The sequence below is a fragment of the Companilactobacillus zhachilii genome (assembly GCF_003606365.2).
GTDB lineage: Bacteria > Bacillota > Bacilli > Lactobacillales > Lactobacillaceae > Companilactobacillus > Companilactobacillus zhachilii.
The window spans coordinates 173,015-230,685 of record NZ_CP031933.2; the positions used below are offsets into that span (position 1 = coordinate 173,015).

At 36.1% G+C, this 57,671-nt stretch carries 54 protein-coding genes and 1 pseudogene (1 of these 55 cut by a window edge); 42 read left to right on the forward strand and 13 right to left on the reverse strand.

Annotated elements, in window-relative coordinates; all coding sequences use genetic code 11:
• Positions 1–22: 22 nt before the first annotated feature.
• Complete coding sequence (locus tag D1B17_RS00775; RefSeq protein WP_120143792.1) at positions 23–682, reverse strand: hypothetical protein; 660 nt, start codon at positions 680–682, stop codon at positions 23–25.
• Positions 683–1,111: 429 nt separating this feature from the next.
• Here D1B17_RS00775 and D1B17_RS00780 point away from each other — a divergent pair, with 429 nt between their 5' ends.
• Both D1B17_RS00780 and D1B17_RS00785 read left to right on the forward strand, forming a co-directional pair.
• A complete protein-coding gene (locus D1B17_RS00780; protein ID WP_166806585.1) occupies positions 1,112–2,662 on the forward strand; it encodes an SIR2 family protein in 1,551 nt (516 codons plus the stop codon).
• A gap of 292 nt (positions 2,663–2,954) precedes the next feature.
• Positions 2,955–4,440, forward strand: a pseudogene (locus tag D1B17_RS00785) (MFS transporter).
• Between the two features lie 30 nt (positions 4,441–4,470).
• Here the strand turns inward: D1B17_RS00785 and D1B17_RS00790 are convergent.
• Together D1B17_RS00790 and D1B17_RS00795 are read right to left on the reverse strand one after the other, a co-directional pair.
• Positions 4,471–5,412: a helix-turn-helix transcriptional regulator gene (locus tag D1B17_RS00790; protein WP_120143788.1), complete on the reverse strand. Its 942-nt coding sequence runs from the start codon at positions 5,410–5,412 to the stop codon at positions 4,471–4,473.
• Positions 5,413–5,543: 131 nt separating this feature from the next.
• Positions 5,544–6,140: a uracil-DNA glycosylase family protein gene (locus D1B17_RS00795; RefSeq protein WP_120143785.1), complete on the reverse strand. Its 597-nt coding sequence runs from the start codon at positions 6,138–6,140 to the stop codon at positions 5,544–5,546.
• Between the two features lie 230 nt (positions 6,141–6,370).
• Here D1B17_RS00795 and D1B17_RS00800 point away from each other — a divergent pair, with 230 nt between their 5' ends.
• A complete protein-coding gene (locus tag D1B17_RS00800; protein ID WP_120143783.1) occupies positions 6,371–7,264 on the forward strand; it encodes a YitT family protein in 894 nt (297 codons plus the stop codon).
• A 59-nt stretch (positions 7,265–7,323) separates the two neighbouring features.
• Here the strand turns inward: D1B17_RS00800 and D1B17_RS00805 are convergent, their stop codons facing one another.
• Entirely contained in the window at positions 7,324–8,733 is a 1,410-nt protein-coding gene (locus D1B17_RS00805) for a 6-phospho-beta-glucosidase (RefSeq protein ID WP_120143780.1), read from the reverse strand.
• Positions 8,734–8,816: 83 nt separating this feature from the next.
• On the opposite strand from D1B17_RS00805, the gene D1B17_RS00810 reads away from it, so the two are divergent.
• Positions 8,817–9,776 (forward strand): LacI family DNA-binding transcriptional regulator, encoded by a 960-nt coding sequence (locus tag D1B17_RS00810; RefSeq protein ID WP_166806586.1) that lies wholly within the window; start codon positions 8,817–8,819, stop codon positions 9,774–9,776.
• Between the two features lie 233 nt (positions 9,777–10,009).
• On the opposite strand, the gene add is transcribed toward D1B17_RS00810, so the two are convergent.
• The gene (gene add / locus D1B17_RS00815) at positions 10,010–11,026 is read right to left on the reverse strand and encodes an adenosine deaminase (protein ID WP_120144338.1); all 1,017 of its coding nucleotides are present in this window, start codon (positions 11,024–11,026) and stop codon (positions 10,010–10,012) included.
• A 222-nt stretch (positions 11,027–11,248) separates the two neighbouring features.
• On the opposite strand from add, the gene D1B17_RS00820 reads away from it, so the two are divergent.
• The 8 genes from D1B17_RS00820 (at position 11,249) to D1B17_RS00855 (ending at position 25,186) form a co-directional block, all read left to right on the forward strand.
• Positions 11,249–12,586 (forward strand): NCS2 family permease, encoded by a 1,338-nt coding sequence (locus D1B17_RS00820; protein ID WP_120143776.1) that lies wholly within the window; start codon positions 11,249–11,251, stop codon positions 12,584–12,586.
• 340 nt (positions 12,587–12,926) lie between these two features.
• The gene (locus D1B17_RS00825; protein WP_120144336.1) at positions 12,927–14,690 is read left to right on the forward strand and encodes an adenine deaminase C-terminal domain-containing protein; all 1,764 of its coding nucleotides are present in this window, start codon (positions 12,927–12,929) and stop codon (positions 14,688–14,690) included.
• A gap of 578 nt (positions 14,691–15,268) precedes the next feature.
• Positions 15,269–17,164: a 1,4-alpha-glucan branching protein GlgB gene (gene glgB, locus D1B17_RS00830; protein WP_420868398.1), complete on the forward strand. Its 1,896-nt coding sequence runs from the start codon at positions 15,269–15,271 to the stop codon at positions 17,162–17,164.
• 6 nt (positions 17,165–17,170) lie between these two features.
• On the forward strand, positions 17,171–18,316 hold the full coding sequence (locus D1B17_RS00835) for a glucose-1-phosphate adenylyltransferase (protein WP_120143771.1): 1,146 nt from the start codon (positions 17,171–17,173) through the stop codon (positions 18,314–18,316).
• Entirely contained in the window at positions 18,313–19,485 is a 1,173-nt protein-coding gene (gene glgD, locus D1B17_RS00840) for a glucose-1-phosphate adenylyltransferase subunit GlgD (protein WP_120143769.1), read from the forward strand. Before D1B17_RS00835 ends, glgD begins: the two co-directional genes overlap by 4 nt.
• On the forward strand, positions 19,478–20,917 hold the full coding sequence (gene glgA, locus D1B17_RS00845; RefSeq protein WP_120143767.1) for a glycogen synthase GlgA: 1,440 nt from the start codon (positions 19,478–19,480) through the stop codon (positions 20,915–20,917). Before glgD ends, glgA begins: the two co-directional genes overlap by 8 nt.
• Before the next feature lie 33 nt (positions 20,918–20,950).
• Complete coding sequence (locus tag D1B17_RS00850) at positions 20,951–23,356, forward strand: glycogen/starch/alpha-glucan phosphorylase (protein ID WP_120143764.1); 2,406 nt, start codon at positions 20,951–20,953, stop codon at positions 23,354–23,356.
• 18 nt (positions 23,357–23,374) lie between these two features.
• Positions 23,375–25,186, forward strand: coding sequence for a glycoside hydrolase family 13 protein (locus tag D1B17_RS00855; RefSeq protein WP_120144334.1), 1,812 nt, complete (start codon positions 23,375–23,377; stop codon positions 25,184–25,186).
• Between the two features lie 44 nt (positions 25,187–25,230).
• Here the strand turns inward: D1B17_RS00855 and D1B17_RS00860 are convergent, their stop codons facing one another.
• Positions 25,231–25,887 (reverse strand): HAD family hydrolase, encoded by a 657-nt coding sequence (locus tag D1B17_RS00860; protein ID WP_120143762.1) that lies wholly within the window; start codon positions 25,885–25,887, stop codon positions 25,231–25,233.
• A gap of 287 nt (positions 25,888–26,174) precedes the next feature.
• Here D1B17_RS00860 and D1B17_RS00865 point away from each other — a divergent pair, with 287 nt between their 5' ends.
• Complete coding sequence (locus D1B17_RS00865) at positions 26,175–27,095, forward strand: tetratricopeptide repeat protein (protein WP_120143760.1); 921 nt, start codon at positions 26,175–26,177, stop codon at positions 27,093–27,095.
• A gap of 39 nt (positions 27,096–27,134) precedes the next feature.
• Here the strand turns inward: D1B17_RS00865 and D1B17_RS00870 are convergent, their stop codons facing one another.
• Positions 27,135–27,479: a helix-turn-helix domain-containing protein gene (locus D1B17_RS00870; RefSeq protein ID WP_120143758.1), complete on the reverse strand. Its 345-nt coding sequence runs from the start codon at positions 27,477–27,479 to the stop codon at positions 27,135–27,137.
• A 238-nt stretch (positions 27,480–27,717) separates the two neighbouring features.
• Between D1B17_RS00870 and D1B17_RS00875 the strand changes: the two genes are divergently transcribed.
• Genes D1B17_RS00875 through D1B17_RS00905 form a run of 7 tightly spaced genes read left to right on the forward strand, consistent with a single transcriptional unit; the run spans position 27,718 to position 34,043 of the window.
• Positions 27,718–28,746, forward strand: a complete 1,029-nt coding sequence (locus tag D1B17_RS00875; protein WP_120143755.1) for a hypothetical protein — start codon at positions 27,718–27,720, stop codon at positions 28,744–28,746.
• An 11-nt stretch (positions 28,747–28,757) separates the two neighbouring features.
• Positions 28,758–29,411 carry a zinc ribbon domain-containing protein gene (locus D1B17_RS00880; RefSeq protein WP_120143753.1) on the forward strand — a complete coding sequence of 218 codons (654 nt, stop codon included), beginning with the start codon at positions 28,758–28,760 and terminating at the stop codon, positions 29,409–29,411.
• A 23-nt stretch (positions 29,412–29,434) separates the two neighbouring features.
• On the forward strand, positions 29,435–30,100 hold the full coding sequence (locus D1B17_RS00885) for a zinc-ribbon domain-containing protein (RefSeq protein WP_120143751.1): 666 nt from the start codon (positions 29,435–29,437) through the stop codon (positions 30,098–30,100).
• Between the two features lie 19 nt (positions 30,101–30,119).
• Positions 30,120–31,271: a PrsW family glutamic-type intramembrane protease gene (locus D1B17_RS00890; protein ID WP_120143748.1), complete on the forward strand. Its 1,152-nt coding sequence runs from the start codon at positions 30,120–30,122 to the stop codon at positions 31,269–31,271.
• A gap of 4 nt (positions 31,272–31,275) precedes the next feature.
• A complete protein-coding gene (locus D1B17_RS00895) occupies positions 31,276–32,250 on the forward strand; it encodes an Lreu_0056 family protein (RefSeq protein WP_120143746.1) in 975 nt (324 codons plus the stop codon).
• Positions 32,251–32,270: 20 nt separating this feature from the next.
• Positions 32,271–32,840 carry an SLAP domain-containing protein gene (locus tag D1B17_RS00900; protein WP_120143743.1) on the forward strand — a complete coding sequence of 190 codons (570 nt, stop codon included), beginning with the start codon at positions 32,271–32,273 and terminating at the stop codon, positions 32,838–32,840.
• A gap of 36 nt (positions 32,841–32,876) precedes the next feature.
• Positions 32,877–34,043 (forward strand): CAP domain-containing protein, encoded by a 1,167-nt coding sequence (locus D1B17_RS00905; RefSeq protein ID WP_120143741.1) that lies wholly within the window; start codon positions 32,877–32,879, stop codon positions 34,041–34,043.
• A 50-nt stretch (positions 34,044–34,093) separates the two neighbouring features.
• Here the strand turns inward: D1B17_RS00905 and D1B17_RS00910 are convergent, their stop codons facing one another.
• The gene (locus D1B17_RS00910) at positions 34,094–34,393 is read right to left on the reverse strand and encodes a hypothetical protein (RefSeq protein WP_120143738.1); all 300 of its coding nucleotides are present in this window, start codon (positions 34,391–34,393) and stop codon (positions 34,094–34,096) included.
• Between the two features lie 207 nt (positions 34,394–34,600).
• Between D1B17_RS00910 and D1B17_RS00915 the strand changes: the two genes are divergently transcribed.
• From D1B17_RS00915 to D1B17_RS00925, 3 genes are all read left to right on the forward strand, one after another.
• Positions 34,601–35,425 carry an SDR family NAD(P)-dependent oxidoreductase gene (locus D1B17_RS00915; RefSeq protein ID WP_120143736.1) on the forward strand — a complete coding sequence of 275 codons (825 nt, stop codon included), beginning with the start codon at positions 34,601–34,603 and terminating at the stop codon, positions 35,423–35,425.
• A gap of 260 nt (positions 35,426–35,685) precedes the next feature.
• Positions 35,686–36,570, forward strand: coding sequence for a proline iminopeptidase (gene pepI / locus D1B17_RS00920; RefSeq protein ID WP_120143734.1), 885 nt, complete (start codon positions 35,686–35,688; stop codon positions 36,568–36,570).
• A 92-nt stretch (positions 36,571–36,662) separates the two neighbouring features.
• A complete protein-coding gene (locus D1B17_RS00925) occupies positions 36,663–37,517 on the forward strand; it encodes an SDR family oxidoreductase (protein WP_120143732.1) in 855 nt (284 codons plus the stop codon).
• Between the two features lie 203 nt (positions 37,518–37,720).
• On the opposite strand, the gene D1B17_RS00930 is transcribed toward D1B17_RS00925, so the two are convergent.
• Positions 37,721–38,005 carry an iron-sulfur cluster repair di-iron protein, ric gene (locus D1B17_RS00930; RefSeq protein WP_120143730.1) on the reverse strand — a complete coding sequence of 95 codons (285 nt, stop codon included), beginning with the start codon at positions 38,003–38,005 and terminating at the stop codon, positions 37,721–37,723.
• 216 nt (positions 38,006–38,221) lie between these two features.
• On the opposite strand from D1B17_RS00930, the gene D1B17_RS00935 reads away from it, so the two are divergent.
• From D1B17_RS00935 to D1B17_RS00990, 12 genes are all read left to right on the forward strand, one after another.
• The gene (locus tag D1B17_RS00935) at positions 38,222–39,124 is read left to right on the forward strand and encodes a serine hydrolase (RefSeq protein ID WP_240704423.1); all 903 of its coding nucleotides are present in this window, start codon (positions 38,222–38,224) and stop codon (positions 39,122–39,124) included.
• 49 nt (positions 39,125–39,173) lie between these two features.
• The gene (locus tag D1B17_RS00940; RefSeq protein WP_120143725.1) at positions 39,174–39,716 is read left to right on the forward strand and encodes a phosphotransferase-like protein; all 543 of its coding nucleotides are present in this window, start codon (positions 39,174–39,176) and stop codon (positions 39,714–39,716) included.
• A gap of 194 nt (positions 39,717–39,910) precedes the next feature.
• Positions 39,911–40,852 (forward strand): NAD(P)H-binding protein, encoded by a 942-nt coding sequence (locus tag D1B17_RS00945; RefSeq protein ID WP_120143723.1) that lies wholly within the window; start codon positions 39,911–39,913, stop codon positions 40,850–40,852.
• Between the two features lie 279 nt (positions 40,853–41,131).
• Positions 41,132–42,046: a GntR family transcriptional regulator YhfZ gene (gene yhfZ / locus D1B17_RS00950; RefSeq protein ID WP_120143721.1), complete on the forward strand. Its 915-nt coding sequence runs from the start codon at positions 41,132–41,134 to the stop codon at positions 42,044–42,046.
• A gap of 13 nt (positions 42,047–42,059) precedes the next feature.
• Positions 42,060–42,419 carry a PRD domain-containing protein gene (locus D1B17_RS00955; RefSeq protein ID WP_166806587.1) on the forward strand — a complete coding sequence of 120 codons (360 nt, stop codon included), beginning with the start codon at positions 42,060–42,062 and terminating at the stop codon, positions 42,417–42,419.
• On the forward strand, positions 42,412–42,777 hold the full coding sequence (locus D1B17_RS00960; RefSeq protein WP_120143717.1) for a DUF2620 domain-containing protein: 366 nt from the start codon (positions 42,412–42,414) through the stop codon (positions 42,775–42,777). The genes D1B17_RS00955 and D1B17_RS00960 overlap by 8 nt, the downstream gene beginning before the upstream one ends.
• A 71-nt stretch (positions 42,778–42,848) precedes the next feature.
• Entirely contained in the window at positions 42,849–44,141 is a 1,293-nt protein-coding gene (locus D1B17_RS00965; protein WP_120143715.1) for a YhfT family protein, read from the forward strand.
• A gap of 24 nt (positions 44,142–44,165) precedes the next feature.
• Positions 44,166–45,050 carry a phosphotriesterase family protein gene (locus D1B17_RS00970; protein ID WP_120143712.1) on the forward strand — a complete coding sequence of 295 codons (885 nt, stop codon included), beginning with the start codon at positions 44,166–44,168 and terminating at the stop codon, positions 45,048–45,050.
• Entirely contained in the window at positions 45,043–46,143 is a 1,101-nt protein-coding gene (locus D1B17_RS00975) for an aminotransferase class V-fold PLP-dependent enzyme (protein WP_120144332.1), read from the forward strand. Before D1B17_RS00970 ends, D1B17_RS00975 begins: the two co-directional genes overlap by 8 nt.
• Positions 46,143–47,309 carry a YhfX family PLP-dependent enzyme gene (locus D1B17_RS00980; protein WP_120143710.1) on the forward strand — a complete coding sequence of 389 codons (1,167 nt, stop codon included), beginning with the start codon at positions 46,143–46,145 and terminating at the stop codon, positions 47,307–47,309. The genes D1B17_RS00975 and D1B17_RS00980 overlap by 1 nt, the downstream gene beginning before the upstream one ends.
• 1 nt (position 47,310) lies before the next feature.
• Entirely contained in the window at positions 47,311–48,540 is a 1,230-nt protein-coding gene (locus D1B17_RS00985) for a phosphopentomutase (protein WP_120143707.1), read from the forward strand.
• 257 nt (positions 48,541–48,797) lie between these two features.
• A complete protein-coding gene (locus D1B17_RS00990; protein ID WP_120143705.1) occupies positions 48,798–49,337 on the forward strand; it encodes a dihydrofolate reductase family protein in 540 nt (179 codons plus the stop codon).
• Positions 49,338–49,398: 61 nt separating this feature from the next.
• Here D1B17_RS00990 and D1B17_RS00995 read toward each other — a convergent pair whose 3' ends face one another.
• From D1B17_RS00995 to D1B17_RS01005, 3 genes are read right to left on the reverse strand one after another with little or no spacing between them, the layout of a single operon-like run.
• Positions 49,399–50,016, reverse strand: a complete 618-nt coding sequence (locus D1B17_RS00995) for a hypothetical protein (RefSeq protein WP_120143702.1) — start codon at positions 50,014–50,016, stop codon at positions 49,399–49,401.
• Positions 50,013–50,432 (reverse strand): nucleoside 2-deoxyribosyltransferase, encoded by a 420-nt coding sequence (locus tag D1B17_RS01000; protein ID WP_120143700.1) that lies wholly within the window; start codon positions 50,430–50,432, stop codon positions 50,013–50,015. The genes D1B17_RS00995 and D1B17_RS01000 overlap by 4 nt, the downstream gene beginning before the upstream one ends.
• A 2-nt stretch (positions 50,433–50,434) precedes the next feature.
• Complete coding sequence (locus D1B17_RS01005; protein ID WP_120143697.1) at positions 50,435–51,313, reverse strand: LysR family transcriptional regulator; 879 nt, start codon at positions 51,311–51,313, stop codon at positions 50,435–50,437.
• 107 nt (positions 51,314–51,420) lie between these two features.
• Between D1B17_RS01005 and D1B17_RS01010 the strand changes: the two genes are divergently transcribed.
• From D1B17_RS01010 to D1B17_RS01020, 3 genes are read left to right on the forward strand one after another with little or no spacing between them, the layout of a single operon-like run.
• The gene (locus tag D1B17_RS01010; protein ID WP_120143694.1) at positions 51,421–51,963 is read left to right on the forward strand and encodes a sugar O-acetyltransferase; all 543 of its coding nucleotides are present in this window, start codon (positions 51,421–51,423) and stop codon (positions 51,961–51,963) included.
• Positions 51,963–52,712 carry an SDR family oxidoreductase gene (locus D1B17_RS01015; protein ID WP_120143692.1) on the forward strand — a complete coding sequence of 250 codons (750 nt, stop codon included), beginning with the start codon at positions 51,963–51,965 and terminating at the stop codon, positions 52,710–52,712. The genes D1B17_RS01010 and D1B17_RS01015 overlap by 1 nt, the downstream gene beginning before the upstream one ends.
• 18 nt (positions 52,713–52,730) lie before the next feature.
• The gene (locus D1B17_RS01020) at positions 52,731–53,597 is read left to right on the forward strand and encodes an aldo/keto reductase (RefSeq protein ID WP_120143689.1); all 867 of its coding nucleotides are present in this window, start codon (positions 52,731–52,733) and stop codon (positions 53,595–53,597) included.
• A gap of 340 nt (positions 53,598–53,937) precedes the next feature.
• Here the strand turns inward: D1B17_RS01020 and D1B17_RS01025 are convergent, their stop codons facing one another.
• Entirely contained in the window at positions 53,938–54,801 is an 864-nt protein-coding gene (locus D1B17_RS01025) for an SDR family oxidoreductase (RefSeq protein WP_120143687.1), read from the reverse strand.
• An 89-nt stretch (positions 54,802–54,890) separates the two neighbouring features.
• On the opposite strand from D1B17_RS01025, the gene D1B17_RS01030 reads away from it, so the two are divergent.
• The 4 genes from D1B17_RS01030 to D1B17_RS01045 all read left to right on the forward strand — a co-directional run.
• The gene (locus D1B17_RS01030; protein ID WP_120143685.1) at positions 54,891–55,640 is read left to right on the forward strand and encodes an alpha/beta hydrolase; all 750 of its coding nucleotides are present in this window, start codon (positions 54,891–54,893) and stop codon (positions 55,638–55,640) included.
• An 85-nt stretch (positions 55,641–55,725) separates the two neighbouring features.
• The gene (locus D1B17_RS01035) at positions 55,726–55,959 is read left to right on the forward strand and encodes a cytochrome b5 domain-containing protein (protein WP_120143683.1); all 234 of its coding nucleotides are present in this window, start codon (positions 55,726–55,728) and stop codon (positions 55,957–55,959) included.
• A 211-nt stretch (positions 55,960–56,170) separates the two neighbouring features.
• Positions 56,171–57,208: a zinc-dependent alcohol dehydrogenase family protein gene (locus tag D1B17_RS01040; RefSeq protein ID WP_120143681.1), complete on the forward strand. Its 1,038-nt coding sequence runs from the start codon at positions 56,171–56,173 to the stop codon at positions 57,206–57,208.
• 14 nt (positions 57,209–57,222) lie between these two features.
• A protein-coding gene (locus D1B17_RS01045; RefSeq protein WP_120143679.1) for an NAD(P)H-binding protein crosses the window boundary here: on the forward strand, positions 57,223–57,671 show its 5' portion. 148 nt of this gene lie beyond the right edge of the window; the window shows 449 of its 597 coding nt (coding positions 1–449); its start codon is at positions 57,223–57,225; the stop codon falls past the right edge of the window.

The following is a 57,671-nucleotide window of genomic DNA, read 5'->3' on the forward strand; positions in this document are numbered from 1 at the left end:
CAGTTAAGTTAGCAGAAGTGTTTTATTTAGTCTTAGTGGAGAATTTCAAAACATTATCTTTGTTAGTATCTTCATTTAAGTTTAATGAATTAAAAACATCTTCAATATTATTGTCTTTCTGATCATCAACTAGCAAATTATTTTTTCCGGCGTAAATTATTAGTTTTTCCATTGAAGCAACAGTTTTTTGATAATTGAATAGAATATATTGTATATGTCCTTTCTCCATAAAGGATTCAACTTGTTTGGGGGCTAGCATTTCCATCATAGAATGATATGTATCTCGAGGTATTAAGCTCAAGAAGTAGTTATTAGTTACAACTAAAATGTGATCATTAAACATATGTATACTTTTCAATTCATCCAGATTTATATTCAAAGTTAATTTGTTATTGGTACTTATTTCCTTCATTTTTAATTCCGGAGTAACGATGTCGTCAGGGTTCAGTTTAGGACGATGATTCTTGGGTTCTTTGGTAATATCTCTAGTTATGTTCTCCATATCTAATTTAAATTCAGATTTATCAATTCTTCCTAAATCTTCTTTCATATTGTCTACAATTGACCAAATCAAATCCATGTATTCATCATAAGATAAAATTCCAAGTGTCGAGGTTAGCCAAGTATGATGCTCTTTATCAATTCCCGCTGAAAATGCTTCTATATCATCTTTGTTATCCATTTTGTATCCTCACCTTTATAATATATTTGAATATAAGGATAATTATAATCGGGAATAATAGATATGTAAAGAACGTACGTTCGCGTGAACGGGCTTTATATAGAATTCTTGCCGAAAGTAAGAATGAAAATTCACTTTAATAATCTTTAAAATATTCGAAAGTAGAGGGTATATACCCGTATTATTCATTAACTAAGGTTTTATGAAAAGTAACTGACATCAAATTACTTTTTTAAAATTTTAGGTAAGTTATTTGATTTTTAATTAAAAGTTACAGTCAAAAAGTCAACTGACACTACACGTTATAATACGTAATTTCTATTGTTGATGCGTTGGTTAATTACGTTAATCGGAATAATCATGTGGTTAAAATAATATATAATTAATTATAATAAGGCGAGGTAGGTTAAATTGGAATTTTTAGAAAATTTGAAAAAGAATAATCAATTTCCAATAATCTTTATTGGATCGGGAATTACACAGCGTTACTTTTCAAATGCGCCTACGTGGGATGCATTATTAAAAAAAATATGGGATGAGTCCGATGTAAAACAGACTTATTATTCGAGATACCATGAATTGGAAACTAAGTTTGGTGAAAATACATTTAAAGTATATACAACATTGGCTGATGAATTGGAAAAGCAATTCGATTCAAGCTTTTATGCAGAGAAGGTTAAGTTAAAAGAATTAACTCCAGAAATGGCACATAGTATGAAAATTTCACCATTTAAAACGAGAATTGCTGAGATATTTTTAGGATTATTATTGAATTCTAATACAAAAAAAGAATTGAAATCATTTAAATCTATGCTTTCCAAGGCAAGGCTTATAGTAACAACTAATTATGATGACTTTATAGAAAAACAATTAAATAATGCAATTAAAGTTAGAGTTGGTAACCAGGGATTGTTTGAACCCGCAGGAGATTTGAATGAATTGTACAAAATTCATGGTTCAGTTAAAAATCCAAATTCCATAATAATTACAAGTAATGATTATGAAACTCTAGAGAGAACATCCGCAATTGTTAATGCCAAAATTCTTAGTTTGTTAACGGAATCTCCAATACTATTCATTGGTTATTCATTAACTGACAAGAATATTCAATCGCTTCTAACTGATCTAGCAAATAATATGCCGTTTAAGATTGAAGAAGCGGCAAAAAGAATAGGTGTTGTTAAATATGAATCGGGAAAAAATGATATTACTGAATCTATGATGGATACTGAATTTGGTGTGCACTACACTCAACTATCAACCGATAATTATGAAAAAATTTATACAACAATTTCTAAAATCAATCAGGGCTTTCCACCTTCGGAAATTTCGAAGTATCAAAGTGCAATTAAAAAGATAATTGAAGTTAAAGGTGAGAGAGGAGAATTGAAACAGGTATTAACGTCTTTTGTTAATTTGGAAAATTTACCGAAAGAACTAGAGAATAAAAATTTAGTTGTTGCACTGGGTGATAATCGTTATCTTTATCGTTTTCCAGATTATGTGGATTATGTCAAATCCTATTTTTTAGGAGAAAATCCAATGCCAACTGAAATAGCTTTAAAATTTATAACATCAATGTCAGTTCAATCACCGTTACCAATTTCTAAGTTTGTAAACAAACCGCTTAGTTTGAATTCGAAAGATAAAAATAAGATTAACAATCGACTTAAAAAGTTTGATTTAATGTCAAAAATTAAGAAAACAGTAAATGTTCCTAAAACATCTAAAAAAATATTAGGGACATATATTAATAAGACACCCGTGGAAATATTGTCATTAAATGATGACATTAAAGCTAATGTCAAATTAGCTTACTTCATTAAAAATATTGAAGAAATTGGTAAAACTGATTTTGGTTTATTAATTAAATATATTTTGAAAAATAAGGATGATGGATTTATCAAGCAAACAAATGCACGGAAATTATTTATGGCTTATAGTCTCTATACTGAGCCAATCGTTAAAAAAGTTGATTAAAAAAAGAGACAGACATAAGATTACTTATGTCTGTCTCTTTTTTTATCCAACAAAACAAGCGTTACGGGGCCGTAACTGTTTTTTGCTGATTAAAGAGTATCAAATTCTTAAATACTTTTCAAGATTATAGCCCTAGAAAAAATGTTAATAAAGTAAGAAAAAATTAAGCATGACTTTCCTGATCCTAAATAATAAATAACTCCAAATTTATTCTTAATTTACCAACTTAGGTGTTAACATATAAAAGTATCTATAATTTTAATTGCCAGTTCAAAAAGGGGAGATTTGAATCATGACGCAATCAAAAACAAATGTAATTGCGGTGACTATCGCAATTTATATTGCTACTTTTGTTAGTGCTGTTGAGGGGACTATTTTATCGACTGCTTTGCCAACAATTGTTGGTAGTTTGCATGGGGTATCGTTAATAAATTGGGTGTTTTCTATTTATTTATTGGTTACGGCGATGGTGACTCCAATCTATGGAAAATTAACTGATTTGATTGGTCGAAAGCCGGTTGTACAAATAGGTTTAGCCATTTTTACTTTTGGATCATTGATGAGTGGATTATCTAATTCAATGCTGGAGTTAGTGCTATGGCGAGCAATTCAAGGTTTAGGAGCAGGTGCGTTACCAACGGCCACGGTCACAATAATCGCCGATTTATACCCGTATGAAAAACGACCGCAAATTTTAGGACTCAACAATCTAGTTTGGGGAATTGCAACATTATCAGCCCCATTGATTGGTGGAGTAGTTGTTAATGTTTTAAATTGGCATTGGGTCTTTTTCATCAATATACCTTTACGTTTACTAATAATGGTCTTATTCTAAATATTCTTACATGAATCTAAGCAACGAAGTAAAGTTGATATTGATTATCAAGGCAGCTTTTGGTTAATGCTCAGTGTGTTATTTTTAATGTTGAGTTTTCAATTCTTGAGTTACAAGCATTTAGATTGGCCTAGTATAGCTGTATTTTGGATTATTAGTATTTTTACTTTTTGGCAATTTATTAGACGGGAACGTTTTGCCAAAAGTCCAGTTGTGTCACTTCAATTATTCAAGAATAGATCCTTTATGGCTCAAAATGCAGTGGCAGCGTTGGTTAGTGGTTACTTGATGGCCATAACAGTTTATATTCCTATTTGGGTACAAGGGGTTCTAGGAACGCCGGTTTCTTATGCTGGGTATGCGGTAACTCCACATTCGATATTTTGGATTATCGGTTCATTCGTAACTAGTTATTTGATTACTAAATGGACACCAAAGGAAATTTTGCGATTTAGTTTGTCGATTGTTTTGATAGCTGGTATTCTGCTGGCATTTATCCCGATGATGACCAAGTTCGGCTGGTTCTTAGTTATAACTGCTATTAGTGGTTTTGGATTCGGAATAACAATCGTGACAACAACGGTTGAATCACAACATTTGGTGTCAAAAGACAATGTTGGTATCGCCACTTCATTCAACACTCTAGCTAAAACGTTAGGTCAGACTTTGATGGTCTCTATCTTTGGAATTATGTTGAATGTTGGTATCCAACATGGGGTTTCAACACATGAGGGAACTAATTTAAATATGGTCAATCAATTGATCAGTCCTAAAACGGCAATGGGTCTAGCTGCTGATGACTTACCGAAGTTAAGGGAAGTATTGTACGGCGGATTGCATTGGATTTACATACTGGGATTGATTGTTATTGTACTGGCTATTTTGATTAACAAATTCGGATATAAAAAAGATAATTACTAAAAAAACACATAGGAACGGGTAAGTTTAGAATTTCCCATTCTTATGTGTTTTTTTATTCGTAATATTTTATTGTCTTTTCCAATTCATCTTTGACAGCAATAATTAGTGAAGCTGGAGATTTAACGTGAACTCTTGAACCTTGTCCCATAATCCATAGAACGAGCCCTTGAGTATAAGCGTTACCTTCAATCAGAACCTCGTTATCGAGTGTTTGTTTTACTTTGGAATTGGGAAAGTGGTCAAGAGCAGTTTGGGGGTAACCGGAATAATAAAACTCAAAACTGACTTTATTACCATAGCTCAACAAGTAAGTATCGTTTAGTTCAGAACCATCATCTTTTTTTAACTGACGGGGCATTTTTATTTTCGCAGCTTTTGAAACAGCATATCCTTCAAATCGATCCAGTCGGTAAGGGAAACTTTGGTTAGATTCTTCATTGTACATGACAACATAAAAATAAAAGGTGTCGAAGTAGAGACTTATGGGTAAAGCTAATCCTTGCCGTACGATTCCAGAACTACTGTGATATTTGTAATCAATCGTAAGATTATCGCTGATATAATTTGAAAAATCCTTGATACGTCCTAATAAATTATATTGAGATTTAACCGGTACATATTTAGCAACGGTACTATTTGTTAGTTGAACGGCTTTATCGCGGTCCTCTTTTGATAATTGGCCTAGTAATCGGTTACGCAGTTGAGCAAATTCAGGTTTATTAAAGGAACGAGTACCAATGACAATTTTTAGAAGAGCCAAGATTTCTTCAAATGGTATATCGGTATTTTTGGTGATGCAATAACGTGGTGGATTGATTTTTGTCACAAAATTAAGATTTACGTCACTATCTTCGATATATTCTCTAATCGATTTTATATAACGCTCAATTGTTCTACCTTTGACGCCATAGCGAGTTTCTTCATTTTTTAGATATAGTGTTTCACCCTGAATCATTCGAATGAACATTGAAGCAACTCGATCATTTACACTCATAATTCTTCCTCCAAAGGTGGATTTTCTCTCTAAGTTAATAATAATATTTATATATTAACTGCGGTGCATTATTTGTAATTAAAAACACCTTTGGAACATTGTTTTGCTCAGAAGGTGTTTTGGTATGTCTTTTATTTGGTGATTTCGAGAATCTTGGCATGAACTTTTTCAGCGTTCCAATGGCCGTTGGCGCCTGAATAATGAGGAATCGTTACGACATTTCTTTTAGCGTATTCAGCCAAAGCTTTGTTAGAAGCATTTCCAACCGCAACGATAGTAGCTGTAGCAGGGATGTTAAGTTCATCGAGATGTTTTTCTAGATTGGCAACATCTTCTTGACTAGGATTTACTTTTCTACTGTCACTTTCGATAACTGGGGTTAGGTCAGTCATGAAAGCTCCCCACATATCAGTGTTGTATAGAGCAGCGGCTAGGCGATAGTCCATACTCTTTTTGGCGCCATGAAAATTCAAGAAGTTAGTGTTAGGATCTTGTTTAACAGCCGCATTGCCAGGATTTAGACCAACTAGAACGTATTTGACTTGTTGCAATTGTTCAGCGATATCACCTGTTAAAGCATCGGCAGGAAAAGTTTCAGGTTGATAATATGCTCCAAATAATTTTTCTCTTTCAGCATCACTTTTATTTGCTAGCGATTCAGAAGGTGTGTTCCAAATAGCCCAGCTATCTACAGTATTGAATGGTAATGATTTAGTATTGTTTGTCATAATATTTAATCGCTCCCTCATTTGATAAGAATATTATAGAATTTTCATGCGACATATTATGTCATATTAGTTTATCCAAGTTAATAATTGGGAAATCGATACAGAAATTATAAAAAATGGGATTGCTGTACATTAAGTTAATTTAAATTCGATTACCAATATTACAATTAAAAAATAATTAAGTATAAACTATTATTAATGGAAAAATTATTATATTGGAGGGCAAAGACATGAAACTAAAATGGACCAAATATAATAGTTTAGAACTATTAATGATAACTATCGGCTGTGCCATCTATGCGTTCAGTCTAGACATGATTTCGATTCCCAATGGACTGGCTGATGGGGGCTTGAGTGGTATTACTTTGATTATTCGGTATTTCTTCCACATTAATCCTGGTATCAGTACTTTGATTTTGAATATTCCACTTATTTTAATTGGTTTTCGCTATCTAGGTAAAAGGGTGATGTTCTATACGCTTTATGGAACGGTTTGTTTGTCGTTATTCCTGATATTATGGGCTCATCAAAGCGTCATTCATCCCTTACCACTAAAGCATGACTTATTGTTAGCATCCCTAGCAGCCGGTGTATTATCCGGTTTAGGCATTGGAATAGTCTTTCGCTTCAACGGAACGACTGGTGGGAGTGATATCATCGCCCGAGTCGGTCAGTCGAGTTTCGGCGTGTCATCTGGCAAAGGCATCATGATCATGGATTACATGGTATTATTCTTATCGCTATCATACTTGGATTTTTATCACATTATGTACTCGTTGATTGTCAGTTACTTGCTGGCCAGAATGATTGATTTAGTCCAAGAAGGTCCTAATCGTGCCAAAGCTGTGTTGATTATTTCTGACCAATATAAAGAAATTACGCAATTAATTGATATTACACTTAACCGTGGCTGGACTTATTTAAATGCTGAAGGTGGGTATCATAACGATGCTAAAAAAATTATTTATCTGATGGTTCAACCGCGAGAGGTTCCCCAATTAAAACAAGTAATCAAATCGGTTGATGATAAAGCTTTTGTGACGGTACTTGATGCACATGAAGTTATCGGTGAGGGTTTTAGTTATGAACGGAAAAAGTACCATGTTAATTTATTGAAACGATAAAAAAAGCACACATGAGTAACGGCCATATTTGACCATTCTCATGTGTGCTTTATTTGATTTTATTCAGTAACACCAACGTGCATAGTTTCATCAATATGAGCAGCAACCTCATCTTTAACTGTAACGCCTTGTTTTTCCAATTCTGCAATTTTATCTGCAAATTGTGGTAAATAATTCTTATGGGCAATTAACATTTCATCCAAAATTCTCTTGGCAGTATTACCGGATCTAATCAATGGATTCATTGTAAATGCCTGTAAGGCTAAGCCATAATCACCAGTTGCTGCGGCTTGAACAATGACTAATTCCATATTCTTCATCAATTGAATCCAGCCTCGTTCAGCTGGTTGGAAGTTACCAAAGGCCATTGGAATAGCTCCAGTTGCACCTAATTGAGCGGATACTTCGACGACGTGGTCAGTTGGCAAATCGGGAACTGAGCCGTTATTAACGGTTGAAACTACCATATGTGTACGTTTGTCCGCAAAAATGGAGGCAATTGATTCACAGGCAGCATCTGAATAATGGGCGCCACCACGTTCAGCTAATTGTTTAGGTTTGTAGTCCAAATTTGGATCTTTATACAATTCAAAGAGTTCTTTCTCAATTTGCATAACTTGTTGAGCACGCGTACCTTGATTGTTAAATTCATCCAAACTGTGTTTCAACATTTCTTCTTCACGGTAATAGTATCTGTGGTAACCGCAAGGAATCATCTTCATTTGTTCAAGTTGTTCGCGGTAGAATGGCACATCGAAAATATTCTTTGGTAAGCCAGCATCACCGTCTCCAAGCATTTTGTTAATGATATCCATGGTAACTTCATTGCCTTGATTGTCGAAAACTTTGTGCCAGTGGAAGTGGTCGATACCGGCAAATTTATAAATGAGTTCATCTAAATTCTTACCAATTAGTTCGGGTTCACTGATCATTGCGTTAACGGGAACGTTACATAGACCAATAACTTTTTTCCACTTACCGTAAGTAACGATAGCTTCAGTAATCATGCCGCTTGGGTTTGTAAAGTTGATCAACCAAGCGTTAGGGCAGAGTTCCTTCATGTCTTTAACGATGTCTAAGATAACAGGGACCGTTCTAAATGCTTTAAAAATACCACCAGCACCATTGGTTTCTTGACCAAGCATTCCATATGAGCCAGGGATGCGTTCATCCTTGATACGTGCTTGCATCAAACCAACTCTAAATTGGGTTGAGACAAAATCAGCATCTTTTAAGGCTTCACGGCGATTTAGGGTGAGATGAATTTCCCAGTCTAAACCAGCGGCTTTAACCATTCTTTTCGCCATGGCACCAACGATATTTAATTTTTCTTCACCTTCGGGAATATCTACTAACCAAATTTCTTTGATTGGCAATTGATCCTTACGTTTGATGAATCCTTCGATCAATTCGGGTGTGTAACTGGAACCACCACCGATTGTTACCAATTTCAAAGCTTTTCGTGACATAATATTTTTTCCTCCTAAGGTTTTTTCTTAACAATTGAAGTATAATTTGTGGGAACATTCCCATGTCAAGGAGAAAATTTAAAATGACGACAATTATTGATTTAGCAAGACTATCGCAGACTTCAAAATCGACAGTATCGCGGGTGATCACGGGCAAAGGTTACGTTAGTGCAGATAAACGCAAGGCTATTTTGAAAGCTATTAAAGAAACGAATTATATTCCCAATCGGGTCGCACAAAATTTGAAATCACAACAGACGAAAACGATTGGTTTCATTGCGGAAGATTATTTTTCGATTGCCGGAGATTTTTTGAATTATTTCGTCAAAATTGCGGCTAAATACGACTATAACGTCAATACCTACTTCACACATAATGAAAAAAGAGAACTAGAGGTTTTGAATTTATTAATGTCGAAATCCTTAGATGGTGTCTTTATTTTAACGACGGTGAATGATTGGGATAAAATTTTACCGTATACGCGATTTGGGCCAATTGCTACCTGGAAAAGGTTAGATTCGGAGAAAATTTACTCATCATACGTTGACCATTATCCAATCTATTTACAAATATTGAACGATTTACGCAATGATGGTAGGACTAAAGTTGGTCATATTTTAAATGATAGCAATAGTCAAAATACCGTTGCGACTGTGCAGGCAATTAAGGACTTTTCAAAGAAATATCCAGAGGTTAATAATGATTGGCAAGTATTTCACCATTCGGGACAATCGGCTCATAAAATGGCGGCAAAAAAATGGTTACAAGAAGCTGATAGTCCTAAGACAATTATTTGTTACAACGATTATGAGGCATCTGGTTTTATGCTGGAATTAAAAAAGCATCATTTAATTTTGAATCGTGATTATCAGTTGATTAGTTTTGATAATAGTCATTTGAGTAAGGTGCTAGGTTTAACGTCGGTGGACTTGAAAATTCAACAGCAGGCCGAAAACTCGTTTTTCTATCTTTATAATCAATTGAACGATACTAAAATTCCGTATCATCGTATTGAACCAAGGATAATTTCAAATGAGTTATAGAAGTTAGGTGTGTCGTGGCAATAGCCTAATTTTTTTCGCTTAAACCAGGAGAGGGCTGTGATATAACTATTTCTGTCTTAAACATGCAGCATAAACGTGCAACAAAACATAGCTTTTTCCGCTTAAAACAAATGGAGCCAGCAATCCAAAATCGGATTACTGGCTCCATTCGTCTTAATGCTCGAAAACTGACCATGTTTTGTCACACTCTTAATCTTTAAATAAATATAATTTTAAAATTTCTCAACAAACTCATCAATCTCTTTAAGATAAGTCTCTTTTTGAAAATCACTGATCCAAGAAGTTTCAAAAGAATTCTTAGCAAAAGTAACTAATTGTTCTGCAGTTAAGTCATATTTTTCAGCTAAAGCTTCATAGTTGTCAGCAATATAGCCACCAAAGTAAGCTGGGTCATCGGAATTAATCGAAACCTTAACACCTTGTTCCATCAATTCAACGATTTCTTTACCTTTCATATCATTAGTAACGAAACCATTTGATAATGGACAACTTGTCAATCCTAATTGCTTTTGATTTACCCAATCAACTAGATCTTGATTCTCAACAATATTAGTACCATGGTCCAAACGGTCAACTTCAATAATTTCTAGTGCTTGTTTGATATGTTCAATTGAGTCAACTTGATCAATATCGGCATGCATTGTCGTGTAATATCCCTGATCTGCAGCGTCACTATATGGACGAGCAAATTTTAATGGTGGGTTATGATGTTCATCTGAATCTAAACCGACACCTAGAATCATGTCGCGGTAAGGTTTAGCCATTTCTAAAACTTCGTTGGCTGATTTAGCCGGCATGTCTCGTAGGAAACACATGATTAAATGAGCATCAACGTTAAAGGCCGCAGCATCAACGCAGGCACGGTGGTAACCTTTGATGAAAGTTTCAAAAGCTATACCACGTGTCAAATGAGCTTGGGGGTCGAAGAACATTTCGACGTGACGAACACCATTTAGTTTAGCTTTTTGTAAGTATTCCAGAGCTAATTGATAAAAATCATCTTCAGTTTGTAAAACATTCATTCCTGGATAATAAACGGCTAAAAATGAAGCCAGTGAATCGTAATCGTATGATTTACGGACATCTTCAATCGTTGTTTGACCAATATCGATGCCGTTTTTTTGAGCTAATTTCAGTTTTAATTCTGGTTCGAGGGTTCCTTCCAAATGCAAGTGCAACTCGGCTTTAGGTAATCCTTCGATGAATTCTCTAGTAATTTTTTTAGGCAACAAAATGATTAACTCCTTAATCAATGTATTTTTATATTGTTAAGAATAACAAGCTTAAAACTAATAATCAACCGTTTGAAATAGAAATATTTTTATAAAACACGAACGATATACCGATATTTGTAAATAAACAATCGCATTTTTCTTGATATTCTATTTTAGATTTGAGATAATCCATTTGTAATCGAGCGAGATGCTCATCACAAAGGAGATTAAATTAAAATGGATACACCAATGGGACAAAAAAGTTTTATTGAGAAATTATTTCATTTGCAAGCCAATGGGACAACTGTTCGTCGTGAAGTTCTAGCAGGATTAACGACCTTTGTTTCGATGGCTTATATTTTGTTTGTTAATCCGCAAGTTTTGGGTGACGCGGGGATGAACAAAGGAGCTGTTTTTACAGCCACAGCTTTATCTGCAATTTTAGGATCAGTATTAATGGCAGTCCTAGCCAACTATCCAATTGCAATTGCACCGGGATTAGGTGATAACGCCTTTTTCACTTACTCAGTTGTTTTGGCAATGGGAATTCCTTGGCAAACAGCGATGGCTGGAGTTTTCATTTCCAGTGTTTTGTTCTTGATTCTCTCACTAGTTAAATTACGTGAAATTGTTATTGATGCTATTCCACATGATTTGAAATTAGCAATGGCAGCTGGTATCGGTATTTTTATTGCCTTTGTTGGTTTTCAAGGTGGTGGCTTGATTGTTGGTAGTAAATCAACGCTTGTTGAAATGGGTTCACTAACAGTGCCAACAACTTGGTTAACAATTTTTGGATTAGTAGTCACAGCTTTCTTGATGGCTAAAAAGATTCCTGGTTCTATCTTTATCGGGATGGTTTTAACAACTATCTTAGGTTTAGTTACGAAATTAATTCCATTACCAAATCACATTGTTTCTTCGATTCCTAGTATGAAGCCAACTTTTGGAGTGGCAATCGCGCACTTAGGTGACATCAGCCAACCACAATTATGGTCAGTCGTATTGATTTTCTTATTAGTGGCTTTCTTTGATACTGCAGGTACCTTGATTGGTTTAGCCTCTCAAGCTGGGTTTATGAAAGATAACAAAATGCCACGTATCGGTGGTGCTTTAATGGCCGATTCAATTTCAATGCTTGGTGGTGCTGTTATGGGGACAACACCAACAGCCGCATACGTTGAATCAAGTGCCGGAATTGCTATCGGTGGTCGTACAGGCTTGACATCATTAGTTGTCGGAGTGCTCTTTGCTTTAGCAATGTTCTTCTCACCACTATTGACGGTTGTTACTTCAAATGTAACTGCACCAGTCTTGATTATTGTTGGTATTTTGATGGCTCAATCAATGAAAGAAATTGACTGGAGCAAGTTTGAAATTGCTATGCCAGCGTTCTTAACTATTGTTGGTATGCCATTAACTTATAATATTTCTTACGGTATCGCCTTTGGTTTTCTAGCTTATCCTTTAACAATGCTAGCAGCAGGACGTCGCAAAGAAATTAATCCAATTATGTACATCTTGTTCGTAGTATTTATCATCTTGCTTTATACAATCAATATTCTACCTAAATAATAATAGGTGGTGAAATCTGCCACCTCCAGGAGTAAGAAATTCAGGTCGCTATGGAGACCGACAAAAGCCAAGGTCTTTTGTCTCGATTTTGAACTTCGCAAAGTACACGAATTTCAAAAGTCGTCCCGTGGTGTAAGTGCTAAAGCACTAACGCCACTTTCACAGCGACCTGAATTTCTTACTCCTTCCGGCTAGTTTATTAGTTGATTTGGATAATAGTTGGATTATTTTGAGTATTACAGTGCCAGAGATTAAAGTATATTTTTATTTTCAGTTGAGAATACAAAATAATTCTAAATCGTAATTTAATAAATTTTTAGGAGAAATTATCTTGTCAGACATGAATGATTTCAAAAACTTAATACAAGCTGGAGCGGGTGAAATTCCAGCTGATATGGTAATAAAGAATGGTCAATTAGTTAATGTATCAACTGCTGAAATTTATCCAGCTCAAGTGGCCATTTATAAAAATAAAATTGTGGCTGTCGATGAAGATGTGGCTGATTATATTGGACCTGAAACGAAGATTATTGATGCCAAGGGTAAGTATTTGGTGCCTGGTATGATTGATGGTCATATTCACGTTGAATGTAGCAAATTGAGTATGACTAGTTTTGCTAATGCGGTTGTGCCTCATGGAACGACCAGTATTATTTCTGGCTTGGATGAATATATTTCAGTCATTGGTCTCAAAGGATTACCTGAAATTTTTAAGGAAATCGATCAAACTGATTTGAAATTATTCTGGGGTGCTCCTTTCAAGACGCCATATACGATTCCACAATCAACGATTGCCGAAAATATTGATTCTGACATGCAAAAAGAACTATTAAAACAAGCTAACGTCTATGGTGTTTGGGAAACTGTTCGTGAAGATATTCAAGAACTTGACGAAGATACATTGAAGACAATGCTTTATGCTAAAGCTGCCCACAAGCCGGTCTGGGGCTGTTCTCCGATGGCACGTGGCAAGAAGTTGAATCAGTACTTAATGAGTGGTGTCCGAGTTGATCATGAAAGTTATGACCATCAAGAATTGTTGGAAAAAGCTCGTAAGGGAATGAATGTGGTTGTCCGTGAATCTTCAGTAACTCATTTCTTGGAAGAAAATATTCGTGCTATCACAGAAAATACTGCTAATGTGGCACGTCATGTCAGTTTTTGTACTGATGATGTCACGGCAACAGATATTGCGGAATTAGGTCATTTGGACCACGTTGTTAGTTTAGCTATCAAAGCCGGTGTTGCGCCAATCACTGCGATTCAAATGGCAACTATTAATTCAGCCGAAGCTTATCGAATTGATGATCAAGTTGGGATGATTGCACCTAATCGTGATGCTGATATTTTGTTTGTCGAAGACTTGAATCAATTTGAAATCGACTCAGTTATTTCTAAAGGGAAAGTTGTCGAAGAAAAGGCAACCACTGAAGTCAACTATTCACCAGAAATTATGCATTCTGTTAAAGCAGAAAAACTTTCAGCTGCTGACTTTGTTTATAAAGTTCCAGTCGAAAACGGAGAAGTGACGGTTGAAACCATTAAGAGTGTGGGGCCATTTGTCCGCAAACGTCGTGATGTAGAATTAGCTGTTAAAGATCATATTATTCAGGTTGATCCAGCTAAAGATGTTGCATTAGTATCAGTAATTGAAAGATTTGGTATTAACGGCAACAAGTCACTTGGTTTTACTTCCGGTTGGAACTTGCAAGAAGGTGCTATGGCTTCAACTGCAGCTCCAGATGATAATAATTTGATTGTTATGGGGGTAAATGCGGACGATATGGCGTTTGCTGCCAATGAATTAGTTGCTCGTGGTGGGGGACAAATTGTAGTAAAAAATCAACAAGTGTTGAGTTTCCTACCATTGCCAATTGCTGGTATCGTTTCAGAAGCTAGCCCTGAGGAAGTGGTTCAACAAGAAAAGAGTATTTTAAAAGCTGCTCGAGAATTAGGAAGCAAGGTAGCTGATCCAATGTTTTATATGACTTTCTTACCAATTACAGCGATTCCTGATTTAGCAATTACAGATTTGGGACCAACAGACTGTATTGATTTAAAGCTATTTGATCCAGTTTTGAGCGTTAGAGAAGAATTGAAGTAGTATGCCGCCTCCAGGAGTAAGAAATTTAGGTCGCTATGGGGACCGGTTGGAGCCAAGGTCTCCAACCTCGATTTTGAACCTTGCAAAGACCGCAAGTCTCAAAAGTCGTCCCGTGGTGTAAGCACTAAAGTGCTAACGCCACTTTCACAGCGACCTAAATTTCTTACTCCTTCCGGCTAGTTTATTCTTTGTTTTGAATAAATAGTTGGAATTATGGTTATGGCAGTTAAAAATATAACTAGCGCTATGCAGGTAATAATAAAAAAAGATAGTTCTAAGAATTTATCGAATGATGATAATTCTTAGAGCTATCTTTTTTTGTATGAGCATAATGTGTAAACAAATTTCTGGTGATTATCAACTGAAATCACGCCACTCAAAAACATAAAAATACACCTTGTACACTTCTAACCTTATAATTACTTTACCCTTCATAAACCGCCGTATAATCAACAATACAGTAATTGATATCTTTTCATCAAAAAAGAAGTGCAATTGCTAATAAACAATCTATAATGGAATTATAAAAATATGTTTAAACTGAAGTGATTAAACATATTTCATGCTTTGGAAGGGAAGTGATTGGATTGGTATTACACGCTGAACTAGCTGATAAAAGTTACTTGTTCAACACAGGAAAGTCTTTCAAAAGTTATGGTTTTCTTGGGTGTCACTTGCTTGATGATGAGCAGGCCGAATTTAATGTTTGGGCGCCGAATGCTAAGAAAGTTGCAGTCGTTGGTGATTTTAATAATTGGCAAGACAGTCCACTCAAACAAATTAAAGATACTGGTATTTGGCATTTAGTCTTGGATGGTGTCAAAGCCGGTGATTTGTATAAATTTTCGATTACGGGACCTGATGGTAAGCGGGCACTCAAGATTGATCCATATGCGACTGAATTTGAAAAAAAGCCGGGCGATGCGGCTGTGGTCATGAAACCAATCAATCATAAGTGGAAAGATGGTCTCTGGTTAGGGCGACGAAAACGGAGTAAAGCATTGCAACGTCCGCTAAATATTTATGAGGTCCATCTGGGTTCTTGGCGGCGGCATGAAGATGACAGTTATTACTCCTATGAAGAGTTCGCTAATGAGTTGATTCCATATGTCAAACAGCATGGTTATACGCATGTTGAGTTGATGCCTATTATGGAACATTTGCTAGATGCTTCGTGGGGGTATCAACAACTTGGCTATTTTGCTACGACTAGTCGCTTTGGAACGAGAGCTGAATTTCTCAATTTTGTTGAAAAATGTCACTTAGCTAATATTGGTGTAATTGTCGATTGGGTTCCTGGTCACTTTATTCGTAATTATGACGCGCTTTATCAATATGATGGGACACCAACTTTTGAGTATCAAGATGAAAATCGGGCTGACAATAAGCGTTGGGGCGCTTGGAATTTTGACCTTGGGAAAGCTCAAGTTCAAAGTTTTCTGATTTCCAGCGCTATGTATTGGCTTGAAGAATGTCATCTTGATGGATTGCGAGTTGATGCCGTATCAAACATGCTGTATTTGGATTATGACGATGGCAAGGAAGGTTTGACTAACAAAAATGGTGATAATCGTAACCTTGAAGGAATCGCATTTTTGCAAAAGTTGAACCAAGTTATCCACCGTGAACACCCTGATGTGCTAATGATCGCTGAAGAGTCGTCAGCTTATAAAGGGGTCACTGATACGGTCGAAAATGGTGGCTTAGGTTTTGACTACAAGTGGAATCTTGGCTGGATGCATGACACATTGAAGTTCTTCGAAATGGACCCAGTCTATCGGTGCAACAATTTCCAATTATTAACTTTCGCCTTTGTTTATATGTATAACGAAAAATTTATTTTGCCGTTCTCGCACGATGAAGTTGTCCATGGCAAGAAATCTTTAATGCACAAAATGCCTGGTGACCGTTACAATCAATTCGCTAATTTACGGACAATGATGATTTATTTATTAGCTTTTCCAGGTAAAAAATTACGATTCATGGGCTCAGAATGGGGTCAATTTTTGGAATGGCGTGATTGGAGTTCACTGGAGTGGGTCGATTTAAAGGATGACATGAATCACAAAATGGATATCTTTACGACCGCACTCAATGAAATCTATCACAATCAACGTCCACTTTGGGAATTAGACCATAATCCTGAAGGGGTGGTTTATTCCAATACCGACGATGCGGCTAGTTCGACGATGGGCTTCATTCGTCAAGGTAAAAGAAAGCATCAATTCGTCGTTGCTGCGTTTAACTTTGTCCCAGTAGAACGTAAGAAATATCGCATCGGGGTGCCTTTTACCGGTGAGTATGAATTATTAATTAACACGGAAGATGAGCGCTATGGTGGCACTTGGACCAAACTAGAGACTAACTTTACGGCTGATAAAACGCCATTTCACGGTCAACCAGCCAGCTTTACAGTGACACTTCCTGCGATGGGCGCGCTCTTGATTCAACCAATCAAACTTAATAGAGGGTGAGTCATTATGAATGAAAATGATGAAATGTTAGCAATCATTCTTGCCGGTGGTCAAGGTAGTCGTCTCGGCAAGTTAACTAAATCAACGGCCAAACCCGCAGTACCTTTCGGCGGTCGTTATCGAATCATTGATTTTACCTTAAGTAATTGTGCTAATTCGGGTATTAGTACGGTTGGCGTAATTACTCAATATCAACCGTTGGAACTTAATGCCCATATTGGTAATGGTTCCAGTTGGGGTTTAGATGACCAGATGGGTGGTGTGACTGTGTTACAGCCATTCTCATCCACTGAAGGTGAGAAATTCTTTGAAGGTACTGCCCACGCTATTTATCAAAATATTGAGTATATTGACCAACAGAATCCGAAGTATTTATTAGTGCTATCAGGTGACCACATCTATAAAATGGATTATCGGGCTATGCTCGAATATCACAAAGCTAAGAAAGCATCCCTGACCGTTGGCGTCATTCCGGTATCAACAGAAGAGGCCAAACGTTTTGGGATGATGAATACTGATGAAACAGATCGCATTATTGAGTTTGAAGAAAAACCAGCTCACCCTAAGAGTAACAAGGCCTCCATGGGTATTTATATTTTTAATTGGGAAACTTTGCGTAACTATTTGACGACCAGTTTTAGTACCAATAAAAAGTTAGAAGATTTCGGGAAAAACGTTATTCCCATGTATCTGGCTAACAATGAATCGGCCTATGCTTATTCTTTTGAAGGCTATTGGCGTGATGTCGGTACGATCAAGAGCCTTTGGCAAGCCAATATGGAATTTCTATCACCTTACAACAGTCTCAATATTGGCGATCATAATTGGCGAATCAATTCGAAGGCCCAAGTTTTGCCACCGATGTATTTGACTCCGACAAGCAATATCAATAATTCAATGGTTGTTGACAGTTGTTATGTTGCCGGTGAAGTTGACCATTCAATTTTGTCACAACGTGTTTCAGTCGGTGAAGGTAGTAAAGTCGTCGACAGTATGATTATGCCAGGAGCAACGATTGGCAAAAATGTGGTCATTGATCATGCTTTAGTTGGTGAAGAAGCTGTGATTGGCGATGATGCCGTTGTTAAAGGGACCGTCGATGATATTGCCGTAGTTGGTTACGGAGAAGTTTTGGGGGTAAAGAAATCATGAGACATAATACTGTAAGTGCCATCATTAACTTAGTTGAACCATGGGAAAAACTTGAGCCTTTGACGCTTGATCGTCCAGTGGGAACTTTACCCTTTGGCGGTCGCTATCGACTGATTGATTTTCCACTTTCAAGTATTACTAATGCTGGAATTCAAAATGTCATGATAGTTTCACCACGTTCAGGCCGTTCAGTAGCTGACCACCTTCGAAGCGGGAATGACTGGAATTTAGATACGATTCGTGGCGGTTTGTTCAACTTCCCATATAATGATTTATCACTCATTGCACCACAGAAAAAAGAGACCTTGATTCACCACTATTACGACAACACCATCTTATTTTTAAAACGTAGCAGTAGTGAATATACAGTCGTCATGGGCACGCGCAACATTTGTAATATCGATTTAAAGGCTTTATTACGCTATCACCAAGAACGTGATAATCCAGTGACAACAGTTTATAAGAGTATTGATGCTAGTGAAACTGAACCGGATGCGAGTGTTTTGCAATTAACCTCTAACGGGATGGCCACGGCTATTTTACCGGCTGATAGTGAAAATGTTACGCCTAACGAGAACCATAAATATGCTAAGAGTTTGAAAATTTTCTTGATGAGCACGATTGATTTGATTGATATTTTGAAAGAAGCTAATGAACGTGGTGACTTGATCAGCCTGGAAGATTTGATGTTACAAGCTGTGATGCAACACAACGCCAATGCTTTTGAATACACCGGTTTTTATGCCAACATTCACAATATCGAAAGCTATTATAATGCCAACATGTCGATTCTCAAGGAAGATAATTTTAGATCATTGCTGTACACGCAACGGCGAATTTTTACCAAAGTTAAAAATGAGATACCAACTTTCTTTGCTAGAAGCTCGCATGTTAAAGGCAGTCTCTGTGGCACTGGTGGCTATATTGAAGGTAAAATCGACCACTCGGTCATTTTCCGAAATGTCTTTGTCAACCGTAATTCGGAAATTAAGGATTCAGTCATTATGCAAGGGACTCGTATTGGGGCAGGTTCGAAGATCGAGTATGCCATTCTTGATAAAAATGTCGTCATTGGGCCTAATTTACAATTGAAAGGGACGCCTGAAAAGCCGATTGTTATTGGTAAAGGGCAACGTATTTTTCAACAAAAGGAGGTCGCAAATGTCTAAAGTTTTGTTCGCAGCCGCAGAAGCAGCACCATTTTATAAAACAGGTGGTTTAGGTGACGTCAGCTTTGCCTTACCACGGGCACTGCATCAGGCTAAACAACCGATTAGGGTTGTAATTCCATACTACAGTAAGCTGTTTCCCGAAAAGTATCGACCATTGATTAAAAATTTGACTCATTTTACAGTTCGCGTAGGTGCTAAGTCAAAATATTGTGGTATCAAAACGTTAAAGCTAGATGGACTCAATTATTATTTGATTGATAACGAAGAGTACTTTGCTCGTGATAACATTTATGGTTATTGGGATGACGGGGAAAGATTTGCATTCTTCCAATTAGCTATCTGTGAAATGTTAGAAAAAATCAATTATATTCCTGATGTCTTACATCTGAATGATTGGCATACGGCGTTTATTCCAGTGTTGTTAAAGGATAAGTATCGCTGGATCAATGCTTATCGTCACATCAAGACCGTTTTGACCATTCACAATATTCAATTTCAAGGTGTCTACGATCCGATTATTTTGGGTAGCCTTTTTGGAATTGGTTGTCAGACTTTTGATGAAGGCAGTGTCGAATATTTCGGTAATGTTAACTTTATGAAAGGTGGCATAACCTATGCGGATGCGGTGACAACGGTATCGCCAAGTTATGCTCAAGAAATTCAAACGTCCGGTTTTGGAGAAAACTTAGATGGGGTTTTACGTGCTAATCGAGCTAAATTACAAGGCATCATCAATGGGATTGACATGAAAGTCTATAACCCAGCTACTGACCCGGATATTTTGGCACATTACAGTGTTAACGATATGTCTGGTAAGGCGAAAGATAAGCAATTTTTGCAAAAAGCTGTTGGTTTACCCGAAAGAGATGTTCCGTTATTTGCAGTCGTCTCACGTCTGACTCGCCAAAAAGGGATGGATTTACTCTTAGATGCTTTGAATGAATTTCTCTGGCAAAATGATGTGCAAGTTGTCATTTTAGGAACCGGTGACCCAGACTTAGAAGAAGGTTTTCGTGGTTATCAACGGGCCTATGGACAAAAATTTGTCGCTAAAATTGAGTTTGATGTGAAACTAGCACAACAAATTTATGCCGGAAGCGATGGCTTTATTATGCCGTCAGCGTTTGAACCTTGTGGCTTGTCACAAATGATGGCAATGCGTTATGGCAGTGTCCCAATCGTCCATTCTGTGGGTGGATTACGTGATACAGTGGTCCCATTCAATAAATTCACTAAAACTGGAACTGGCTTTGGCTTTGACTATTATCAAGCTGATGTCTTGGGCAAAATGTTGCAGAGTGCGTTTGATCTGTACACTAAAGATCGAGCAACTTGGCAAGTTTTACGTCGACATGGGATGTCACAAGATTTTGGTTGGCAGAGGTCAGCCCAGAAATATTGTGATTTATATCAAGAATTGACCGATTAATCAGTTTGGATCTCTGAGAATAGAGGCATAAAAATGGAATTGAAAGAAGCTCAGTTTACAAAAGATTTTATTAATGAAATCAGAGCGACCTATGCTGTTGATTTGAAGGATACTTCACCGATGGAACAGTATATGGCTTTGGGACATTTGATCAAGCGTTATAACGGGGAAAGTTGGACTGATACATCACGTAGCTATCGTAAAAATGATGTCAAACAAGTGTATTATTTTTCGATTGAATTTTTGCCAGGACGATTGTTGCAGTCGAACTTGTTGAACTTGGGCATTACTGATGTGGTGAAGAAAGGTCTAAAAAACTTGGGCTTAAATTTCGACAAAATCGTTCAAGCAGAACCAGATCCCGGATTAGGTAATGGTGGTTTGGGACGTTTGGCGGCTTGTTATATGGATTCGATGGCAAGTATTGGTATGGCTGGTAATGGTAACGGAATTCGTTATCGTTATGGATTATTCAAACAAGTTTTCATGAATGGCTATCAAGTTGAGCTGCCAGATGATTGGCTTAGAAATGGTAATGCTTGGGAAGTAAGACGAGAGAATCGGGCTTGTTTGGTTCGCTTTGGTGGTCACGTCTGGTTACAAGAACAACCGGATGGCAGTTTAAAACCAGTTTATGATCATACTGATGATGTTCTGGCTGTTCCTTATGACACTGGGATTATTGGTTATCATAATGTCGTTACGAATACGTTAAGATTGTGGTCGGCTGAATTGCCACCTAATGAAGAACAAACGTATTATTCACAAGAACAGCGCGATAATATCGATGAAATTACTAAGGTACTTTATCCCGATGATAGTAATGCTGAAGGCCGGTCGTTGCGTCTGCGGCAAGAGTATTTCTTCTCATCGGCAGGCGTTCAAAGTATTGTTCGCCACTATGCTGCCAATCACACTAGTTTCAAACATTTTCCTCAAAAAGTCGCGATTCATATAAATGACACACATCCCACTTTAGTTATTCCTGAATTAATGCGTATCTTGTTGGATGAATATAACTGCTCGTGGGATTTAGCTTGGCAAATTACGACCTCAACTATGAGTTATACCAATCACACGATTATGCAAGAAGCACTCGAAACTTGGCCAATTGGAATGTTTCAAGGACTATTGCCACGAATTTATCAAATTGTTGAAGAAATTGATCGACGTTATCGAGCTGAGAAGACGCCGGTTTTTGGACAAAATATTGTCGATCGAACCGCTCCTTTAGGTCATGGACAAGTTCGAATGGCTTACTTAGCAGTCATTGGTAGTCACAGTGTTAATGGGGTGGCGCCTTTACATACCGAATTGTTGAAAAAAGATGTTTTGACTGATCTGTATCGGATTTACCCTGAAAAATTTAACAACAAAACGAATGGGATTGCTGATCGACGGTGGCTTGAGATTGCTAATCAACCATTGACTAAGCTGATTGATAGTAAAATTGGCAAAAAATGGCATGCCAATCCGAAGTTGTTACAAGAATTGTCAGCTTATGAAAGTGATGAAAAATTTTTGCAGCAACTGGCTGAAGTTAAGAAAATTAATAAACGTCGTTTAGCTGATTATGTTCAGTCGGAAATGGGAATCACGATTCGAACCGATGCCATTTTCGATGTGCAAATTAAACGTCTGCATGCCTATAAACGTCAAGTTTTACATATGTTGGAAATTATTCGTGAGTATTTGGATATCAAACGGCATCCAGAACAAAGCTTTATTCCGCATGTTCATATTTTCGGAGCTAAAGCGGCGCCGAGCTATCACTATGCTAAGTCAGTTATCAAAGTTATCAATGCTTTAGCTGATTTAGTTAATAATGACCCTGATATAGGTGACAAGTTGAAGGTTGTCTTCATTCCAAATTACGGAGTTTCACTTGGAGAACTAATTATTCCTGCTGCTGATATTAGTGAGCAAATTTCGACAGCATCTAAAGAGGCATCTGGGACAAGCAATATGAAGTTAATGACTAACGGAGCTTTATCTTTAGCAACAATGGATGGTGCCAATATTGATATCGTGCGGGCTGCCGGTAAGCAAAATGAGTATATTTTTGGACTAACAGCTAACGATGTTTACGGTTATTATCGTCGAAATGATTACTGTGCAAAATCGGTTTATGAAAATAATCCTGAGTTGCAACGAGTAGTCAATGCGTTGATTACCAATATGATTCCCGGTATTACGACGGAAGGTCATGAAATTTATGATTCACTGTTGAAATATAATGACGAGTATTTCGTTTTGGCTGATTACGCTGAATATGTTAAACAACAGGAAAAAATTGCCCAAGATTTTCAAGATACGATGACTTGGCAAAGAAAATCTTTGGCAAACATTGCCGCTTCTGGAACATTTTCGGCCGATTATTCAGTTGCTCGTTATGCTGAAGATATTTGGCAAGTCCCATATAACCGGATTTTAAAATAAGGTGGTCTTTCGATGAGTATTGTAATTGAATATGATTCGTTTCAAAGTTCAAAGAAAAAACCTTTTGGTGCAGTAGTTAAGGGAACGGAAATTACTTTTAATATCAAAGTTCATGCCAGTGATGACATAAAAGAGGTTCTCTTACATGTAGCGCGTGATGGCCATTGGGATGCTGAACATGACCATCCAATGACTAAGAAAGCGATGACTTATCAGACGACATTTACGCCGAAGTGTCCCGGATTATACTTTTATTACTTTGAAGTTATTACTGAGCAAGAGAACTGTTTTTACGGTTGCTTAGATGGGGGCTTCGGTGGTGAAGGTGTCCTGTATATGAAACGAGCCGACGTACAGATGTATCAATTGACGGTCATGAATCAAGTAGAACAAATCCCGGAATGGTATCAACACGGTTTGGCTTATCATATTTTTGTCGACCGTTTCAACAACGGTAATCCGGATGGACACATTAATAATCCGAAACCAAATAGCTTTATTTACGGTCAGAAAAGCGACTTACCAATGTATATTCGGAATAGTCAACAAGAAGTTGTTCGCTGGGATTTTTATGGCGGCAATTTGCTGGGTATCGAAAAAAAGTTGCCTTATTTAAAGCAACTCGGAGTAACGGTGATTTATTTGAGTCCTATTTTTGAGGCCATGAGTAACCATCGTTATGATACAGGTGATTATTTTAAGATTGATCCCATGTTAGGTACTTTGGATGATTTTGATCACTTGGTTAAAGCAATTCATGATTCGGGAATGCATGTCATTTTGGATGGGGTATTCAATCATGTTGGAGTTAATTCACGTTACTTCAACCAAGCTGGTGTCTACGATACATTGGGAGCAGCTCAGTCACAAGATAGCCGTTATTATCCTTGGTTTACTTTTACGAAGTATCCGCAAGAATATGATAGTTGGTGGGGTGTGACTGATTTGCCAACAGTTGATAAAAATAATGTTGATTTCCAAAACTTTATTTATGGAAACGACGATTCAGTGATTGATTATTGGACTGCTCGTGGAGTTGATGGCTGGCGTTTGGATGTGGCCGATGAATTGCCAGATGAATTTATTATGGGCATTCGACACGCGTTGGATAAGTATCCTGATAAAATTTTGATTGGTGAAGTTTGGGAAGATGCTTCTCATAAGCTGGCTTATGGCAAACGACGTCACTATTTGGAAGGTGGCATGTTGCAGGCAGTAATGAATTATCCGTTACGCAAGCTGATAATTCGAGTTTTGACAGGTGATTTGAAACCGTCTGAATGGTGGCTGGAATTGATGACCTTGAAAGAAAACTATCCGACAACTGTTTTTAAATATAATTTCAATAATATAGGTAGCCACGACACAACTCGAATTTTGACCAAGTTGCACGGAAATCGCGATTGGTTGCAACAAGCATTTGGCATGTTATTTACGTTGCCAGGTGTACCTTGTGTTTATTATGGGGATGAAACTGGCTTGATGGGTGGCAAAGATCCGAATAATCGAGCCTTTTTCCCTTGGGATAAATTAGACATTAATTTACAGCAGTTTGTCGAACAATGGTATCACTGGCGTGCGCAACATCAGTGGCTTGATATGGCTGATTTCGCACCATTTTATTTGGATAGTTATGGGATTGGCTATGTCTATTGGCATGACGATAAAAAGTTACTGATTGTTTTGAATACTTCGTCGAATCAACGGCAGATAAATGCTAATGATATGATGTTGGACGTGGTGCCTTCTGACTTGGCAGTGGCGGTTAAGAAATGTTTGATTGGTATGAGTTTGGAACACGGAGATTTTAATGTGATTGAGGATTTTTAGATAATAAAAAAGACTGGAAAAATTTCCAGTCTTTTTGCTAGCTATTAAAATAGCTCTATTGCTTCGTTTAAATTATTTAAAACGGCTATTGCCTTGTTAGTCAATTCAGCTCGTGGTTGAACTAAATCGGGTACTACCACTACATCGATACCAGCACTCTCTGCGGCTTCAATGCCACTTTCGGCGTCTTCAAAAATAACAGCTTCGTCAGGATTGGCATTGGTTACTTTTAATGCATGCAAATAAATATCAGGTGCTGGTTTGTTATTTGGAACATCGTCGCCGCTAATAAAATCAGTGAAGTAGTCCTTAATTCCGGCATGTTCAGCGTTAATTTTGATAATATCTTGAGTTGCTGAAGAGGTAACGTAACGGTCAATATCCTTTGCTTGTAGATATTTTAGTAGTTCAACAGCGCCGGGCTTTAAATCTAAGTGTCCTGCTAAAACTTTGTCATGGTAGCGTTGCATTGATTCTTCAAAAATCACTTTGCCTAGTTTTTTATCGCCAGTCAGTTTTTGAAGTCGAAGGTTAGTATCTTCAAAACCTTTGGCAATGTAATGCATATTTTCTTCTTTGGTAAATGGAAAACCATATTTGGCTAATATTTCCTTGCGTGATTGGTAATACATACCTTCTGTGTCAATCAATAAACCATCCATATCGAAAAATACGAATTTTTTGTCATGTAGTTTTTGCATGGTACTTTCCCCCTAAAAATGAATCTTATTTGAATAATTTCATTTTACATCTATATTGCTGAAATATTCTGATTGATTAGATGATGCCATGAAAGGAATTTTAGTTTCTGACTTCTTCTGGTTAATTTATTAATTTGCTGGAATAAAACTACCTCCGTGGTATAAATAATTATTTTTGATGTTTTATAATTCTATTGAATTATAAAATATATGTTCCTTTAAGAGCTTAAAAAGCAGTATAATCAAATTGTTTATTACTAATAGGAAAAAAGTGGAGGTTTAAGATTATGAGTCAAGAAGGTTTTGAACAAGCTGAAAAGCTCAGAGAACAGGGAATAGAAAAAGCAAATAAGGGTGATATAGCTGGTGCGATTAGTTTATTTAATGATGGAATAACGTTGGCTCCTTACGATGATAAATTATATTATTTTAGAGCATTAACTCGCTTATTAAATTTTAATAGTCATAATGCATATTTAGTTTCTGACGCCACTTATTCTATGGATGACTTTTTTGTATATACTTTGCTTCAGTGGATGGGATATCTTCAAGGAGCTAACGATGAATCAGCTGATGAGTTTTATAAGTTTATAAGATACTATTTAATTTCAGTTAGTGAATGTTTCAGAATAGTTAATCCAGAATCTTTAGTTGAAAATGAACCGGATTTTGATGAATTAATGAGAAGAGACCTTTTGGTCAAAAGAGGTATCCACATTGCAGTTGATGAACAGGAAATCAAAAAGTTAGACGTTGAAAATATTGATGGTTTATTAAATTATATGGTGAAAATTGTAACCAAAGATTTCGATGATTATCTTAATTCAGGAATTAGAGAGGATGTTAGATACTTTTATGTGACTATAAACAAATCAAGAGAACTTTTTTTGGATTTTCTTAATTTCTTTGTGCCTAGATATAAAGCATCTCAACGAATGGGTCAGAGGGTAAGCAATCAACCTTCTGAAGTCAAAGCAATTATGAAAAATGGAGATAAATATTATCAGAATGAGGATTTCAAAAATGCGTTAGACATATATCAAAAAGTCCTGGCATATGATAGTAAAAATGAAGAGGCATTAGTAAAACAAGGGTTATGTTTCTATATACTTAATCAAATTATTGATGCACGTAATTCCTTTGAAGCAGCACTGAAAGTGAATCCTAATAATGCAGTGGTTCAAGGCTATCTTAAACTTTGCTACTAAAAAAACTCCGACAAATAATTTGCCGGAGTTTTTTTGTATTTAGTTATTTGTTTTCTGGCTCAACTTAATAACTTCTAATAATCGCTTACTAAGTTGTTCGCTTTGTTCAGGTTCAAGATCATTTAAGAATTTAGTCAATTGTCTTAGATTGGGTCCAAATTTCTCTGAAGTTTTAATATCCTCACCATACATCAATGAATCCATTGTTACCCCAAGAGCTTTTGAAATCCTACTAAGCGTATTTGCGCTCAGACGTTTAGTAGTGCCACGTTCAATTTTGGATAAATAGTTAATCGTCAGATCACTAAATTCTGCAAGTTGTTCTTGCGTCATCTTTTGATTATGACGTTCACGAGCAATATTGCCACCTACATTATTTTCCATTTTGTGACCTCTTATTCTTTCTGTCTCATTCTAAAGATTAAAGAATAAAAAGAGATGTTTTAAGTTCTAATAAGAACAATGCAAATATTGTACTTTTAAAACATATTCTTTTAAGAACTATTTTAATATGGTTCTATTAGACTATAAAAAGATGTATAATCAAAACGATATTTACTTAAAGATAATTTTTTAATTAAAGGATAGTGTTCCATTAATTTATCAAATATAGGGGAGAATTATGAATAAAAAAGGGATTATAGCACTGGCTACTCTATTAGTTAGTGGCACTTTTGTTATGGCAGGATGTTCAATGGGGAACGTTACAATCAATGACAACTCACGAGAAACTAAGCAGCCTAAAGAGACTAAAGCTGAAAAATCAAAGGATGTAAAAGTTGAAGCCAAGAAAAAAGCTCAAGCTAAACAGGCAGATCGAGGCAAAGAATATTCATATGGTATAGCTAAAGGACCAACTTGGCTGTACGTCTATGACAATGGAAAGAAAACAGACACGCATTTTAATCCGGATAAAGAAAGTGTCGTTAAATTACACGAATACGATACTTTTAAACTGGGCGGTACTTTGCCATTGGTTGGAGAGCAATTCACTAGAAGTTATTCTGTTGGTCAAAATAGTAGTCAAGCTACGATGGATCAATCAGATAACTATGATAAACAATTAGGAATGATGTCCTTAGTAGATCCTGATAATCGAGTTAAGGTAACTTTCGGTAAAATCAGCCATCCCGATTATGCAGGATTAAGTAAGTTAGCTTTTACTGATTTACCAAAATATTTGGAAGCTGCTAGTACCAATGATTCGTCTAAATTACCTAATCAATCAAAACATTTAGTTGGCAACTTAGATAATTCAACTAATTACCGTGGTGATGCGGCGGCCAGCTATCAAATTATCGAGCAATATTTTGATAAAAAATCTACGAAAAACGATGAAAAAGGTCCCGTCGTTGGAGATCATGCAACTTATGTCAGCACGGGTAATGATCCATTGTTAGAGGAAACAAACGCTACGCAATTATTCATTCAAGTATTTGCCAAAGTTAAAAAGACAGACACTGATCAACATGCCTTTAGAACTGATGATGGTCCTAAGTACGGTAGTTCAAGTACCAAAATTGAAGAGTATCAGTTGGATTACTTATTAAATGAAAATAATAACTGGCAATTAGCAGGAGTGACAAATGTGGGTTCTTCTGATTACGCCATGGACACGTCACATTCTAATTGGATTGTTCAAAAGAATTAGGGGGAAATTGCATGCGTTGTAGTAATTGTGGGGCCGAAATTCCAGCAGATGCAGAATTTTGTCCCGAGTGTGGACACAAAGCTGGTGTGCCAGTTCAAGAAAATAAAACAGTTTCAGAAATGAAAGACAAAGTTACACCTTATTTGACGAAGAAAAATATTTTTCGAACACTCTTAGTTGTCATCGTAGGATTGGTGGTCTTTGCAGGCTACCGATTATTGTACTATCCAAGTCTTGTTAAAAATGAAATTGCTAAAACTGAGTTTGCGACTGCCAATTTTAATGTGAAAGTTAATGTTTTGAATAAAACTATTACGTTGACAGCTAGTGAGCCAGAAGTTTACAGCTTAGTCGCTGCTTCAACAGACAATGGCTTTTTAACCAGTCCAATTGGTGCCGAAGAATCAATGGATAAGATGGCTAAAGATTTGCCTGGCAATTGGACGATTCAACTCATTCAAACTACTCACGCCAACTCACCACGAGTTATGTGGCAATATTCTGACGGGCACGAGAGCATTCGTTATCAAAATTCCAATGAATATCGACGGGCTAAACAGGCGTATATCGAGGCGTCAGAAAAAGAAGATGCCACTAATAGTGAAATTAAATCAGCTGTGATTGGGGCAGCAGCGGGTGGCTTAATTGGCGCCGCATTAAGGTAGATAAAAATAGGGAGAATCTAAAAATGTTTTGTCCAAAATGTGGTTATAAAGTAGAAAAGGGTCTGAAGTTTTGTCCAAAGTGCGGTCAAGATTTGCGATTGAAAGAGTCGAAATCTGAGAGTGTAACACCTGAACATACTTCAATAATAAAAAAATATCGTCATAACAAAAAGGTGCTGGCAACTATTGCAGCAGTTATCGTGGTGCTTATCGGATATTTCGCCATTTATGCACCGATGACCGTCAAATCGGTTCTTCAAAGAGAAGAATTCACCACGAAAAATGATTATAAAGTTTCGGTAAATCCACTGACGAAGACAATAGTGCTAAATGCTGGAGAGCACCGTGTTTATGATATCGAACGGGGCTTAAATAGCACTCATTTCGATACGAGTTATTTAGCGATTGAATATCATCTAGCTAGTGCTGCTAAATCAATTTCTAAAAAAACCATTGGTTCTTGGAAAATTCAGTTAACACAAACTGAGTATAAGGATACTGATCGTTTACTTTGGCAATTTACTGGCCTAAAGGAAACTCATCGTTATCAAAATACAACGGAATGTCGTAAAAATCACCAGCAATATCTCCAAGCCGAAGCAGATCAAGCTGAACAAGATCAAAAGAATAGTGATGCAGCAGGTATTGCCGGAGGACTCCTTGGTGGAGCTTTAGGAATGATGTTTTAGAAAATAGGGGGATTTTATTTTGGCGGAAGAAGAGGGAACGGTCTTTTGTACCAACTGTGGTGCAGAGAATAATACTAAATCAAAGTTTTGTGTTAAATGCGGTCAATCGTTAGTCAAAGTTAGTGACGACGGCATGGAAACAAAGGCGGAGCAACCAAAGTCATCACAAGCAGCAGGTTCGATTTTTGATTCAGCAACATCTCGTCTTAATCAGTGGACTGGTGGTACAGGTGCTGTCAAAGTTAGTTGGAAAGATTTCTTTAGTGAGGTTTTTAAATCACACACTGAAGAAGAAGCAGAAGATATTTTTGTTGCTGGAACTAAGAAGACAACACCAACATTAATGGAAATATCGAATGAGAAAGTTCAACCATGGCTTTTTTCGAGAATCTTAATTGTCATTATCGCTGCTGGAATTTTATTGTCAGTTATGACTAATTTGAATCAAAATATGATTGGGGACCAAGTTGCAGTTGATGTAATAACTTGTATTGCTGTGCCAATGGCAGCGCTAGTATTATTTTTCGAAATTAATATTTATAAGAATATTAGTTTCTATAAAATCGGAAAGATAATGTTATTAGGTGGGATTCTATCACTTGTTTTGACAGTAATTATAGATAATATTGTTGGCGGCAGTGGGTTGAACTTTGTTGGTGCAACGTTAACAGGAATAATTGAGGAATTATCTAAATTATTAATTGCGGCATATTTTATTCAAAAACTAAAAATTAATCGAATTTTTAATGGATTATTAATTGGCGCTGCCGTCGGCACCGGCTTTGCAGCATTTGAAAATATTCAATATATGTTTTTGGATGGGCAATTAGCATCTATGTCTTTTGCCTTGTATCGGACGGCAACATCTATTGGTACACATACGGAATGGTGTGCTATATCGGCAGCTGCCTTGGTTATTGTAAAAGGATCACAAAAATTAACGACTAATATGTTTGTTAACACTCGATTCTTAAAATTCTTTGTTCTGGTTGCGGCAATTCATATGCTTTGGGATTGGGATGCGTTAGGTAATTTTGGTCAAATAAGAATGATAATTTTAATATTAGTTACTTGGATTACCATTTTCGTCATGATTCATGCAGGTTTGCGTGAGGTTAAAGCACTCCAACTTTCAGTTAAAAATGATTCAGAGGTAACTGAAAGGGGGTGAGAATATGAAAATTAGGAAATGGCATTTGGCCACTGTATTTGTGGCGACTGCCCTGATTTTGACAGGTTGTAGTAGTCAGAATCAGAGTGCAAAAAAGTCTTCTAGCTCGAAGCCAACTACATCAGTAGTTAGTCATAAGAGTAAGAAGACTAATAAAACTCAAGTAAATAATAAGCAAGCAACTGTTTTATGGGATAGCTCCAAAGATAATCAATTAAAAGTTTTTATAGATCAATGGGGACCAACAATGAAGCAAGCGTATGTTAAATATGATGGTTCTAATTCTTTAAAGACATCAACGGGAACAATTTATCCAGATGATTTATCAAAAGTAACTGTTGAAGGCGCCAATGCATCGATTGGTTGGAGCAAAGATGGTAAAGGTACGAATGAATATAACGTCGTTGCGATTTATAACTATAACGGAACCGTACCACCATTGCCCAATCATATTACGTATTTCTTTGCTTTCCATAATAATCAACCAATCGTATTAGTTGATCAAAGTCGCGACGGTACTCCTAACTTAGTTGAAACTGGTAATAATGATTTGAAATCTGGATTCAATGATATTGTTGCGGGTAAGAAAGCTGCTGTTAATTCCAATACAGAAGCTTCGAACAATAAACAATTATCACAATTAGTCACTGATCCGAAGATGGTTGGCGTTATGGTTTATCAAATGCACGGTGCTCAAATATCTTCTGATGTTGCTAAGTTATTAAGTGTCTATACGGCAAACGGAAGATATTGGATTGGAACTGGTACGTCATTATCTAATGTTGGCTATACAATCAGTGGCGAAACGGTCACTTACTATACGCCACATTATAATGACGATACAGAAAAGGATGACTGGATACCACATAATATCAGTTTAAGAGATTTAGAGAATCAATATTATTCAAGTAATGATCAAAAACAAAATGTTCAAGCAATTGCTGGTCAAATGCCATCAATTGACAATATGGACGATTAAAAAATAAGGGGAAAATAATTATGAAATTTACATCAAAATCAGTAACTATAGTAGCAGCACTATTAATGGCAACAACAGGAGCAATCACAACATTATCAAGCAATAGTACACAAGTAAATGCCGCCACAGTCGCAACAGTTAAAGCTGGCGTTACAGCACAACTTTACAATTCAAACGGTGCTTGGGTTACAAACCGTGCTTTAGCTCCTAATACAAAATGGCGCGTTGGTACAATCACTAACATTGCCGGTGAAACAATGTATCAAGTTGCCACAAATGAATATTTGAAAGCATCAGATTCAACTCTTACCGGTCAACCACAACAACCAGCTACAACAAGTCTAGTAGCAACTGTTGGTAATAGTGATGCTCCAATGTACTTCACGGCTACAAAAGGTGACCCAGCACACTACACAACATTACCAGCTCATTCAGCATGGAGAGTCGGACGTGTTGTTACAAATGGTAAGGATACTTATTACGAAGTTTCAACAGGTGATTTCATTAAGGCCACAGATTCAACTTTAAACATGCCTGCCAATAATCTTGAAACTTACCAAGGTTTCCAACCATATCTAGGAATGAAATAATTTTTTAAACAGTTAGGACTAAAAGGGTAAAATACTATGAAAATTAAATCAAAATCAGTTTCAGTTCTCGCTGCTTTAGCAATGGCTACCACTGGTGTTCTAGCGTTTAACGCGAATAATGCTGATGCTGCCACAGTTGCGACAGTTCACTCAGGTGTTGTAGCTCGTCTATACGCTTCAAATGGCAATCTAATTACTAATCGTGCTTTGTCACCAAACAGTGCTTGGGCCGTGGGAAAGACTACCACGATTAATGGTGAAACAATGTATCAAGTTGCCACGAATGAATATCTTCGGGCTCAAGATTCATCGTTATCTGGTCAAGCACAACAAGCATCAACGCATATCGCTGGTAAAGCTTTAACACTATTACCACTATATCGTGATGATACTAATAAAATGGCCAATCGTTCGTTGGCACCTAATTCAGAATGGGCTATTGGAAAGTATATTGTAAATAAGAATGGTCAACAATTCGTCCAAGTTTCGACACATGAATATGCGGACGCTTCTAATTTAATGTATGATCATCCTATGACTAATCCAACTTATATCGCTGACTTTGGAACTAATACAAGTTTCTCTGTTGTTGGTTCAATGAATATGGGTAATGGTTGGGGTACAGATGATACCTCATCTGATACTTCTACGAATACTTCAACAGACATTAATAACAATGTTTCAAATGACCCAGATATTGATCCTAATTTAAATGCTGATGTAGAAGTTGGTACCGATGGATTGACGTATGAACAAATTCATAAGAGATATCCTAAGGTAGATGATGTTCGCGAGGCCGTCATTGAAACTATCAATGAAGAACGTCAGTCAAGGGGATTAGCTCCTGTTGTAGAAGACTCAGGATTAGATTCAATTGCCGCCAGACGTGCAGAAGAAATTTCAACAAACTTTACACATTATGATGCTGCTGGAAATTCTATATTTGTTAACTATTTACATAAGGAAATTCCTAATATGTATAGTCAAGGCGAAAACATATTTGGTTCTCCTTGGATGCAACTAACAGATCAATCGGCTAGAGGTTATGCAGATCTTGTGTTAGATAATTATCGTGGAGAAGGTATTTCAACAACATGGAATCACTATTCCGCAATAATAAATCCTAAGGCAACTAAAATAGGTGTTGGAATTTATGAATCGTCAAATGGAAATATTTATACTGCAGAAGATTTTGCTAGGTAGTTAATATTTTGAAAAATAAACCCCAACCAATTCAGGTTGAGGTTTTTTTGTTAACCATTCAAATCAGCAGTATCTAAGTAAAAATATGGTGATTCAATATGAATGGCTATAATATAAGCATTATTCGATAAAACGTTAAAACAGTCCCAAACACGTTCACTTGGTTGTGTATTAGCCAAAAATTCTTTGATGTTTTTCAAATATGGTTTAATCTCTGATTCTTTCAAAACCACATGCTGTTTCAGCTTGAGTTCTCTTAATTGAGCTCCAGTTAAAATGAAACCAGCTTGCATTTCCAAGTCTTCCGTCGTTTCTTCGATGATTTTTGTAAATCTGATATCTAATGTCATTAGATATACCTCCATTTTTTTACTTGGTACATGGAACTAAAAAAGACGCCTGTGGCGTCTTATGGTTTTACAAATAATTTTATTATTTAAGGAAACAAAAAGTGCGAAAAGTTTAAATGTTTGACCTAGAGTACCCTCTAAGTGTTAAATTACAATTCGTATTCTTAAATAATAAAAATTTAATTTTAAAAAACAGAGGAAATATTAATGACAAAAACATGGATGATAACAGGTACTTCAAGTGGTTTCGGTAAAGAGTTGGCTCAAATTGTTGCCAAGCAAGCAGATACCAATTTGGTGGCGACAGCTCGTAAGACAGCAGATTTGGCATACTTAGATGCATTTGATTCATCACGTATAGCCAAGGTGATTATGGACGTTACAAATGAAGATGCGGTTAAAGCCGGAGTTGAAGCGGCTAAGAATAAATTTGGTGGCATTGATGTTTTAGTTAATAACGCCGGTTTAGGATACTTTGGAACAATTGAAGAGAGTAATGAAAAAGATGTTCGTCAGATGTTTGAAGTAAATGTTTTCGGATTGGGTAATGTGACTAAGTCAGTATTGCCAATTATGCGTGCTCAAAAACAAGGTGTAATTATCAACATTTCATCTGCCTTAGGACTTACTTCGATACCAACTCTAGGCTGGTACAGTGCCACTAAGTTTGCGGTGGAAGGATATTCAAATGCTTTACGCCAAGAAGCTGCACCTTTGGGTATCCAAGTTATGAATGTTGAACCTAGTGGAGCTAGAACTAAGTGGAATGCCGGCAAGACTGCGCCAGTTGAAATTGCCGATTATAGTAAGTTTTCTGACATGGTCAATGGCGCTTCTAATGGAGTCACTCAAGCTCCTGGAAATCCAGAATTGATTGCTGAAACGATTTATAAGATGGTTACGGAGAATCAAGAGGTACCAGCACACTTGCCTTTGGGGACTTTTGCGACTGAAGGTAGTAAAAGGGAATTAACTAATATTTTGAAAGATGTCGATAAGTATCATGATCTTTCAATTAGTATTGATAAATAATTGATTATTGAGAGAGTGTGACAAAACATGGTCAGCTTTCGAGCATTAAGGCAAAAGAGACTAGTAATCCGATTTTGGGTTGCTAGTCTCTTTTGTTTTAAGCGGAAAATGCTATGTTTTATGCTACATGTTTAAGAAAAAAATAGTTATGTCACGCTCCCACTTTTTTATTGGCTGTGTTACCAGTTAGGGTATTCTTTTCCATTGATTGATGTGTTGTAATTATATTAGTGATGAAATTTTTCAATCGAGGTACCAAAATGGAAATCAAAACCGGCTACATGCCATTTCATGAATATAAAACATATTATCGAATCGTTGGGGATTTAAACTCCAATCAAACACCATTACTGCTATTGCATGGTGGCCCCGGTTCAATTCACAATTACTTTGAAGTTTTTGATCAATTAGCTGAAAAAACGGGTCGTCCGCTTGTTATGTATGATCAACTGGGATGCGGAAAATCCAGTGTTCCTGACGACAAGAGTCTTTGGCAAGCTGATACATGGGTGGATGAATTAATCCAATTACGTAAATATCTAGGCTTAAATGAAGTCCATTTGTTAGGTCAATCTTGGGGTGGAATGTTAGCCATTATTTATATGTGTGACCATGCTCCAAAGGGTGTAAAAAGCTTAATTTTAGCTAGTACCTTGTCCTCAGCCAAGTTATGGGAACAAGAACAGCACCGGATGATTAAATTCATGTCTGTAGAAGACCAAAGTGCTATTGCTACAGCCGAGAAAACTAATGATTTTACAACTCCAATGTATTTGAAGGCTAATGAACACTTTATGTTGCAACATGCTTCTGGACCTATTACTAAAGATTCTCCAGAATTCTTGCGTCGAGAAAAAGTAAGTGGAGAAGCGTCTTATGTAACTGCTTGGGGTCCCAATGAGTACTGTCCAACTGGAACTTTGCGAAGTTATAATTATACGAATAAATTAAAAAATATTGTTACTCCAACCCTAGTTACCAGTGGTACAGATGATTTATGCACGCCACTAGTGGCTAAAACAATGTTTGACCAGTTACCTAATAGTGAGTGGAAGTTGTTTGCTCACAGCCGTCATATGGCCTTTATTGATGAAACATCAGTATATATGAAACATTTAGCACAATGGTTAGCAAGAAATGATTGATAAGCAAAACTTATGAATTCTTTGCATAATTGAAATTGGTCCATAACTTAATTTTTTGTAATATATACCTCGAAAGTTAAATCACATAACCTATGGAGGATATATATATATTGAATAATGAAGTAGTAGTATTGTTTGGCGCTGGAGCTATTGGTGAGGCCATTGTACGTCGTGTTTCAGCAGGTCGAAAATTATTATTGGCCGATTATAGTTCTGAAAAATTAGCTTCAATGAAAAAACATTTAACTGAGGCTGGTTTTGCAGTAGAGACTATTGAAGCTGACTTATCGTCACGGACATCGATTCAAACAGTTGTAAAAAAGGCGCAAAGTCTAGGTAAAATTATAGGATTGGTGAACGCTGCCGGTGTGTCACCATCTCAAGCTAGTGCCGAACAAGTTTTGAAAGTTGATTTGTATGGAACTTCGGTTTTACTAGAAGAATTTGGTAAAGTTATGGCTCCAGGTGGTGCAGGAATCGTTATTTCATCACAATCTGGGCACCGTTTGCCAGCTTTGTCAGTTGAAGAAAATAAAGCTTTAGCAATGACTCCAACTGAAGAATTGTTGGATTTACCAATTTTACAGTCTGATGTTATTACGGATTCCTTAGCTGCTTATCAATATGCAAAAAGAACCAATGTCTTACGTGTAGCCGCTGAATCAGTAAAATGGCAACTACGTGGAGCTAGAGTCAATGCAATTAGTCCTGGTATTATCATGACACCGTTAGCTTTAGATGAATTGAACGGTCCTCGAGGAGCTGGCTATAAAAAGATGTTTGATTCAATGGTAACGAAGCGCCCGGGAACGCCGGATGAAGTTGCTAATGTAGCGGAATTATTGATGGATCGTCGTAGTGCGTTTATTACTGGTAGTGATTTCTTAGTTGACGGTGGTATTACGGCTCAATATTGGTATGGCGATGTTGATGAAGTTAGAAATTAGGAATTAAAAAAAGTGTCCTTGAAGAATTCATTTCTCAAAGACACTTTTTTTGCGGTTATAAATAATTCTTTCTTCGTAATTTTGGGTATCAGTCAAATTTTCTTCATTTGAAACGAATAATACCCGCAATCCTATGTTTGATTGCGGGTATTATTTTATCTTGATTTTTAAAATGAACTATATATTACTCAAAAATATCTTTTTTAAACACCAGTATTAATAGTGTCTGCTTTTTCCAACATATGATAAGTTGCTTCAAAAACAGGGCAAACGTCATTTGGAATTGCATAATCATGAGTTGTCTGACGCAACTTTTCAAAATTTTCATCCAGGTTTTTACTGTCACGAGCATCTAAGCAAAGTTTGATATATTGTTGTCGAACATCAAATACTTCGGGATGATTTTGTCCGTGAGCGTTGGTAATTGCTTTGGTATAGAAATCTAATTTATCGTGGCGTTCGTCTAAATAGTCTTTAACAGCAGTCATTTGGAAAACCTCTTTTCATTGAATAACTAGAGTATAGATAGATTTTTGATTAAAGGAATTGATTCAAATCAAGTAAAAAAGATGTAATCAAAATTTATTAATCAATTTCATTTTTTGCTCGTATAATAAAACTACTTAAAGAGAATTATTAATTATATGGAAACGTTGGAATGAGGTGATCGCATAAGAAGTAGAAGAAGAAAAATTAAAAAGTATTTGCGTATTTTATTACTGGTTGTAGTTTTAGTAGCTGGTTTGGGCTATTACTTCAATAATTCTTACGCTTCGGGTGGCAACGATAATGCCAAAACTGATCAGGTTATTAAAAGTAAACAAAGGATTATCAAGCATAATTTGACGAGTTATTTAAATAGCGTAACCAAAGATGGCACAGCCAGTGTTAGTTTCTATAATTTAGGTGCGGTTGATGGTAGTGATGCGGCCGATAATAAGTACGCCAAGGTTTATCAAAAGGGTAGTTTAGAAGTTGAATCTAATGCTCATACTGCCAAAACTGCTGCCAGTACTTATAAATTGTATTTAGCCGCTTATTTGATGAGTCAAAAGCAAAATGGTAATTTTAGTTGGACGACTGATAACGAAACTGGTTTTGAGAAGATGATCGTTAACAGTGAAAATGATTATGCTGAGGAACAAATCAATAACTATGGTGCTGATGAATTGAATGCTTTTAATGCTAATCAAAATTGGTATACCGGAGTCTTTCAAGCTGGACAAGGGACATTGACTACGAGTTATAGTTTGCAATTGTTGCTTGAGGATTTAGCTGAGGGCAAAGGTGCTTTTGAGAATAAGGGTGATCGTGCCAAAATTTTGAATTGGATGGGCAAACAAATTTATCGGACTGGTATCCCTACTGGTGCTACTGCAGCTGATGCTGGAACAACGGTTCAAGATAAAGTTGGTTTTCTTGATGATACTAACAATGATGCCGGAATTGTTACGTTGCCTAATGGTGAAAGATATATCTTAGTTATTTTGACAAATGGTCATAAGCAGAGTGGCTTTAGTGGTTTCAAACGCATTGCAGAAATCACTAAGAATGTTCAAAAGATTGTTTATGGATCTGATGCAGGAACTAAGATAGTTAATTATTAATGGACTAAATGCTTTAGTGAAACACAATATTTAGTGAGGATTGATAGTAATGAAACAGGGTAGAATCGTAATTTTAACAGGTTCTCCAGCAACTGGAAAGAGCACCGCAGCAGATTTATTAGCAAATACTTCTGATTATCCAAAATCAGTTCACATGTTGACGGATGATTTCTATCACTACATAAGAAAGGGTGTTATTGCACCGAACTTACCAGAAGCCAATCAACAAAATAAGGTTGTGATTAAATCATTTTTAGAAGCAACGAAAGTTTTTGCCGATAATGGTTATGAAGTGATAGTTGATGGGATTGTTGGTCCTTGGTTTTTACAGCCATGGATGGAATTGACAAGAAACTATGAAGTTCATTACGTTATTTTACGTGCCACTAAAGCAGAGACGATGAGACGAGCTTTAGGCCGTAAAAAATTGGATGAAGCAACTAATGTTTCGCTGGTGGAAACAATGTGGAAGCAGTTTAATAATTTAGATCAGTTTGAAAATAATGTGATCGATACAACGTCTTTAAATGTGGAGCAAACTGTTACTAAAATAAGGCAATGCATTTTGACAAAGAATAATATTTTGATGTAAAAGAATAAATATTGAGCTGGATTGTAACTTTTGGTTTGAATGAAACGCTAATTATAAAAAAGAGATGAATTCTGAATTTTGGTTCAGAGTTCATCTCTTTTTTGTATTGACTTTAGTGTGATATCCTACATAAAATGTAACCGCATACTTTTTTGAAAATGACATAAGTTTAACGAATATGAGGGGTGTTCTTGATGCAAAAAATTGTTGTTAATGGTGTTGATGGAAATTTTGGGAAATTAGTGGCCGAGTATATTCAAGAAATGATTCCGAAGAGTAAACTAATTTTTACTGCACCAAAAGCTGATGCATTGGAACAATATGCAGCTCTTGGTATAGAAACAAAGGTGGCTGACTTTAATTCACCATCTGAACTAGCAAAAGTTTATGCACATGTGGATAAAGTTCTATTAATTTCAATGCCTTTTGTCGGTGCAAAACGTCGTCAGGCACATAAAAATTTTGTGGAGGCGTGTGTTAAGGCCGGTGTTAGGCAAGTTATCTATACGTCAGTATTGTCGGCGGGAAATCCTTTCAACCCTAGTATTGAAAATGCGGACCACGGATATACAGAAGCAATTATTCAAAATACTGATTTAGATTATATCTTTTTACGTAATTCACTTTTTGCGGAAGCATTTATTTCAGATTATTTTCGAGCTGTTAATAATTATGAAAATTCGATTGAGAAAAATATGGGCGACGGTCGCGTCTGGTTCATTTCCCGACAAGATGCAGCCTATAGTGCCGCCTGTGCTTTGAGCGATGATCAGTTACATAAGGAAATTTTAAATATTAATGGATTAGAGTCATTTACGTACGCTGATTTCCTGAAGGTTGGTAATGAAGTTACTGGTAATCAAATTGGTTATGTTAAGAAGACAGACCAAGAGTTATATGATTATTTTGATAGTATTGGAGTTCCTAGAAATACTGATGGTGATTTTTCGAAGAGTCCAATTCAAGCAACTTCGGAAGGAATGGTTACATTTGGAACTTCGGTTCGCGAAGGTTATCTGGATGTACCAGTGAGTGATTTTTATAAGTTAACTGGTAAAGAGCCAACAACTGTTAAATATATGTTTGAGCATAAAGATGAATTTATGTTAGGTGAACGTCATACTACTGAAAAATAAATAGAATCACAATAGTTATGGGATACGACATGAAGTGTGCTTTAAGTGTATAGTCCAAAGATCAGCCAGCATGGCACGTTATAAAAGTATTTTTAAGAGGAATCGTATAAACCATTTGTACGATTCCTTTTTTCTATGTTCTAATATATATGACACTGAATATTTGAATATACAGATTAATAGCATAAATTTTATATTGACATAAATTATGCAAGGGCTTACACTAATGTCGTTGAAAGCAATATATTAAAAACTGTATATTGGGAAAGAGATGTAACAATGAGAGAAATACAATATCAAAAAAAAGGTATTGCTTTGATATATTTAGCAAAGAAATTTTTCACGCTGGGAGTTGGCGATAAAATTCCAACAGTTGATGAGTTGTGTAGTGAAACGAATACTTCAAGAGGAACAATGCAAAGTGCTTTGGAAACCTTAAAAGATGATCAAGCAATTACGACCATATCAAAAGGACACATGGGAACTTATCTTGTAGATCAGGATCAAGATAAGTTACTAAATTATCTTGATGATCGAAATATTGTTTGTGCAATGCCACTTCCTTATACAAAATACTATGAAGGATTGAGTACTGGCTTTTATAAATCTTTTGAAGATAAGAAATTGAATTTGAACTTGGCATATGTGAATGGTTCTGTTAATCGTTTAAATGGATTGAATAGTAATCGTTATGATTTTATCGTTACTTCGGGTCTGACTGCAGACTACTTGATAAAAAATAGTGATGTTGATCTTATAACATTATTCCCACAAAAAACCTATGTTTCAGAACACGTCATAGTACATAAGAAAGACAAAAATGATTTTATATATGATGGAATGAGTATCGGTGTTGATTCAAATTCAATTGACTATAGGCTTCTTACACAGGAGATTGTAAAAAATCACAATGTTAAGATGATTGAAACTCCATATAATCAAATTGTTCAAAGAATTGAGAATGGTAGTATCGATGCAGCCATCTGGAATCGAGATGAAGTTGTAGAAAAAAATTATCCCGTTTCATATGGTTCAATTGGTAGTGAGTCGATTAAAAAATCATCAAGTGCTGCGTTACTTTGTAAGAGGGGAAATACATTTATTAAAGAAATAGTACAGAAGTACGTAGATATTAATAGAATTGTAGATGTTCAGAAAAAAGTTATTTCTGGAAAGATTTTACCTGAATATTAAGGAGGTGATAGAGATGAAAGAAACTACCGAGGAAAAATTAAAAGTCTTAAACCGCTTGGGAAAGTTAGATCAAGATTCTTTTGAGTTTTTAATGGATGTTGATGCTTATTTTGAAACTAATTATTATAGCAATGATAATGAGATGCTACTGATACATTTATCAGTAGCAATTAATCGAATGTTTGAAAATAAGCGAGTAGATAAAATGCCGGATGATTTATGGCAGCAAATTTCTGATAAACCAGAGTATAAAGTTGCTGAATCTGTCTGGGATGATTTAAAATCAAAGGCACCAGTAACATTTACATACGATGAAACACAGTATATTTTATTACACGTATTGAATATATTAAGGAGGAATCAAAATGATTAAAATTGTGATTGGTGGTCAGATGGGTAAGGATGAAATTAATGCAGATTTAAAAAAATTAATTGGTGATAATGATGTTGAAGTAACAATTAAGAATGATTTGGATGCAGCCATGGCCATTCAAAATGGAGAAGCTGATTATTATATTGGAGCCTGTGAAACTGGGGCTGGTGGGGCATTGGCAATGGCAACCGCATTGTTAGGATCAGATAAGACAGTAACCGTAGCCTCACCATCTAAAGTGTTGTCAGAAGAACAAATCGCTGACGAAATAAATAATAAAGGTAAAGTGGCGTTTGGATTTACCATTAATACAAAAGATACTGTGCTACCTATCTTAGTTAAATATTTAGTGAAATAATAAACTCTGTTTTTCTATCTTTCAATATACAATATACAGTATATTGAAAACAAATAAAGGATGGTATAAAAATGAACGTTACTACGTTGATTAATTACATATTAATTGCCGCTGTTGGTGGTGTTGGCTCTATTCTAGCCAATCGTGGTATTGCTGTATTTAATGATGGCTTGAGACCAATTATGCCGGAATACATTGAAGGAAAGATTACTAGAAAAGAATTGGCTGCTACCAGTTTTGCAGTTAGTTTTGGATTGATCATTGGCTTTGGTATTCCAGTATCAATTGGATCCACAATTTTAGTTGCACATAGTATTTTACTAGCAGCTGATGTTATTGGTACATGGACTCCAGATAATAAATGGGGTACAGCTTTAGCAGGTGTTGTTGGTGCGATATATGGTGCCGGATTACTTTTCGGACTTTCATCTATCGTTGCACTATTTAAGATGTTACCATTCAATTTCTTGCCAGCTCTTTCATTAATGAGTGGTCCTATTTTACTAGCATTCTGTGCGTTTCCAGCACTCGCCGTTGCTAGTCAACACAATCCTAAAAAGGGGTTCATTACATTTGGTTTAACATTTTTGGCTTACTTATTAGCTACAAAATTCGGTACGTTCAAAGTAAATGGATACACTATCACATTAAATGCTATTGGTATGGCTTTGTTGGTCGCAATGGTATGTATGATTTACTTTGCAGCTCAAATAAAGGGCGACGGCAACTCCAATGCTAGTTTGGTCAATGTGTTTTCAAAACGTGTTGGACGAATTAAAGGTAATTGGATTTGGTTATCAATCATGGGTGGCTTAATTACGGCTGCATCAAGTATGTTGATTATTGCTGTTGATGTTCTTCCTCAACAATTACTTGTTAAGAATCAAGTTATGGAAGCGGCTATTGCTACATTTGCGCGTGCTATTGGATTTATTCCTTTGGTGTTCTCTACGGCTATCGTAACAGGTGTTTATGGTATGGCCGGAACAACAATTATTTTTGCTTTGGGTCTTTTGTTAAAAGGTCAACCAATTGTTGCATTCATTGCCGGGTTTGTTTGGATGTGGATTGAAGTTCAATTATTATCAGCTACTGCCAAGGGACTAGATAAATTTCCTGGCCTAAGAGATATGGGTGAACATATTAGAACTTCATTACAAGATACAATTGCAATTGCATTATTGATTGGTGCTGCTATTGCATGTAATAAGATGGCTGCAAATATAGGATTCTTTTGGGTTATTGGTTTTTGGCTATTAAATAAGAAAGCAAAAAAACCATTAGTAGATATGGCTGTCGGACCAATTGCTACTATTGCATTTGGCGTGTTATTAAATATTTTAAGAATGATTATGATTTTTTAAATTAAAGGAAAGAGGATTTTTCACATGTTAGTACCTGGTATGGTTTATTCGCATGAACATATTCCAATTGATCTATCAGAAGTTAAGCATAATGAGGACTGTCATCTTGATTCACAAGAACTCGTTATTAGTGAGTTTAAAGATCTGTATGCTAAAGGTGTTAGGAATGTTATTGATATGACAAACCGTGGTATGGGGCGAGATATTCCTTATGCACAAAAAGTTGCCAAAGAATCTGGTATAAATATTGTCCAATCAACAGGATTTTATCAGGATGCGTTTCTACCAGTTGAAGTCTTTAGACTATCTGTTAATCAATTAGCAGAAGGAATGATTAAGGACATTCAGGTAGGAATTAAGGGAACTGATATTAAAGCTGGTGTTATTGGTGAGATAGCAACGACTAAAGGTAAGTGGACAGAAGGAGAAGGAAAAGTTTTTGATGCTGCCGTTATAGCTCAAAAGGAAACTGGATGTCCAATCAGTACTCATACATCAATTGGAACTTTAGGACATGAACAAGTTAGCTATTTTGTACGAAACCATGCTGATTTGAGCAAGATTGTTATTGGACATGTGGATTTGTCAGCTAGTTCTGACTATGTAATCGATATGCTCAAAACAGGAATAAATGTAGAATTCGATACTATCGGAAAAAATAATTATTTAGCAGATTCAATCAGAGTACAGATGTTGAAAGATATTGAAAATGCGGGTTTTACTGATCAAGTTGTTATGTCGATGGATATTACTAGAAAATCTCATCTTAAAGATAATGGCGGTAATGGATATTCATATTTGCTTGATAACTTTGTTCCACAGCTTCAAGAAGCTGGTATTTCAGAAAAATTTATTCATAAGATGTTAGATGAAAATCCACAAAGAATCTACGGTGATTTTAATGCCTAAGTTTAAAACATATCCATTGGAAAGTATTTCTACAGATGAGGCTTTAGATAAGCAGTTTGAATTAGTAGATACAATGACACGTCATTTTGAAGGAAATGAATTGTTAAGTCAAGGTGACTTAGGAGTTGTTCCAGGACTGAATCAACCAAGATATACAAAAAAAGTAGAAGAAGTTTTGGCTGACTTTTTTGGAACTGAAGCAGCAATGTTAGTCAGAGGTTCAGGTACAGCAGCAATTAGAATGGCACTCCATTCAGTATTGAAGCCAGGAGACACATTATTGGTTCACCAAGCACCGATCTATCCGACTACCAAAGTATCTATTGATAGTATGGGTATTAAGACAGTGGCAATTGATTATAACAATATTCAAAGTCAGAGTATTCCAGCCAATATTTCTGGGATATTAATTCAATATACAAGACAGCAACCAGAGGACTCTTACTCTATGGAAGATGTCATTTCATATTTGAAGAATAAATATCCAAAGGTTCCAATTATTACGGATGATAATTATGCCGTTATGAAGGTTCACAAAATTGGGGTTGAACTAGGAGCAACGCTAAGTTGTTTCTCAACCTTTAAATTACTTGGTCCTGAAGGAATTGGATGTATTGTCGGAGATAAGAAGGAAATAGACCTATTACGTCAGGAGAATTATTCAGGTGGTTCGCAAGTACAAGGCCATGAGGCATTGGACGTGTTACGTGGGTTGACCTATGCACCAGTAGCATTGGCAAATCAGGCTAGGGTGGTGAATGAACTGGTTGAAAGACTGAATAGTAATGAAATACCTGAAATTGAGTCTGCATATGTTGCAAATGCTCAATCTAAAGTTTTATTAGTTGAATTTAAGAGACCTATTGCTCAAGAAATTTTGAAATATACTAATTCTTTAGGTGCCGCCCCTAATCCGGTTGGTGCAGAATCAAAATATGAAATAGTTCCAATGTTTTATCGAGTATCAGGAACATTTAAAGAGTATGATTCAGATTTACTTAAAACAACAATTCGTATTAACCCTTATAGATGTGGTGCAAAAACGATTATACGTATCCTTAAGGATAGTATTGGCAAGGCGGTGAAAGAATAATGTTTTTAAAACAGCTCAAAAAGCAGAATCCGGAATTGATCGATTTTGCCTTCAAACTCCATGAAACAGGTCAAATATTACCCGATACTTATATTATTGATTTGGATATGTTACATGAAAATACTGTCAAAATGGTTGCTGAGGCTAAAAAATATAATATAGAACTGCTTTATATGACTAAACAATTAGGAAGAAATCCAATTGTGGCTAGAGAAATTCAGTCTGCAGGAATAGAAAATGCTGTTGTAGTGGATTTTCGTGAAGCAGAAATTTTCATGGAAAATAATTTGAAATTGGGAAATGTTGGTCATTTAGTTCAAACACCCAAATCACTATTGGAGAAGATTATTTCATACGGAACAAAATATTTTACAATGTACTCCCTTGAAAATGCTATTGATTTGAATGAAGCTGCTAAATCGGTAGGGAAAATTCAGAAAGTTATTTTAAAAATTCAGGATACAAAGGATGATATATATCCCGGACAAGTTGGCGGATTTACTTTGAACGAATTAACTGATCAATTAGATAGTTTAAAAAAGTTATCTAATATTAAGATTGTTGGATTAACAACTTTTCCAGCTATTTTATTTGATGAAAAAACGTGTGATTATCATTCGACTTCAAACATGGACACCGTTAAAAAAGCTGAAAAATTATTCAGTAATCATAAAATTGATTGTTCAGTGGTTAGTTTGCCTTCAGCTACTGCTACAAAATCAATTAAATTAATTAAAGAATTAGGCGGTACGGAAGGAGAACCAGGGCATTCACTCACTGGAACAACACCAATGCACGCTATTAAAGATTTGCCGGAAAAACCCGCATATTGTTACGTGAGTGAAATATCCCATAGTTATGGAAAGCATAGTTTCATATATGGTGGAGGTTATTATCGTAGAGGTCATCTGAAGAATGCCATCATTAAAGATGGTACAAAAATTGATTCAGCTGAAGTATTACCGCTCGATAATTCAAGTATCGATTACTATTTAGAGCTGAATAAAAAGTTCAAGTCAGGGTTACCAGTAATAATGTCGACTAGAACACAAATGTTTGTTACCAGAAGTACAGTTGCTCTTGTTAGGGGGTTACATACAGGTAATCCAAGATTAATTGGATTGTATGATAGCCAAGGTCGAAAATTAGCGAAAGGAGTTAAATAGTATGGGAAAGTTTGGAGTTATTGTGTTAGATAGTTTTGGCGTTGGGGCAATGGATGATGTACCTAAAGTGCGCCCTGATGATATTGGAGCAAATACTGCTTTAAATATAATTAAAGCGGTTCCACAAATAAAAATACCAAATTTAATTAAACTAGGATTAATGAATGCAATTGGTGAGGAAAGAGGAGAATTTAAATTCTCTCCCACTGCTAATTGGGGAACTTCGAATCTGATGCATCATGGTGCTGACTCTTACTTAGCACATCAAGAAATAATGGGAACAAAGCCTAAAATGCCACTGTTACAGCCGTTCAATGAAGTTATTGATACTGTTGAAGAGCAAGTAAAAAAAGATGGATTCAGTGTTAAGAAATATGGTGATCCAGGACATCAGTTGTTACTTGTAAATGATTGTGCAACCATTGGTGATAATCTTGAAGCAGATCCAGGCCAAGTTTATAACGTCACTGCGGCATTGGATGAGATGCCTTTTGATGAGATTACAAGATTGGGTGAGTCGGTTAGAAGTGTTGTTAAAGTGTCGCGTGTTATTGCTTTTGGTGGACGTGAGGTAACTTTAAAAGAAATATTGAAAGCTCGTAAAGTTGAACATGAAAAGTATGTAGGGGTTTCAGCACCGGAGTCGGGTGTTTATAACGTAGACTATCATGTTATTCATTTAGGTTATGGAATTAATCCCAAGGTTCAGTTGCCTCAAATACTGCGTCGTTCTAATATTGATGTTGCATTGGTAGGAAAAACTGCAGATATTATCAATGTTGATACGGAGAGAAAGTTTCCTGGTGTGGATACAAATTATCTATTTGATAAATTTATTGAGCAATCTAAAGATATGAAAAATGGATTATTATTTATGAATATTCAAGAAACTGATTTAGCCGGGCATGCAGAAGATCCAGTCAGTTATGCTGATGTTTTAGAGAAAGCCGATAAGAAATTAAAAGAAGTCATACCATTATTTACAGGCGATGATATTTTGATAGTTATGGCCGATCATGGAGATGACCCAACAATTGGATTTACACTTCATACCCGTGAGCGTACACCATTATTGATTTATAAGGAAGGAAAGCATAATAAGTATGTCGGTGACAGATCAACACTTTCGGATGTTGGTGCTACAGGTGCTGATTATTTTAATGTAGATGCTCCAGAAAATGGGAAGAGTTTTTTGCATAGAATTATCGACGGTACAGATATTGGTGATTAAAAAAGCGCAAAAAAAGAGCTAGGTGACCACACCTAGCTCTTTCTTCGATACAGAACAACTGAGAATTGTTGTCCATAAAAGCTGTATCATCTTTAGTATAACAATAATCTGTTCTAATAGATAGATTTATTTTGATAAACAAAGCGAATGACAATTTGAGAAATGACAAAAAGTAAAATTAAATAATCGCTTAATTGTATGCATTTAATTGAATTGATTATATAATTATTCAAAAGAATCTATCGGAGGTTCAAATTATGACACGTAAAGTTATTTTGTTTATCGCCGAAACCTTAGACGGTTACATTGCTGAAGAAGATGGCAATATTGATTATTTGATTGATAGCGACTTTACTTCTGGTGAAACGACAGATCATGAGTATGAAAAGCTTGTTAAACACGTTGATACGGTGGTTATGGGGCGTAAAACGTATGAACAGGTGGCTAATAAGTTATCTCCAAATAATTATCCATATGATGATTATGAAAATTATATTTTAACAACTCATCCGACTGAAAGTCTTGATAATATTCATTTCATTCGAGACAACGCGATCGATTTAGTGGAAATGTTAAAAGGGCAACCTTCGAAAAAAGATATTTGGATTATTGGTGGAAGTAGCATTATTGCACCACTAGTTAACGCTGATTTAATTGATACTTATCAAATTGGAATCGTACCAATCGTTTTGGGGAAGGGTATTCCGTTATTCTCTGATAAAACTAAATTTAAAGAATTGAATTTAGAATCAGCTAAGAAAATTAATGGGATTGCATATTTAACTTATAGTAAATAAAAAAGAAGAAAAATCCTTAAAATTGGGATTTTTCTTCTTTTGTTTTATAGTCGATTAATTTTTAGTAAAAGAACCAGTCATCAACACTAATATAAGAGCTAACATTCATTTCAGGATCACGGAGTGGTTGATAGAAGAACCATTTGTTGTAAGTAGGTTCGGGCAAGATTTGATTAAAGACCATATGAACAGCAGGAACATAAGTATTTCTAGCAACTTCAACATAAATTTCGCCAAAAGTATTAACTATGCACTTACCAATCTTCCATTTTGAGCCTTCAGGCAGATTAGGACTTTCCGAAATATAACCAGTGTTTTCATTAATGGTAATTGTTCCATTGTGAGAACGTGTAGTTACTGTACCAATTAATGGTGTTTGTACAGGATTTTGAACATCAGATAAAGTAGCATAGTTGTATTGAATGTACTCGTTAGTTGCCACTTGGTAGAGTGGTGAATCATGAATATAAATAGTATTGCCCACAGCCCATTCTGTGTTAGGACTTAGCGCTCTGTTAGTAATTTTTGTTCCATCGGAAGTGTAAAGCCAGATTGAACCTTGTCTAGTAACCGTCGTCGCAATTTTCGCAGCTTGAGTATCGTTTTGTGATGTTAAAACTGCACCGGTTGCGGCAAATAAAAACATAGCGATAAACGTCAGAATTTTAGATAATTTCAATTTTGAATCCCCCTATAATTTTTTAGAATCTCGATAGCTTCATCGACTGTTTGATATTCAAAAATGTCCTTAAAATAATCCGTCCCATTGATCATGGCTGACAACTGGCTCTTAGTTGAATTATGCAAAATGACCACAGGTTTATGCAATCTTTCCGCATAGCCCAACTCATAACCAACACCCAAACTAGGATTGGAAGTCTCAGCCACAACTAAATCTGTTTCTTTGAGCCAATTAATATCGCGGTCACGAATATATTTATCATCTGTCTGACTTTGACTAGTGACTGATAAGTTATCATTCCCGATATGTTCTGTTAAAACCTGATTATCTTGATTGAGAAAATCGATTAATTTTTGATAAATTTTCACATCGCTTCGACCGCCGCGAATTGACGCTGCAAAGTAAATTTTCATATTCATTCTCCAATCTTTTCTTTGAGTGTTTTCAAAAACAATTGGTCGACTTCGGGTAAGGTTCTTTTTTTACTCCAAATCAAAGTATTAGGATCGGTCAATTCTGGAGATAATGGTCGAAAAGTCAATTCGCTGTCAGGTGAAATATCAACGAGGTGTTCATAAGTCAATGCCATACAGGCTCCTGTTTTAACCAATAAGCTGGCATTGAAAATTAGATTGTAGGAGCCAATGAAATTGTATTGATCATATAATCCTTGGCTCCACTTTTTGAAATCACGATGATGCTTGATTTGTCTGGAAGCAATCAAAGGTCGACCAAGTAAATCACGCGACTGAATTGTTTGCTTCGAAGCTAATTGTTCATCCTGACGCATTAAAATCCCCCAGCGATTAGACTCAGGTAAGGACAAAGTGTGGTAGTTTCCCAATTCATGATGTCCCATGATGATACCAAATTCCAAAATACCACTGTCCAAAGCCGACTCAATCACTGTATGATCGCCACTATTAAAGTTAACTTGAATTTCAGGATATTTATGGATGATGTCATGTACGGTGTCCATTACACATTGGACGGCGATACTTTCACCAGCCCCAATGTCTAAGGTTCCACTGACAATATCTTGTTTTTGTAGGTTATAGGTTGTTTTATCAACCAAATTGACGATTTCTTGCGCGCGTTCTAATAAATAATAGCCATCTTGAGTTAGTTGAATTTGTCTTTTGCCACGGATAAATAATTGTGTGCCAAGACTGGTTTCTAAATCGGCAATTTGACGAGATAAGGCTGGTTGAGAAATATGCAATAAACGGGCAGCTCGGGAGATATTTTGTTCCTGAGCAATAGCTAAAAAGTAACGTAAAACTCTTACATCCATTGATAGACTCCTATTATAACAAAAAGGTATGATTAACAATTCATGATAAGTATTTAACATTATAGTAATACCTTTGTATACTGATTTCAATCAGTGAGGTGTTAAAGATGAAATCAGAAATGGACGTGGGAACTAAAGCCTACGAACAAATTGAAAAAATTAATCATAGGAATCAACTTTTAGTTCAACAATTAAATGACACGCCACATACACAACCGGAAATACGAAAATTGGTCAGTCAAATTACAAATGAGAAAATTGATGAAACGACCGAAATTAGATTGCCATTTTATACAGATTTTGGACAAAATTTGCATCTTGGTAAAAATGTTTATATCAGTAATTGCTCGATGTTTGTTGATTTGGGTGGGATTTACATTGGCGATAATGTTTTGATTGGACCTAATGCCACGATTACATCGGTTAATCACCATATTAATCCTGAACAAAGACGTCATTTGAAATTTAAATCAGTTTATATTCACGACAACGCTTGGTTAGGTGCTAATGTCACTGTGACCCCAGGAACGACTATCGGTGAAAATGCAATTGTAGCCGCTGGGGCAGTGGTAACAAAAAATGTTCCTGCTAATACGATTGTCGCCGGGATACCTGCACGAGTGATTAAAACAATTAAGGAGAAAAATTAATGAGTTTAAAAGATAAAGTAGTAGTTATTATGGGAGCCTCCAGTGGTATTGGTGCCGCCACAGCTAATTTGTTGGCTAAACAAGGTGCAAAGTTAAGCATTGCTGCTCGGAGATTAAATCGTTTGGAAGAAATTAAACAACAAAATACAGGCGCTGAAATCAAAACTTTTGAAGCAGACGTAACTAAAGCTGATGAGGTTCAAAAAGTTATTGATGGGACGGTTGCAGCATATGGTCGAATCGATGTTTTATTCAATAATGCTGGGATTATGCCAGTAAATAATTTGGACCAATTAGCTCATGATGAATGGCAAAATATGCTTGATATTAATGTAAAAGGTATCTTGAACGGGATTGCTGCAGCCTTACCAGTTATGAAGCAACAAAAGAGCGGGCATGTAATTACCACATCATCAGTTTTAGGCTATGAAGTTTTACCTGGTTATGCAGCTTATTCGGGAACAAAATATGCGGTTCGAGCAATCATGGAAGGTTTGCGCCAAGAAGAGCATGCCAATAATATTAAAACAACAATTATTGCTCCAGGTTCTGTAAAAACGGAATTGTTTAATTCTATTAATAATAAGGAAGTTCGTGAAGGAATAGTTGACGCGATGAAACAGCCGGGTGCCGAAATGATGGCTTTACAACCAGAAGAAATTGCTCAAGCAGTAGCCTTCGCAATTGATACCCCAGCTAATATGGCTGTTAATGAAATGGTAATTCGTCCTACAGGACAAGAAGTTTAATGAATAGGAGAGAAAAATATGTCAATTTTTGATGAAACAATTACATTAAATAACGGAGTTAAAATCCCTAAGTTAGCTTTGGGTGTTTGGGAAATCCCTGATGATAAAGTAGCTGATGCCGTCAAGAGTGCCGTTGATATCGGTTATCGTCATATTGATACAGCTCAAGCTTATGGCAATGAACGAGGTGTTGGTGAAGGTGTTCGTAATGCTAGTGTTAGCCGTGATAAAATTTTTGTAAATTCTAAGGTTGCCGCTGAGATTAAAAATTACGATGAAGCTAAGCGGTCAATTGACGAAACCTTGAGTAAGATGGATTTGGATTATTTGGATATGATGATTATTCATAACCCTCAACCTTGGAATGAAGTTAACCAAGGCAATGATCGTCACTTTGAAGGTAATTTGGAAACATGGCGTGCGATGGAAGATGCTGTCAAAGCTGGTAAGTTAAAGACTATTGGTGTCTCAAGTTTTGATAAGGAAGATTTGGATAATTTAATTAAAAATAGTTCAACTAAACCAGCAGTCAATCAAGTGCAGATTCATATCGGCGATACACCAATGGATATTATCAAATATTCTCAAGCTAATGATATTGCAGTCGAAGCATTTTCACCTGTTGCCCATGGTGCAGCTTTGAAGGATGAACGCATTAAGCAAATGGCTGCTAAATATAATGTCAGCGTGCCACAATTGTGCATTCGTTATGATTGGCAATTGAACGTAATTGTCTTGCCTAAGTCAGCCAATCCTGAACATATGAAGGATAATGCAGAATTGGATTTTGAAATTTCTGATGAAGATATGAAGATTTTAATGGAGATTGATCAAATGGATTATGGTGAGGCTAGCGTCTTTCCAGTCTTTGGTGGCAAGCTTTAAAAGATAAGTCCGCCGGAGGGCGAGGCTGATTGTGGCTGCTGTGGGACCGGTCTGAGCCAAGGTCTCAGACCTCGATTTTGAGCTTCGCAAAAAGCGCGAATCTCAAAATACGTCCGTGGCGTAAGAGTCGCTACGCAACTCTAACGGCCACCTTCACTGCTGGCACAATCACCCTCGCCCTCCGGCTCCATTTAAATATGCAGCCAATACCTTCATTTGAAGTTTGATGGATTGATTTAATTAGTAATTTAAAAATTTGAATGAAAAAAATGCGAAGATCTTTTAAGGGTCTTCGCATTTTTTATTCAATCAATAGGTTGAAATATATTATAAATTTTAGTTATTTGAAATCTTCTTGATAATCTTGAATGTAGTTTTCAATAGTTTTTGGCTCGTGTCCAAGAACTTTTTCAGCAGTATCGGTGACTTCTTTGGCATTACCTAGCTGTGTAATTAAATAAAGCATGACCATGACGTTAACGAAGTCTTTTTTCATTCCTCGTTGTAACATTACTTTTCTGAATTTCCATAAACTTGGTTGGCTGTAAGTTATTGGTGTTCCCAAAACTTTAGTCATTATTTGGGCAATCTCGTGATATGACAAAGCCATTGGTCCAGTGATATTTAGCTTTTGATTCAGATATTTGTCATCTAATAAGGCAATTCCAGCTATCTCTCCGATATCTCTAGTATCAATGAAACTAGTTCGTGAATTTCCGGCAGGGATGAATAGGTCGTGATTTTCTTTTATATCGAATTGATGAGTTGTATTGAGATTTTGCATGAAGAAACTTGGTCTGATGAAAGTGTAGGGCAGGTCCATGTCTACAATCATTTGTTCGATTTGATGATGTGGTGTCATGGGATTTTTCTCAACACCTAATAGAGAAATGAAGACGATTTGCTCAATATTTTGTGTTTTGACGTATTTTAGAAAGGGCAACATATCTTTTTTTGGATTAGCCAACTGTGGCGGCCTTACGAAGAAGACTTTATTAACTCCAGTAAGTGCTGTTTCAAAAGTGGATGAATCTAAGAAATCAAAGTGTCTAACTTCCACATTATTATATTCCTGAAATTCTTGGGTAGCTTTGGCAAGGTTATGTGCTCCGGCAACGGTTGGAACGTTATGTTGATTCAAATATTGGACCAAGGGATATCCGATATTACCAGTTCCGCCAATTACTAAAATTTTATTTGTCATTATAATTTCTCCTATCTGATTAACTTTATTATATTCATTTTTTGATAACAGTATTAGAATAATCATAATTTGAAAAAGAGGTTGATTAAATGGATGTCGAAATAAAGCGTGATGGATTAACATTAAGAGGAACTTTTGAAAAACCTGTAGCTGACAAATTTAATTTAGTAGTTTTGATGCACGGTTTTACGTCTGATCGAGGGATGAATCCAGACCAATTATTGTATCAATTAGCTAAAAATTTTGAGGAAAAAGGGTTGGCAACGTTACGCTTTGATTTTAATGGTCATGGTCAGTCAGATGGTAAGTTTGAAGATATGACTGTTCTGAATGAAATCGGTGATGCCAAGGCTATTTTGGACTATGCTCGACAAATTGATGGTGTTGAAAAAATTTATTTGTTGGGTCACTCACAAGGTGGAGTTGTTGCTAGTATGATAGCCGGATACTATCCAGAAAAGATTGCTAAATTAGCACTTTTGGCTCCAGCGGCCACTTTGAAAGATGATGCGTTAAAAGGTGATACTCAAGGCTTTACATATGATCCACATAATATTCCCGATACTTTACCAATTAAAAAGGGCCTAACTTTAGGTGGATTTTATTTACGAACAGCTCAAACTTTACCTATTTATGAAGTGGCACAATTGTATCGAGGACCAGTTTGTTTAGTTCATGGATTGAAAGATACAGTCGTAAATAAGATTGCTTCAACACGTTATGATGATGTTTACGCCAACGATACTTTGCATTTGTTAGATGATGCTGACCATGGCTTTAACATTGGTAATTCACGACGAGAAGCTCTGGATATTGCGACAGATTTTTTCCTTCAATAAGTTCTATGAGTTTTAAAATTATCTTTATCTATTGATAAATGTCATAATGATATTAGATAATAAATTTGAAGGTGGGGTTGATAAAATGACAGATAAACAATTTACACTTGAGGAATTGAAAAAATATAATGGTGAAAATGGCAATCCAGCATATGTAGCAATCGATGGTACTGTTTATGATGTAACTGATGTGGAACCATGGCAAGGTGGCAAGCATCACGGAAATGTTGCTGGAAACGATTTGTCTGAAGCAATTATGAAATCGCCACATAAACATTCCGTTTTAGCTAAGTTAAATGAAGTTGGCAAATTAGCCTAAAAGAATATAAATTAATCACTAAATAGGTCTTAGTAATCTCAAAATAGATTGCTTTGGCTTATTTTTTTATGGATAAATCAAATCATAAGTAAAACTTATCAATCACTATAGAAATCACAATTGGTTAAATTCTGTTTTGCTAGTAATATAATCACCGTAAGTTAAATCAAAGAAATATTTATATAAAATAAATTTAAGGAGATTTTGAATTATGAGAGCAGCAACTTTTATTGAACCAGGAAAAATGGAAGTTAGAGACTATCCAATGCCAACAATTCAAAAACCAACTGATGCAATTATCAAAATCATTCGGGCTTGTGTCTGCGGTTCGGATTTATGGTGGTACCGTGGAATTTCTAAACGGGAAGCTGGTTCAACAGTTGGTCATGAAGCCATTGGTATTGTGGAGTCAGTTGGCTCAGAAGTTACAGACGTTAAAGTTGGTGATTTTGTCATCGCACCATTTACACATGGGTGTGGTCACTGTGCCGCTTGTTTAGCAGGATTTGATGGGGATTGTTTGAACAAAGAAGCCGGTGGCAATGGCGGTTATCAAGGTGAATATTTACGTTTTATTAATGCTAACTGGGCTCTAGTTAAGATCCCCGGTCAACCAGAAGATTACTCTGATGAAATGCTCAATAATTTCTTAGCTTTAGCAGATGTAATGGCAACTGGTTTCCATGCTGCAAAGAGTGCCGAGGTTAAAAAAGATGATACCGTCGTAGTTATGGGTGATGGTGCCGTTGGTTTGAGTGGGGTCCTTTCAGCAAAACTACTTGGAGCTAAGAGAATTATTGCTATGAGTCGTCATGAAGATCGTCAAAAGTTAGCTAAGGAATTTGGTGCAACTGATATTATTGCTGAACGTGGCGATGAGGCGGTTGAAAAAGTTATGGAATTAACAAAGACTGGGGCTGATGCCGTGCTGGAATGTGTCGGAACTGAACAGTCAGTTGATACAGCAGTTAAAGTCGGTCGTCCCGGAGCAATCGTTGGCCGTGTTGGTGTTCCCCAAAAGGCAGAAATGAATACTAATAATTTATTCTGGAAAAATATTGGACTTCGTGGCGGAATTGCCTCAGTTACAACAGATGATAAAGAAATTTTATTAGATGCTGTTTTAAGTGGGAAAATTAATCCGGGTAAAGTCTTCACGAAACGATTTGATCTTGATCATATTCAAGATGCTTATGAAGCAATGGACAAGAGAACTGCTATTAAATCATTATTAATTATTAATAAATAAGAAGGTATTTTAAAATGACAAATGTATTAATTATTGGTGCAACTGGAACAATCGGTGGTGCTGTGCGTCAAACACTTTTAAAAGAAACAGATGATCAACTAACTTTATTTGCTCGTAGTGCTAGTCGTTTGAGTGTTAGTGATCGTGAAAAAGTCGTTGCTGGAGATGTGATGAAAGATGCAGATCTAGATAATGCTATGGCTAATCAAGATGCTGTTTTTGTTGCGTTGAGTGGTCCACTGGGACAATTTGCGAAAAAGATTGTTGCTGCAATGGATCGAAATAATGTTTCACGATTATTATTTATTACTTCGATGGGTATTTATAATGAAATTCCTGCTTCGGTTGGTAGTAACGGTAATTTGGAAAACAATAGTGTACTTCGTTCTTATCGTGAAGCGGCTGATGTAGTCGAAGGATCTGACTTGAACTATACCGTTATTCGTCCGGGTTGGTTTACTAA

Coding starts and splice junctions, on each gene's coding strand:
- D1B17_RS00795 (WP_120143785.1), bottom strand. CDS start 6,140: ATGACAAACAATACTAAATCATTACCATTCAATACTGTAGATAGCTGG.
- D1B17_RS00870 (WP_120143758.1), bottom strand. CDS start 27,479: ATGGAAAATAATGTAGGTGGCAATATTGCTCGTGAACGTCATAATCAA.
- D1B17_RS01025 (WP_120143687.1), bottom strand. CDS start 54,801: ATGACAAATAAAATTTTAGTAATTGGCGGAACTGGTAATATCGGATAT.
- D1B17_RS00955 (WP_166806587.1), top strand. CDS start 42,060: ATGAAAGAAACTACCGAGGAAAAATTAAAAGTCTTAAACCGCTTGGGA.
- D1B17_RS01040 (WP_120143681.1), top strand. CDS start 56,171: ATGAGAGCAGCAACTTTTATTGAACCAGGAAAAATGGAAGTTAGAGAC.
- D1B17_RS00880 (WP_120143753.1), top strand. CDS start 28,758: ATGCGTTGTAGTAATTGTGGGGCCGAAATTCCAGCAGATGCAGAATTT.
- D1B17_RS00970 (WP_120143712.1), top strand. CDS start 44,166: ATGTTAGTACCTGGTATGGTTTATTCGCATGAACATATTCCAATTGAT.
- D1B17_RS00900 (WP_120143743.1), top strand. CDS start 32,271: ATGAAATTTACATCAAAATCAGTAACTATAGTAGCAGCACTATTAATG.
- D1B17_RS00825 (WP_120144336.1), top strand. CDS start 12,927: ATGAATGATTTCAAAAACTTAATACAAGCTGGAGCGGGTGAAATTCCA.
- D1B17_RS00885 (WP_120143751.1), top strand. CDS start 29,435: ATGTTTTGTCCAAAATGTGGTTATAAAGTAGAAAAGGGTCTGAAGTTT.
- D1B17_RS00875 (WP_120143755.1), top strand. CDS start 27,718: ATGAATAAAAAAGGGATTATAGCACTGGCTACTCTATTAGTTAGTGGC.
- D1B17_RS00835 (WP_120143771.1), top strand. CDS start 17,171: ATGAATGAAAATGATGAAATGTTAGCAATCATTCTTGCCGGTGGTCAA.
- D1B17_RS01035 (WP_120143683.1), top strand. CDS start 55,726: ATGACAGATAAACAATTTACACTTGAGGAATTGAAAAAATATAATGGT.
- D1B17_RS00895 (WP_120143746.1), top strand. CDS start 31,276: ATGAAAATTAGGAAATGGCATTTGGCCACTGTATTTGTGGCGACTGCC.
- D1B17_RS00860 (WP_120143762.1), bottom strand. CDS start 25,887: ATGCAAAAACTACATGACAAAAAATTCGTATTTTTCGATATGGATGGT.
- D1B17_RS01005 (WP_120143697.1), bottom strand. CDS start 51,313: ATGGATGTAAGAGTTTTACGTTACTTTTTAGCTATTGCTCAGGAACAA.
- D1B17_RS00805 (WP_120143780.1), bottom strand. CDS start 8,733: ATGTCACGAAAAGCTTTGAAATTGGTAACAATCGGTGGTGGTTCCAGT.
- D1B17_RS00910 (WP_120143738.1), bottom strand. CDS start 34,393: ATGACATTAGATATCAGATTTACAAAAATCATCGAAGAAACGACGGAA.
- pepI (WP_120143734.1), top strand. CDS start 35,686: ATGGAAATCAAAACCGGCTACATGCCATTTCATGAATATAAAACATAT.
- D1B17_RS00865 (WP_120143760.1), top strand. CDS start 26,175: ATGAGTCAAGAAGGTTTTGAACAAGCTGAAAAGCTCAGAGAACAGGGA.
- D1B17_RS00775 (WP_120143792.1), bottom strand. CDS start 682: ATGGATAACAAAGATGATATAGAAGCATTTTCAGCGGGAATTGATAAA.
- D1B17_RS00980 (WP_120143710.1), top strand. CDS start 46,143: ATGTTTTTAAAACAGCTCAAAAAGCAGAATCCGGAATTGATCGATTTT.
- D1B17_RS00800 (WP_120143783.1), top strand. CDS start 6,371: ATGAAACTAAAATGGACCAAATATAATAGTTTAGAACTATTAATGATA.
- D1B17_RS01030 (WP_120143685.1), top strand. CDS start 54,891: ATGGATGTCGAAATAAAGCGTGATGGATTAACATTAAGAGGAACTTTT.
- glgD (WP_120143769.1), top strand. CDS start 18,313: ATGAGACATAATACTGTAAGTGCCATCATTAACTTAGTTGAACCATGG.
- D1B17_RS00915 (WP_120143736.1), top strand. CDS start 34,601: ATGACAAAAACATGGATGATAACAGGTACTTCAAGTGGTTTCGGTAAA.
- D1B17_RS00905 (WP_120143741.1), top strand. CDS start 32,877: ATGAAAATTAAATCAAAATCAGTTTCAGTTCTCGCTGCTTTAGCAATG.
- D1B17_RS00930 (WP_120143730.1), bottom strand. CDS start 38,005: ATGACTGCTGTTAAAGACTATTTAGACGAACGCCACGATAAATTAGAT.
- D1B17_RS00965 (WP_120143715.1), top strand. CDS start 42,849: ATGAACGTTACTACGTTGATTAATTACATATTAATTGCCGCTGTTGGT.
- glgA (WP_120143767.1), top strand. CDS start 19,478: ATGTCTAAAGTTTTGTTCGCAGCCGCAGAAGCAGCACCATTTTATAAA.
- D1B17_RS00960 (WP_120143717.1), top strand. CDS start 42,412: ATGATTAAAATTGTGATTGGTGGTCAGATGGGTAAGGATGAAATTAAT.
- D1B17_RS00850 (WP_120143764.1), top strand. CDS start 20,951: ATGGAATTGAAAGAAGCTCAGTTTACAAAAGATTTTATTAATGAAATC.
- D1B17_RS00945 (WP_120143723.1), top strand. CDS start 39,911: ATGCAAAAAATTGTTGTTAATGGTGTTGATGGAAATTTTGGGAAATTA.
- D1B17_RS01010 (WP_120143694.1), top strand. CDS start 51,421: ATGAAATCAGAAATGGACGTGGGAACTAAAGCCTACGAACAAATTGAA.
- D1B17_RS00985 (WP_120143707.1), top strand. CDS start 47,311: ATGGGAAAGTTTGGAGTTATTGTGTTAGATAGTTTTGGCGTTGGGGCA.
- D1B17_RS01000 (WP_120143700.1), bottom strand. CDS start 50,432: ATGAAAATTTACTTTGCAGCGTCAATTCGCGGCGGTCGAAGCGATGTG.
- D1B17_RS00820 (WP_120143776.1), top strand. CDS start 11,249: ATGGATACACCAATGGGACAAAAAAGTTTTATTGAGAAATTATTTCAT.
- D1B17_RS00790 (WP_120143788.1), bottom strand. CDS start 5,412: ATGAGTGTAAATGATCGAGTTGCTTCAATGTTCATTCGAATGATTCAG.
- D1B17_RS00925 (WP_120143732.1), top strand. CDS start 36,663: ATGGAGGATATATATATATTGAATAATGAAGTAGTAGTATTGTTTGGC.
- D1B17_RS00940 (WP_120143725.1), top strand. CDS start 39,174: ATGAAACAGGGTAGAATCGTAATTTTAACAGGTTCTCCAGCAACTGGA.
- D1B17_RS00975 (WP_120144332.1), top strand. CDS start 45,043: ATGCCTAAGTTTAAAACATATCCATTGGAAAGTATTTCTACAGATGAG.
- D1B17_RS01020 (WP_120143689.1), top strand. CDS start 52,731: ATGTCAATTTTTGATGAAACAATTACATTAAATAACGGAGTTAAAATC.
- D1B17_RS00810 (WP_166806586.1), top strand. CDS start 8,817: ATGACGACAATTATTGATTTAGCAAGACTATCGCAGACTTCAAAATCG.
- D1B17_RS00990 (WP_120143705.1), top strand. CDS start 48,798: ATGACACGTAAAGTTATTTTGTTTATCGCCGAAACCTTAGACGGTTAC.
- yhfZ (WP_120143721.1), top strand. CDS start 41,132: ATGAGAGAAATACAATATCAAAAAAAAGGTATTGCTTTGATATATTTA.
- D1B17_RS01015 (WP_120143692.1), top strand. CDS start 51,963: ATGAGTTTAAAAGATAAAGTAGTAGTTATTATGGGAGCCTCCAGTGGT.